Source organism: Diaphorobacter ruginosibacter, from assembly GCF_014395975.1.
Classification (GTDB): Bacteria; Pseudomonadota; Gammaproteobacteria; order Burkholderiales; family Burkholderiaceae_C; genus Diaphorobacter_A; species Diaphorobacter_A ruginosibacter.
In genome coordinates this window covers 1,815,831-1,872,425 of sequence record NZ_CP060714.1, presented here as the reverse complement: position 1 = coordinate 1,872,425, position 56,595 = coordinate 1,815,831, and the positions used below count along the sequence as shown (strand labels likewise).

47 protein-coding genes and 2 riboswitches (2 of these 49 running past the window's edge) are annotated in these 56,595 nt (G+C 67.1%); of the genes, 12 read left to right on the top strand and 35 right to left on the bottom strand.

Annotated features, from left to right (window positions below; translation table 11 throughout):
• From H9K76_RS08565 to H9K76_RS08540, 6 genes are all read right to left on the bottom strand, one after another.
• Positions 1 to 249, bottom strand: the 5' portion of a protein-coding gene (locus H9K76_RS08565; RefSeq protein WP_187599555.1) for a hypothetical protein. It extends 33 nt beyond the left edge of the window; the window shows 249 of its 282 coding nt (coding positions 1-249); it begins with the start codon at positions 247 to 249; its stop codon lies beyond the left edge, outside the window.
• Positions 250 to 258: 9 nt separating this feature from the next.
• A complete protein-coding gene (locus tag H9K76_RS08560; protein WP_187599553.1) occupies positions 259 to 2,127 on the bottom strand; it encodes a sensor domain-containing diguanylate cyclase in 1,869 nt (622 codons plus the stop codon).
• Between the two features lie 117 nt (positions 2,128 to 2,244).
• A complete protein-coding gene (locus H9K76_RS08555) occupies positions 2,245 to 2,949 on the bottom strand; it encodes an outer membrane protein (protein ID WP_187599551.1) in 705 nt (234 codons plus the stop codon).
• A gap of 20 nt (positions 2,950 to 2,969) precedes the next feature.
• The gene (locus H9K76_RS08550) at positions 2,970 to 3,467 is read right to left on the bottom strand and encodes a GlcG/HbpS family heme-binding protein (protein WP_187599549.1); all 498 of its coding nucleotides are present in this window, start codon (positions 3,465 to 3,467) and stop codon (positions 2,970 to 2,972) included.
• 92 nt (positions 3,468 to 3,559) lie between these two features.
• Positions 3,560 to 4,186 (bottom strand): response regulator transcription factor, encoded by a 627-nt coding sequence (locus tag H9K76_RS08545; RefSeq protein WP_187599547.1) that lies wholly within the window; start codon positions 4,184 to 4,186, stop codon positions 3,560 to 3,562.
• Between the two features lie 31 nt (positions 4,187 to 4,217).
• Positions 4,218 to 5,648: a sensor histidine kinase gene (locus tag H9K76_RS08540; protein WP_246475403.1), complete on the bottom strand. Its 1,431-nt coding sequence runs from the start codon at positions 5,646 to 5,648 to the stop codon at positions 4,218 to 4,220.
• A 302-nt stretch (positions 5,649 to 5,950) separates the two neighbouring features.
• Between H9K76_RS08540 and H9K76_RS08535 the strand changes: the two genes are divergently transcribed.
• Positions 5,951 to 7,060: a CaiB/BaiF CoA transferase family protein gene (locus tag H9K76_RS08535; protein ID WP_187599546.1), complete on the top strand. Its 1,110-nt coding sequence runs from the start codon at positions 5,951 to 5,953 to the stop codon at positions 7,058 to 7,060.
• Positions 7,061 to 7,091: 31 nt separating this feature from the next.
• Here H9K76_RS08535 and H9K76_RS08530 read toward each other — a convergent pair whose 3' ends face one another.
• The 6 genes from H9K76_RS08530 to H9K76_RS08505 all read right to left on the bottom strand — a co-directional run bounded on the left by H9K76_RS08530 (position 7,092) and on the right by H9K76_RS08505 (position 16,510).
• Positions 7,092 to 8,240 (bottom strand): acyl-CoA dehydrogenase family protein, encoded by a 1,149-nt coding sequence (locus tag H9K76_RS08530; protein ID WP_187599544.1) that lies wholly within the window; start codon positions 8,238 to 8,240, stop codon positions 7,092 to 7,094.
• A 165-nt stretch (positions 8,241 to 8,405) separates the two neighbouring features.
• Positions 8,406 to 11,126: a winged helix-turn-helix domain-containing protein gene (locus tag H9K76_RS08525; protein ID WP_187599542.1), complete on the bottom strand. Its 2,721-nt coding sequence runs from the start codon at positions 11,124 to 11,126 to the stop codon at positions 8,406 to 8,408.
• 173 nt (positions 11,127 to 11,299) lie between these two features.
• On the bottom strand, positions 11,300 to 11,749 hold the full coding sequence (locus H9K76_RS08520) for a hypothetical protein (RefSeq protein ID WP_187599540.1): 450 nt from the start codon (positions 11,747 to 11,749) through the stop codon (positions 11,300 to 11,302).
• 211 nt (positions 11,750 to 11,960) lie between these two features.
• The gene (locus tag H9K76_RS08515) at positions 11,961 to 12,821 is read right to left on the bottom strand and encodes an alpha/beta hydrolase family protein (RefSeq protein ID WP_187599539.1); all 861 of its coding nucleotides are present in this window, start codon (positions 12,819 to 12,821) and stop codon (positions 11,961 to 11,963) included.
• A 40-nt stretch (positions 12,822 to 12,861) separates the two neighbouring features.
• Positions 12,862 to 13,290 (bottom strand): hypothetical protein, encoded by a 429-nt coding sequence (locus H9K76_RS08510; protein ID WP_187599537.1) that lies wholly within the window; start codon positions 13,288 to 13,290, stop codon positions 12,862 to 12,864.
• Positions 13,291 to 13,330: 40 nt separating this feature from the next.
• Entirely contained in the window at positions 13,331 to 16,510 is a 3,180-nt protein-coding gene (locus tag H9K76_RS08505) for a Kelch repeat-containing protein (protein WP_187599535.1), read from the bottom strand.
• 185 nt (positions 16,511 to 16,695) lie between these two features.
• Between H9K76_RS08505 and H9K76_RS08500 the strand changes: the two genes are divergently transcribed.
• On the top strand, positions 16,696 to 17,808 hold the full coding sequence (locus tag H9K76_RS08500; protein WP_246475399.1) for a helix-turn-helix transcriptional regulator: 1,113 nt from the start codon (positions 16,696 to 16,698) through the stop codon (positions 17,806 to 17,808).
• Positions 17,809 to 17,872: 64 nt separating this feature from the next.
• On the opposite strand, the gene H9K76_RS08495 is transcribed toward H9K76_RS08500, so the two are convergent.
• Positions 17,873 to 19,789 carry a glycosyl hydrolase family 18 protein gene (locus tag H9K76_RS08495; RefSeq protein ID WP_187599533.1) on the bottom strand — a complete coding sequence of 639 codons (1,917 nt, stop codon included), beginning with the start codon at positions 19,787 to 19,789 and terminating at the stop codon, positions 17,873 to 17,875.
• Between the two features lie 191 nt (positions 19,790 to 19,980).
• Here H9K76_RS08495 and H9K76_RS08490 point away from each other — a divergent pair, with 191 nt between their 5' ends.
• Both H9K76_RS08490 and H9K76_RS08485 read left to right on the top strand, forming a co-directional pair.
• Positions 19,981 to 21,147 carry a helix-turn-helix transcriptional regulator gene (locus H9K76_RS08490; protein WP_246475397.1) on the top strand — a complete coding sequence of 389 codons (1,167 nt, stop codon included), beginning with the start codon at positions 19,981 to 19,983 and terminating at the stop codon, positions 21,145 to 21,147.
• Between the two features lie 38 nt (positions 21,148 to 21,185).
• A riboswitch (cobalamin riboswitch) is annotated at positions 21,186 to 21,376 on the top strand.
• 156 nt (positions 21,377 to 21,532) lie between these two features.
• Positions 21,533 to 22,396, top strand: coding sequence for an ABC transporter substrate-binding protein (locus H9K76_RS08485; RefSeq protein ID WP_187599531.1), 864 nt, complete (start codon positions 21,533 to 21,535; stop codon positions 22,394 to 22,396).
• Here H9K76_RS08485 and H9K76_RS08480 read toward each other — a convergent pair.
• The 5 genes from H9K76_RS08480 to H9K76_RS08460 all read right to left on the bottom strand — a co-directional run bounded on the left by H9K76_RS08480 (position 22,386) and on the right by H9K76_RS08460 (position 30,580).
• The gene (locus tag H9K76_RS08480; protein ID WP_246475394.1) at positions 22,386 to 23,018 is read right to left on the bottom strand and encodes a vWA domain-containing protein; all 633 of its coding nucleotides are present in this window, start codon (positions 23,016 to 23,018) and stop codon (positions 22,386 to 22,388) included. The two genes, H9K76_RS08485 and H9K76_RS08480, sit on opposite strands and share 11 nt — an antisense overlap.
• 35 nt (positions 23,019 to 23,053) lie before the next feature.
• Positions 23,054 to 24,205 (bottom strand): magnesium chelatase ATPase subunit I, encoded by a 1,152-nt coding sequence (locus H9K76_RS08475; RefSeq protein ID WP_187599529.1) that lies wholly within the window; start codon positions 24,203 to 24,205, stop codon positions 23,054 to 23,056.
• Between the two features lie 8 nt (positions 24,206 to 24,213).
• Complete coding sequence (gene cobN / locus H9K76_RS08470) at positions 24,214 to 28,122, bottom strand: cobaltochelatase subunit CobN (RefSeq protein WP_187599527.1); 3,909 nt, start codon at positions 28,120 to 28,122, stop codon at positions 24,214 to 24,216.
• Between the two features lie 30 nt (positions 28,123 to 28,152).
• Positions 28,153 to 29,202: a cobalamin biosynthesis protein CobW gene (gene cobW / locus H9K76_RS08465; RefSeq protein WP_187599525.1), complete on the bottom strand. Its 1,050-nt coding sequence runs from the start codon at positions 29,200 to 29,202 to the stop codon at positions 28,153 to 28,155.
• A 371-nt stretch (positions 29,203 to 29,573) separates the two neighbouring features.
• Positions 29,574 to 29,863: riboswitch (cobalamin riboswitch) on the bottom strand.
• Positions 29,864 to 29,956: 93 nt separating this feature from the next.
• Positions 29,957 to 30,580 carry a TetR/AcrR family transcriptional regulator gene (locus tag H9K76_RS08460; protein WP_187599523.1) on the bottom strand — a complete coding sequence of 208 codons (624 nt, stop codon included), beginning with the start codon at positions 30,578 to 30,580 and terminating at the stop codon, positions 29,957 to 29,959.
• A 90-nt stretch (positions 30,581 to 30,670) separates the two neighbouring features.
• Between H9K76_RS08460 and H9K76_RS08455 the strand changes: the two genes are divergently transcribed.
• Both H9K76_RS08455 and H9K76_RS08450 read left to right on the top strand, forming a co-directional pair.
• The gene (locus H9K76_RS08455) at positions 30,671 to 31,894 is read left to right on the top strand and encodes an arabinose transporter (protein ID WP_187599521.1); all 1,224 of its coding nucleotides are present in this window, start codon (positions 30,671 to 30,673) and stop codon (positions 31,892 to 31,894) included.
• Complete coding sequence (locus H9K76_RS08450; protein WP_187599519.1) at positions 31,887 to 32,624, top strand: siderophore-interacting protein; 738 nt, start codon at positions 31,887 to 31,889, stop codon at positions 32,622 to 32,624. Before H9K76_RS08455 ends, H9K76_RS08450 begins: the two co-directional genes overlap by 8 nt.
• A 26-nt stretch (positions 32,625 to 32,650) precedes the next feature.
• Here H9K76_RS08450 and H9K76_RS08445 read toward each other — a convergent pair whose 3' ends face one another.
• Positions 32,651 to 33,373 (bottom strand): 2OG-Fe(II) oxygenase, encoded by a 723-nt coding sequence (locus H9K76_RS08445; protein ID WP_246475393.1) that lies wholly within the window; start codon positions 33,371 to 33,373, stop codon positions 32,651 to 32,653.
• Positions 33,374 to 33,556: 183 nt separating this feature from the next.
• Positions 33,557 to 33,937 (bottom strand): aspartate 1-decarboxylase, encoded by a 381-nt coding sequence (gene panD / locus H9K76_RS08440; RefSeq protein ID WP_187599517.1) that lies wholly within the window; start codon positions 33,935 to 33,937, stop codon positions 33,557 to 33,559.
• A gap of 118 nt (positions 33,938 to 34,055) precedes the next feature.
• Here panD and H9K76_RS08435 point away from each other — a divergent pair, with 118 nt between their 5' ends.
• On the top strand, positions 34,056 to 34,322 hold the full coding sequence (locus tag H9K76_RS08435) for a putative hemolysin (RefSeq protein ID WP_187599515.1): 267 nt from the start codon (positions 34,056 to 34,058) through the stop codon (positions 34,320 to 34,322).
• Positions 34,323 to 34,339: 17 nt separating this feature from the next.
• Here the strand turns inward: H9K76_RS08435 and H9K76_RS08430 are convergent, their stop codons facing one another.
• The 6 genes from H9K76_RS08430 to H9K76_RS08405 form a co-directional block, all read right to left on the bottom strand.
• Entirely contained in the window at positions 34,340 to 34,480 is a 141-nt protein-coding gene (locus H9K76_RS08430) for a hypothetical protein (RefSeq protein ID WP_187599514.1), read from the bottom strand.
• 2 nt (positions 34,481 to 34,482) lie between these two features.
• Positions 34,483 to 35,595 carry a GTP 3',8-cyclase MoaA gene (moaA, locus tag H9K76_RS08425; protein WP_187599512.1) on the bottom strand — a complete coding sequence of 371 codons (1,113 nt, stop codon included), beginning with the start codon at positions 35,593 to 35,595 and terminating at the stop codon, positions 34,483 to 34,485.
• A gap of 90 nt (positions 35,596 to 35,685) precedes the next feature.
• Positions 35,686 to 36,597, bottom strand: coding sequence for a bestrophin family protein (locus tag H9K76_RS08420; RefSeq protein WP_187599510.1), 912 nt, complete (start codon positions 36,595 to 36,597; stop codon positions 35,686 to 35,688).
• A gap of 21 nt (positions 36,598 to 36,618) precedes the next feature.
• Complete coding sequence (gene cydB, locus H9K76_RS08415; RefSeq protein WP_187599509.1) at positions 36,619 to 37,626, bottom strand: cytochrome d ubiquinol oxidase subunit II; 1,008 nt, start codon at positions 37,624 to 37,626, stop codon at positions 36,619 to 36,621.
• Between the two features lie 25 nt (positions 37,627 to 37,651).
• Positions 37,652 to 39,037: a cytochrome ubiquinol oxidase subunit I gene (locus tag H9K76_RS08410; protein WP_187599507.1), complete on the bottom strand. Its 1,386-nt coding sequence runs from the start codon at positions 39,035 to 39,037 to the stop codon at positions 37,652 to 37,654.
• A 106-nt stretch (positions 39,038 to 39,143) separates the two neighbouring features.
• On the bottom strand, positions 39,144 to 41,444 hold the full coding sequence (locus H9K76_RS08405; protein ID WP_187599506.1) for an FdhF/YdeP family oxidoreductase: 2,301 nt from the start codon (positions 41,442 to 41,444) through the stop codon (positions 39,144 to 39,146).
• A 282-nt stretch (positions 41,445 to 41,726) separates the two neighbouring features.
• Between H9K76_RS08405 and H9K76_RS08400 the strand changes: the two genes are divergently transcribed.
• Entirely contained in the window at positions 41,727 to 43,154 is a 1,428-nt protein-coding gene (locus H9K76_RS08400; RefSeq protein ID WP_187599504.1) for an aminotransferase-like domain-containing protein, read from the top strand.
• 36 nt (positions 43,155 to 43,190) lie between these two features.
• On the opposite strand, the gene H9K76_RS08395 is transcribed toward H9K76_RS08400, so the two are convergent.
• From H9K76_RS08395 to H9K76_RS08375, 5 genes are all read right to left on the bottom strand, one after another.
• The gene (locus H9K76_RS08395) at positions 43,191 to 46,271 is read right to left on the bottom strand and encodes an efflux RND transporter permease subunit (RefSeq protein ID WP_187599503.1); all 3,081 of its coding nucleotides are present in this window, start codon (positions 46,269 to 46,271) and stop codon (positions 43,191 to 43,193) included.
• Positions 46,268 to 47,455 carry an efflux RND transporter periplasmic adaptor subunit gene (locus tag H9K76_RS08390; RefSeq protein WP_187599502.1) on the bottom strand — a complete coding sequence of 396 codons (1,188 nt, stop codon included), beginning with the start codon at positions 47,453 to 47,455 and terminating at the stop codon, positions 46,268 to 46,270. Before H9K76_RS08390 ends, H9K76_RS08395 begins: the two co-directional genes overlap by 4 nt.
• A gap of 173 nt (positions 47,456 to 47,628) precedes the next feature.
• Entirely contained in the window at positions 47,629 to 49,065 is a 1,437-nt protein-coding gene (locus H9K76_RS08385) for an efflux transporter outer membrane subunit (RefSeq protein WP_187599500.1), read from the bottom strand.
• Positions 49,062 to 49,703: a GbsR/MarR family transcriptional regulator gene (locus H9K76_RS08380; protein WP_187599498.1), complete on the bottom strand. Its 642-nt coding sequence runs from the start codon at positions 49,701 to 49,703 to the stop codon at positions 49,062 to 49,064. Before H9K76_RS08380 ends, H9K76_RS08385 begins: the two co-directional genes overlap by 4 nt.
• Before the next feature lie 134 nt (positions 49,704 to 49,837).
• Positions 49,838 to 50,335: a DUF2938 domain-containing protein gene (locus H9K76_RS08375; RefSeq protein WP_187599496.1), complete on the bottom strand. Its 498-nt coding sequence runs from the start codon at positions 50,333 to 50,335 to the stop codon at positions 49,838 to 49,840.
• Between the two features lie 80 nt (positions 50,336 to 50,415).
• On the opposite strand from H9K76_RS08375, the gene H9K76_RS08370 reads away from it, so the two are divergent.
• The 4 genes from H9K76_RS08370 to H9K76_RS08355 all read left to right on the top strand — a co-directional run bounded on the left by H9K76_RS08370 (position 50,416) and on the right by H9K76_RS08355 (position 54,119).
• Positions 50,416 to 50,862, top strand: a complete 447-nt coding sequence (locus H9K76_RS08370; RefSeq protein WP_187599494.1) for a helix-turn-helix domain-containing protein — start codon at positions 50,416 to 50,418, stop codon at positions 50,860 to 50,862.
• 321 nt (positions 50,863 to 51,183) lie between these two features.
• Positions 51,184 to 52,251: a porin gene (locus tag H9K76_RS08365; RefSeq protein WP_187599493.1), complete on the top strand. Its 1,068-nt coding sequence runs from the start codon at positions 51,184 to 51,186 to the stop codon at positions 52,249 to 52,251.
• 447 nt (positions 52,252 to 52,698) lie between these two features.
• Complete coding sequence (locus H9K76_RS08360; RefSeq protein ID WP_223196284.1) at positions 52,699 to 53,481, top strand: DUF899 domain-containing protein; 783 nt, start codon at positions 52,699 to 52,701, stop codon at positions 53,479 to 53,481.
• Positions 53,482 to 53,522: 41 nt separating this feature from the next.
• Positions 53,523 to 54,119 (top strand): hypothetical protein, encoded by a 597-nt coding sequence (locus H9K76_RS08355; RefSeq protein ID WP_187599491.1) that lies wholly within the window; start codon positions 53,523 to 53,525, stop codon positions 54,117 to 54,119.
• Between the two features lie 30 nt (positions 54,120 to 54,149).
• Here H9K76_RS08355 and H9K76_RS08350 read toward each other — a convergent pair whose 3' ends face one another.
• From H9K76_RS08350 to H9K76_RS08335, 4 genes are all read right to left on the bottom strand, one after another.
• Positions 54,150 to 54,443 carry a cupin domain-containing protein gene (locus H9K76_RS08350; protein ID WP_343066325.1) on the bottom strand — a complete coding sequence of 98 codons (294 nt, stop codon included), beginning with the start codon at positions 54,441 to 54,443 and terminating at the stop codon, positions 54,150 to 54,152.
• Positions 54,444 to 54,511: 68 nt separating this feature from the next.
• Positions 54,512 to 55,510, bottom strand: a complete 999-nt coding sequence (locus tag H9K76_RS08345) for a quinone oxidoreductase family protein (RefSeq protein ID WP_246475391.1) — start codon at positions 55,508 to 55,510, stop codon at positions 54,512 to 54,514.
• Between the two features lie 67 nt (positions 55,511 to 55,577).
• On the bottom strand, positions 55,578 to 56,480 hold the full coding sequence (locus H9K76_RS08340) for a beta-keto acid cleavage family enzyme (protein ID WP_187599488.1): 903 nt from the start codon (positions 56,478 to 56,480) through the stop codon (positions 55,578 to 55,580).
• Between the two features lie 46 nt (positions 56,481 to 56,526).
• Positions 56,527 to 56,595: the 3' end of an SDR family NAD(P)-dependent oxidoreductase gene (locus H9K76_RS08335; RefSeq protein WP_187599486.1), read on the bottom strand. 696 nt of this gene lie beyond the right edge of the window; 69 of the gene's 765 nt are visible here — the last part of the coding sequence; the start codon falls outside the window, past its right edge; it ends in the stop codon at positions 56,527 to 56,529.

Below are 56,595 nucleotides of genomic sequence, written 5' to 3'. Positions count from 1 at the left end.
GCGATGGGGCGTCACCTCGAACCTGGGAAACCGGGCCTTGCACCCTCCCGCATGCGCCTCTACGAACGCATCGGCCTGCTCAGGGCGGTGGAACGCCAGGCCTACGGCCATCGCAGCGACCCTGCCGATGCAGCCCTGGTGCTCAGGCTGATCACGGCCGGGCAGCGCGCGGGTTTCAGCCTGGACGAACTGCGCACTGCGACGGCAAGGCACCTGAACATCCCCGGTATGGGATGGACCGGCCGCCATGTCTGCATTTCAGCGGCGGATGACCGAAGAAGCAGATGGTGCAGAAGGCGCCGGAGCGGCCGAGAAGAATGTCTGGTTGCGGCCTCTTGACTTGGCGACATAGAGGGCCTTGTCCGCCGTCGACAGCATGGTCTCGAGAACTCCTGGCTCCACCCTGGCGGTCGTCACGCCGATGCTGGCGGTCACGGCGATCGTGACGCCGGCGTCCACGTCCACCCTGCCGCCCGCAAGGCTCTGGCAGATGCACTCCGCAAGGCGCACGGCATCTGCCTCCCCGCAACCGGGCAGGAAAATGGCGAACTCCTCGCCCCCCATGCGCCCCGTCAGGTCCTGCGGCCTCACCGATGCCTTGATCGTGTGGGCCAATGCGGTCAACGCCCGGTCGCCCGCGGAATGCCCATGCAGGTCGTTGATGTTCTTGAAATGGTCCACATCCAGCATCAGCAGGCTCGCTCCAGCCTGGGCGGGCAGCTGTGCATCGACCCAGGCCGCCGCGCGCGCCAGAAAGGCGCGACGTGTCAGCACACCGGTCAACTGGTCCTCTGCCGCGATGCGCTCGAGCTCCCTTGCAAAGCGTTCCCGCTCCTCTGCGATCTGGTAGGCCTCGTGAACGTCCGTGCTCGTGCCGAACCAGCGAACAATCCGCCCCTCCTCGTCACGGATCGGCAGGGCCATCACCCGCAGCCACCGGTACTCCCCGCAGCGATGGCGGAAGCGGTAGTCGATGTCATAGGAACTCCCCGTACGCAGCGCATTTCCCCAGGCGGCCTGCACCCTTTCCCAGTGCTCGGGATAGACGAGGGTCTTCCAGGTGTCCTCGTTGACGTCCTTCAGGTCCACGCCGGTGAATTCGCTCCAGCGCACTGAAAAGTAGTCATGCCGCCCTTCCCCATCGCAGCTCCAGACGATCTGGGGCAGCGCCTCCGTGAGGGTACGGAAGTGGAACCGGCTCTTCGCAAGCGCCGAGACGGTCTCCATCTGTTCGGTCACGTTGACGATCACGCCCAGGAACTGGAACACCTGCCCTTCCGCGTTCCTGCAGGGACTCGCCGAAGAGATCACCCAGCGAGCAGTCGTTCCCCCGCGCTCGACCACACGGTAGCGGCAGCGGTAGGGCGTTCCGGTTCGTTCGGCCTCGGAAAATGCAGCTGTCACCTGGGGGAGATCCTCGGGGTGGACTGCCTGGAGGAAATGCGCATCGGGAATGCCATGCTCGCACTGCTCGGCCGAGAGCCCGTACATCCGGGCCACACTGGCGTCCGCCACGGTCTCGCGGGTTGCCAGGTCAAGCGTCCAGGTGCCCACCAGCCCCGAGCCTTCGAGCGCATGGCGCAACCGTTGCTCCGAATCCGCCAGCCGGCGCGTGCACAGGTCCCAGTCCGTGACATCGTGCGCAATGCACAGGACGGCGACGACGGCACCGGCCTCGCTCACCACGGGCGTGGCATCGAGATCAAGCAAGAGTGTCTGCCGTCCGCTGGCACCGGGACGACTGAAGGCCCGCTCGCGAACGCGAACCGCCTGCCCCGCGGCCACCGTCTGCAGAAGCCAGGAATGAAACCGATCGCTCTCCGGCCAGACGTCCAGTACCGAGCGTCCATTGAGCATTGGCGCCGGCCCGGCCAGAAGGCCCTGGGCCGCCTCGTTGGCAAGAAGAATACCCCTCGGACCCATCATCAGCAGCATGGGCGTAGGAGCGCTGGCCATCAGCCGGATGACGGCCTTGACCGCTCCATCCCACTGATGGAGTGGAAGCAGGCCCGACGACTGCCAGTCAACCCGCTCCTGCGCCGTGATCCAGTCGCCAGCGGCCGACAGCGCCGAAGAAGAAGGCGCGGAAGGGGAAGAAGGGGCAGCCGATTGGTAAACATTGCTCATTCCGGAGCACTCCATCAACGCTGCCTCGCTCTCACCGAGGCATCCCACCAGTTGATCCGGTGAACAGTATCGCAGAGATGGAGGCCCGTGCGTGATGCGCGGAGCGCCTTGGCGACCTCAGAAGCTGTAGCGCAGTCCGAGCGTGATCTCGCTCGAAGTGAGCTTGGCGCGCATCTGCTCGTCCTGCAGGCCACGGACGTTCGTGAAGTTGTTCGCGCCGCTCCTGGTCTTGCCCATGGCGACATAGCGGTAGCCGAGGTCGATGCTGACCTTGTGCACCGGCGAGTAGCTCACGCCGAAGCCCACCGAGTACGCCAGGTTGTTCTGCGAATCGCCGAAGTACTGGCGGTTCACGTTGCCCTGCCAGCCCTTGGACTCCAGCTTGGCGACGCCCAGGCCGGCGGTGCCGTACAGCGAGAACGAGGAACTCAGCGGGAAGTCCTTGTAGGCATTGACCATCAGGCGCTGCGAGCGGATCTTGTGGTGGTTGAAGCTGGTCGGGAAGTTGGTGGAGCCGCTGGTGAACTCATTGTTCTTCGGCAGCGTGTATTCCGCTTCCACGCGCCAGTTCGATGGCAGATGGTAGCCCAGCGCCAGCGAGCCGCCCGCCGCCGTGTTGGAGTCGTCGCCTGGCACGAACTGGCCCAGGCCCGGGCGGGCGCTGGAGTCCATGTCGTGGGCCTTGTAGCTGGCCGAATTGATGCGCAGTGCGCCGTAGTAGTTGCTGCCGCTGCTGCCTGCGCTGTCGGCGGCAAAGGCGCTGCCGGCGGCTGCCAGGGCGAGGACGGGGAGAATGCCTGCGATGCTGAAAGTACGTGTCATGGTTGCTTCTTTCCTTGCGATCACTTCAGCAGGTCCGCCACCTTGGCCAGGGCCGCCTGGGCGCACTGGTCGTCCAGATGGCCGCCGGGAGCACCGGCCACGCCCACGGCGCCGATCACTTCGTTGTCCACCTTCACGGGCACGCCGCCGCCGAGCAGCAGGAAGCCGGGGATGTCCTTCAGGTTCGCTGCACCAGGGTTCTTCTGCGAGTTCTCCATGATGGCGAGCGACGGTGCCTTGGCCGATGCCGAGGTGAATGCCTTGGCGCGGCTGGCTTCCACGGTATGCGGGCCGGCGTTGTCGGCACGCTGGACGGCGCGCACGGTGCCGGCACGATCCACCACGGTGGCGGTCACGGCATAGCCGCCGGCGGTGCAGGCAGCCACGGTCTGTGCGGCGATCTGGTTGGCCAGCTCGAGCGAGATGTTCTTTTCGGTGCGCACGCCCTGGGCGCTGGCGACATGAGCGGTGACTGCGGTGGCCAGGGTCAGGACGGCGAGGGTCAGAGTGCGTTTCATGCGATTTCTCCGGTTGCTGTGAATGTGGTGCAACTGTAGGAAAACGCCCTCTGCGCGCCAATGCGGCGGGTTACGCGCGTGCCTCCGTAGAACTACGCAGTGTCTTCGTCGACCAGCGCCGCATAGCGGCGGATGAGCTGGGCCAGGGAGTCGGTCTCCAGCTTGCCGAACAGGTTGGCACGATGCGTTTCCACCGTGCGCGGCGAGAGCGTCAACGCACGCCCGATCTCCTTGTTTGTGAGCCCCTCCACGATCAGGCCCAGCACCTCACGCTCACGGCCCGAGAGCTGAGCGTAGCGCTCACGGGCATGCAGGTCGGCCTTGTGACGCTCGCGCGAGCGCACATGCTGGCGCACGGCCGCCTGCAGCGCCTCGATGAGGAGCTCGTCATCCACCGGCTTTTCAAGGAATTCCGCCGCACCAGCCTTGAACGCACGGCGGCACATCTCCACCGTACCGTGGCCCGTGAGCATGATGACCGGCTGGTCTACGCCCTGCTCCACCAGCGTATCAAGCACTGCCAGTCCGCTGGTGCCCGGCATGCGCACATCCAGCACGATGGCCCCCACATCCCCACGGTCGAACTCCGAGAGAAACACCTGAGGATCGCTCCATGGCTGAACGCGCAGGCCCACCGTGCCGATGAGCAGCGCCAGGCTGTCGCGTACGGCGGCATCATCGTCCACGAGATGGATGAGGGGCGAAAGGGAGGATGTCATGGGGGTGCTCGGGCAGTGCGTGGAATGGGCTTCAGGAACTGGAGGCCAGCGGAAGCAGCAGAAGGAATTCGGCGCCAGGCTCGTCGCCCGGAACATTTGTGGGCGGAGCCAGGGTGAGCTCGCCGCCCATTGCCTGCGCCAGGCTTTCCGAGAGCGAAAGACCCAGGCCCAGGCCGCCCTCGCGGGTGGTGTAGAACGGAGTGAACAGCCGCGCCCGCGCTTCGGGTCCAATACCCGGCCCGGTGTCGCGCACGCTCAGCAGGGCCCGTGCGCCCTCGGTGCGCAGGCTCACTCGCAGGCGGCGCCGGCCTGCATCGACCTGGTCCATCGCCTGCAGCGCATTCATCACAAGGTTGTGGATGATCTGCTGCAGCGCCACGGGCTCCGCGAGCACGGCGGGCAGATCGGCCGGAGCATCCACCTGCAGGGCGATGCCCCGGCGACGCAGCTCGGGCTCCAGCAGGTGCAGGGCGTCATGCACCGCGGCCTGCAGAGCGAGCGGCTGGGCCTGTCCCGACAGGTCGGGCCGCTCCACGATCCTGCGCAGGCGGCCCACCACCGCGCTGGCACGCCGCGCCTGGTCCACGGCCTGGCCCATCGCATGGCGAGCGGTATCCAGGTCCGGCTCGTCATCCCCCAGCAGCCGCTGTGCCGCCTGCGTATTGGCAAGGAGCGCAGTGAGCGGCTGGTTCAGCTCATGCGCCATGCCAGCCGCCAGCTCGCCCAGCTGGTTGAGCCGCGCAACCTGCCCGACGCGCAGCAGCTCCTCGGCGCGGCGTGCCGCCACGCGCTGGCGCAGCAGCGAGCGCAGCACCGCCAGCACCGCCGCACTGACCAGGGCCCAGGCCAGCATGCGCCCCCAGGGCAGCTCGCTCCATCCCACATCACGCTCCAGCACCACGTCGAAAGGCTGGCTCTGCGCGGCCAGCGTCTTGTGGAAATCGTAGTGCCAGCCGTTGGCCAGATGCCGCCCCGCCTGCACCACGAAAGCCTGTCCCTCGTACTCGAGACGCACGCGCACCGGGCTGGAGCCGGCATCCATGGGCCATTCGTCCCATGGAATCGTCGCGCGCAGGTCCAGCAACAGCGCGAAATCGACCGGCGGGTTCGCTGCCCGGCCACCGGACTGGCCGGCAACCTGACCCGCAAGCGCCAGCCACACCCGGCCCGCAGGCAGGTCGGCCTGCGCAAGCTCTGCATGGCCGCTCTGGCGCGAGCGCGCAGCCGCCTCCTCCAGCCGAGTGCGCAAGGCGTCGGTCCAACCGGCCGGCCAGGCGCTGCCCTGCAGGCGGCGCAGCACTTCGATGATCTGGGGGTATGCGGCAGGCAGGCGCGGCAGCGGCACCGCCACATCGCCCGGACGATCGACCGGGGGCTGCAGCAGCGGCAGCATCGCCATCACCGCGTCATGCTGCACGGCGCGCTGGCTGAGCAGCCGATGCACGATGCGCGCATCCGTCACGAACGCGTCCTCCAGCGCCAGCAGGCGCGCATGCGCGAGCCATGCGGCCCCGCGGCGGCCACGGCAGCCCAGGCCAGCAGCCAGATCAGGGGACTACGCCCATGGGAAAAGATCATGGCCCGGATTCTGGCACGGCATTTCCCGTGCCGGGACCATGCAGTCTCCTCCTCCCGTGATCCGGTGCCTCGCCGATTCGTCGCTTCCGACGATGCCCGCGCGCCGGCAAGCAGCCATCATGGTGTCTTCCCGGGCTTTCCCGCATACGCAGGCGAAGTGCCGGAATCATCAGCAAGGAGACGGGAATGGCAGGACCCCTGGAGGGTGTGCGTGTGATCGAGATGGCGGGGATCGGGCCGGGCCCTTTCTGCGCCATGCTGCTGGCGGACTTCGGGGCGGAGGTGCTGCGCATCGTACGGCCCGGCACGCCGATCGATGCGGCCGACGTGATGGCGCGCAGCCGCCGGCAGGTGGCCATCGACCTGAAATGCGAACCGGGCCGGGACGCGCTGCTGGAACTGCTGGAGCAGGCCGACATGCTGGTCGAGGGCTTCCGTCCGGGCGTCATGGAGCGGCTGAGCCTCGGCCCCGAGGCCTGCATGGCGCGCAACCCGAGGCTCATCTATGGCCGCATGACGGGCTGGGGCCAATCCGGCCCCATGGCGCATGCGGCCGGGCATGACATCAACTACATCGCGCTGTCGGGAGCCTTGCATGCGATCGGCCGACACGGAGAGGCGCCGGTCGTTCCGCTCAACTACGTGGGGGATTTCGGCGGCGGCGGCATGCTGCTGGCGGTAGGCCTGCTCGCGGCCCTGCACGAGGCCCGCCGCAGCGGTCGCGGCCAGGTCATCGACGCGGCCATGACGGACGGATCCGCCCTGCTCTCCGCATTCATGTATGGCTTCAAGGCCGCGGGGCAATGGAGCAACCAGCGCGGCGAGAACATGCTCGACGGCGGTGCCCACTTCTACGATGCCTACGCCTGCGCCGACGGCAGACACGTTGCCATCGGTGCCATCGAGCCACAGTTCTACGCCGAGCTGCGCGAGCGCTGCGGCATCCAGGACCCGCTGTTCGACGAGCAGATGGACACCACCCGCTGGCCCCTGCTCAAGTTGCGGCTGGCCGACCTGTTCCGCACCCGCACGCGCGACGAATGGTGCACGCTGCTGGAGGGCACGGATGCCTGCTTCGCCCCGGTGCTCGACTGGGACGAGGCGCCCGCGCATCCGCACAACCGTGCGCGCGGCACCTTCGTCGAGGCGGCAGGCGTGATCCAGCCTGCGCCGGCTCCGCGTTTTTCGCGCAGCGGTTCCGTGCAGCCCATGCCGCCCTCCTCGCTCTCGCTCGAGGATGCACTCGGCGCCTGGAGAGCGCACCGGGCAGGCAGCGGCGGCGACGCACCACGCTGAGCACAGCCCGCATCGTCATGCCATCACACCGTCACATCGCGCGCGCGATGACCTCCTTCATGATCTCGCTGGTGCCGCCGTAGATGCGCTGGATGCGCGCGTCGGCATACATGCGGGCGATCAGGTACTCGTTCATGTAGCCATAGCCGCCAAAGAGCTGCAGGCATTCGTCCACCACCTTGCCCTGCATCTCCGAGCCCCAGAGCTTGGCCATCGACGCGGTGACCGTGTCGAGCCTGCCCTCCACCATCTGCTCGATGCAGCGGTCGATGAAGGCCCGGCCCACGGTCACCTGGGTGGCGATCTCCGCCAGCTTGAACCGGGTGTTCTGCTGCTCGAACAGCGTCTTGCCAAAGGCCTTGCGCTCACGCACGTAGTCCAGGGTGGCCTGGTAGGCGGCCTCCATGGTGGCAAGGCCGGTGACGCCGATGATCAGCCGCTCATAGGGCAGGTCCGACATGAGCTGGAAGAAGCCCTGGCCCTCCGCCCCGCCCAGCAGGCGGTCATGCGGCACGCGCACGTCATCGAAGTACAGCTCCGACGTGTCCTGCGCCTTCATGCCGATCTTGTCGAGCACGCGGCCCACCCGGTAGCCCTCCGTGCCCTCGGTCTCCACGATGAGGATCGACGTGCCCTTGGCGCGTTCCTCGGGGTTGGTCTTGCAGGCCACCAGCACCACGCCTGCCAGAAAGCCGTTGGTGATGAAGGTCTTGCTGCCGTTGACCAGATAGTGGTCGTCCCGCTTCTCGGCCCGGGTACGGATGGCCTGCAGGTCGGAGCCCGCGCCGGGCTCGGTCATCGCGATCGCGCCGACGAGCTCGCCGCGCGCCATGCGTGGCAGGTAGCTGCGCTTCTGCTCCTCGGTGCCGTGGTTGAGGAAATAGTGCGCGACGATGCTGTGAACCGACACGTTCATGCCCGTGAGCGAGCGCCTGAACATCTCTTCGTAGAGCACGGCCTCGTGCCGGAAATCACCGCCCGCGCCGCCGTACTCCTCGGGAATGTCGGAACACAGCAGGCCAAGCTCGCCGGCCTTGCGCCATATCTCGTGCCCCACATGGCCGCGCTTTCGCGCCTCCTCGTCGCGTGGCAGCACCTCCTCCTCGATGAAGCGCACCACGCTTTCCCGGTACAGCTCGATGTCCGGATCGGACCACGACGGGGTGAACTGCAAGCTCATGACAAATGCCTTTCCATGTTGTTCCGAAAGCCGGGGGCGCGGAGCGCATCGATGACTGCATCGCGCGTGCACCCTTGCGACTGGTCGCAGCTTAGCCCTGTGGACAGGCATGCGCCTCGTCGGTTCCGACATATTTCCCCGAGCGCCACCGCCCCGTGACAGGGGTCAGCGCACGACACCCAGCCGACGGGCCAGCGCCACCGCCTGAGTGCGGCTGCGTGCGCCCAGCTTGACGTTGATGCTGCGCAGGTGCGTACGCACCGTGCTCTCCGAGACAAACAGCCGCTCGGCCATCGCGGCATTGGAGTAACCCGAGGCCACGAGTTCCAGCACCTTCAGCTCCTTACGGCTCAAGGGGTCCACCAGCACGGGCGGCGCGTCCACGGCTCCGGCGTCTGCCTCATCCGGCGGTTCTTCGGGCTCGATGAGTTCGCCGCTTCTGTCCAGGGCCTCCAGCAACTGGGCGACGTGATCGACGATGATGGGCCCGGCGTCCCGTGCACAACGGGCATCGCGCTGAAACCGGCGCAGCAGCGGCGCCAGCAGTGCGCCTTCATCCAGCAGCAGGCGCATGAATCCCTCCTGCGCCGTGTGGTGCAGCACGCCGGACAACGCCTCCAGCGACTCACCATGACGCCCGTTGCGCGCGAGGGCCAGTGCGCTTAGCAGGCGCAGCTTGAGCTCGCGATGGCGACGGCCGCTGGCCTGGGCCTGGGTGACATGCGCGGCCAGGTCGCGTTCGAGCTCGCCAAGCCCATGGACGAAGCGCAGCCGCCAGCGCAGGCGGCCGATGGCGATGTCCTCCACCTCGTGCGCCGCAAAGCGCAACCGCTCGATGCGCGGCCACACCGCAGGGTCGTCCGCGCGCTGCAGCGCATCGGCTGCGGCCTGGCCATTGCCCTGCAGGGTGAAGATGCGTGCCTGCTCCAGCCTGGCACTGGCGGTGACGCGCGGCAGCTGCCTGTCGTGGCCCAGGAACTCCAGTTCGGTCAGCAGGCCGAAGGCCGAGTCCACGTCGCCGCGCAGGAACGCGATGCGCGCGCGCATGCGGTAGCTGACGATCACATGGTCCGGCAGCCCTGCGTCGCGCGCCAGCGGCAGGTAGACGTTGAGCAGGTGGTCGGCCACATCCAGGTCGTTGCTTTCGTAGAGCACACCCGCATGCAGCACGCCAGCCCACGCATTGCCGTTGGTGGGGTTGTACGAGGCCGCTCGCGGCGTGGCTGCCAAGGCCACCCTGAAGCGCGCGGCCGCCTGCCGCAGCCGGCCCTCGGACTGGTCGAGCACCCCTTGCACGGACTCCGAGTACATGCGGCTGAAGATGCTGCCGTCCTGCGTGCCGTGGGCCGCGTCCAGCAATGCATAGGCCTCGCGCGCATCCCCCATCACCGAGACCACGAAGGCCATGGCATTGGCCAGCGTGCTGTCGGCAAACGGCCGGCAGCTGGGCACATGCATGAGGGCCGCGCGCCCGGCAGGAAGGGCCTCCTCCACCCGGTCCATCGTGGCCAGCAACAAGGGGCGCAAGGCATTCAGATGGGCCTGCACCGACGCATCGGCGCTGTGCTGCGCGGGCGATCGATCCAGGCGCTGCTGCGCCTGCCAGGCTCCGCGCGTGAAGCATTCGGCGTAGACCGCGGCCACCTGCAGCAGGGGCTCGTCGACCAGCAGCTCCGCAGGAATGGCGGCAAACCAGCGCGACAGCAGCCGCATGCGTCCCTGCTCGAGCAGGTGCTCGGCGTGTTCGCGCAGCAGGTGCAGCGCATGGGGGAAATCACCGCCTTCCAGCGCATGCTCGATGGCAGGCACCGGGCGAGCCTGCGACTCGTACCAGCCCGAGGCGGCCAGGTGCAGCCGGGCCACTTCCCGAGGCTGCTCCCGTGCGAGCTGTGCGCGAAGGAAGTCGGCAAACAGGCTGTGGTAGCGATAACTGCCGTTGTCACCGCTGAGCGGCGTGAGAAACAGGTTCTCCGCATCGAGCCGCCCCAGCATCGCGGCGCAATCACAGCGCGGCACCAGCGCCTCGCAGACCCGGGGGTCGAGCGTGCGCAGAATGCTGGTGCGCAGAAGAAAATCACGCACTTCCTCGCTCTGCTGGGCCAGCACGTCCTCGGCCAGGTATTCCGCCACGGCCTGGTCGGTGCCCGAGAAGCGCTCGACGAACTCGCGGTACTGCCCGCGCTTTTCCAGCGCGAGCGACGCCAGCCAGAGCGCGCTGATCCACCCCTCGGTCTTGTCGAGCAACTGCGCCATCGCCTTGGGCGGCAAGGCGCAGCCACGCAGGCGGAAGAACTCGCGGGCCTCGTCCTCGGTGAAGCGCAGCGCGGCCGCGTCGATCTCCAGCAACTGTCCCCGCGCACGCATGCGGCCCAGCCCCATTTCCGGCATGGCCCGTGAACCGATCACCAGGCGCCCGCATGCGGGAAGCTGTTCGGCAAACTGGCGCACCAGCCCCATCACCGCATCGCTCTGCAGCACCTCGAAGTCGTCGAGAAACAAGGCAAACGGCAGGTTGTCGCGCGCCAATGCATTCAGCACGCCGAAGAGATCGCTCGCCGTGCCCGCCTGGGCGTCCAGCGCCCGCACGGCGCTGCCCATGCAATGCAGCAGGCGCGACACGTCATTGTCCGCCGCATCCAGCGTCAGCCATGCCGTGGCGATGCCCGCCGACTCGTATTGCGTACGCAGTTGCTGCATGGCCGTGGTCTTGCCAAAGCCCGCGGGTGCCCGCACCAGCACCAGCCGCGCGCGCAGGGCCTCCTGCAGCCTCGCCTGCATCACCGCCCGCGGCACCTGGGCCGTGGAAGGGCGTGGCGGGCTGAGCTTGGCCTGGGGAATCGAGCCGGCGTAGAGGGTGCTGACGAGCGGAGATGACACGGGCTGCATGCGCCTCCATGGCATGGGCAGTTGAGACCGCCGGCCCTGCACATGGCATGGCGAGGCGACGAGCCCCTAGTTTAGGGTCTTGCCCCAGGGCTTCCCGCCCATCAGCCCCTCGCGAGGCACCTTCGCGACAGGTGCCTGCGGAAGGCATGCCGGGGCCGGCTTTCCGCCAGCCGCTATTTCGGGGCCTTCTTGCGCGAGCGCATCACTTCCACGTTGGCGCGCTGCGCGGCGGTGAAGCCCTGCGCCGCCTTGGCTGCGCCGGGGCCCTTCTCGACAGCCAGCGCCATGCCGGCGTGGAAGGCTGCGAGTGTCGCGGTTGCGTACTCCACACTGGTCAATCCGTGGCGCGCCAGCACCGAGCGCACACGGGGATCGGCGTCGATCTTGCGGGCCATGTCCTCGACGCTTTCATCATCATCATCGTCGTCGCTGCTGTCGTCAGCGTTCTGCCCCGGCCTGGAGCCGGTTTTCGCAGGCAGCTTGTTGACCTCGGCCGTCGCGGCCTCCATGCGGTCCAGCAGCGCCGGAGTGAGGCGGAACGTGGCCGGGTCGGCCACACCTGCGGCCCAGGCGCTTGTCAGCGCTGCACACAGAACAAGGGTGATGACGGGAAGGCGAAACATAAGGATCTCTGGCTCTTTCGCAAGAAGGCGGTTGTCGATGGAAAAGAGGCGCAGGGTAGCAGCGAACAGCGGAGCGCACCCCACCCCGCCGGGGTGGGTCCTTCCCGGCTTATCGTGGACACCTTGCGCAGCCCGTGCCATTGCTCGCTGCGACGCAGGGAGTGATTCCGCAAAAGGGCGCGCATCGCGCCCGGGCTCGTGGGTGACGTTCTCAGTTTCCTGCCGCCCACGCCGCCAGCACCTGCGCCGCGCGCAGCCAGAGGCTTCCCGCGAAGGCGGGCCGGAAGAATCCGAAATGCCCGATGTGCCGGGTGGGCACATCCTCCGGTGCGATGCGCTCCACGCAGCGCGGTGCATTGGCGTAGAAATCGATGAGCTGCTGCGTTCCATGGCATGTCATCAGCTCGTCGTCGCGGATCGAGAGCGCGTGGACGGGAAAGCGTATGGCCGCATAGCTGCGTGCCGCCGCCTCACCCTCCGCGCCCACGCTGTAGCGAGGGTGCAGGCACCAGCGACGCCATTGCAGCATCACTCCGGCCGGGATGTCGCCCACCTTGCGCAGGCGCCGCCCCGGAAAGTAGCCGCAAGCGCCCGTCGCCAGTGGCACCAGCACATGCCAGAACCAGGGAGCGGCCCATTGGACGGTGGGCGTGCAGTCACGCCAATAGCCGCTACCGGCGGCAATACAGAGCAGGCCATCCACCTTGCATGGCTCACGCAGCAGGCCGGGCAACTGCGCGCCCAGGCTATGGCCCAGCAGGAACAGCGGCGAGCCCGGACTCAACGCCTTGGCATGCGCGATGACGGCCTCGTAGTCGCGTGCCCAGTCATGCAGGTCGGCCCGCACCTCGCGCAGGGGCCCTTGCCGGGAATCTCCCTGCCCTCGGTAGTCGAACGTGGTCACCCGGTAACCCTGCTCCGCAAGCCAGTGGGCGAACTCGGCGTAGAAATGCTGGCGCACGCCCAGCGCACCGCCGATGACCACGCTCGCTCGCGTCGGCCCCGGCGTGGCATATGCGCGCAGCGCGACGCAGTGCCCGGTATCGGGGACGGGCAACAGGTAGTGAGGCATCGACGTCGCATTCGACGCTGTCCGGGCAGGCTTCACTCCGTCACCTGGTACCGCATGGGCCGGTGCATGCGGGCGCGGCGCCCTCCTCGCTGCCCTGAATGCCAGGCTCGGGCCCTGGTTCGTCGTCCTCGATGCCATATTGGCGAAGAAAGACGGCGCTGTCCTTCTCCAGTTGTTCCCGCAACGTCCGATCCGCCCGGCGCATGAGTTCATTGCGCGCTGCCTGGCCGCCGTGCATCAGCAGCAGGCTGGCCGCGCCACTTCGATCAAAGGAAGCCGCAATGCCGGCAGCGCCTTGTGCCGCGCCCAATGCCCGCGCCTCGCTCATGAGGTCAGATTCCACCTGGCGCGTGGCATCGGAGTATTCGGGGCCGTCAAAGGCCGATGGCGTCTGGCAGGCCACCAGCATGCCGGTAGCCCCTGCCAGCGCCAGCGCGCTACAGCGCCTTGCAATGGAGAGCTTGTGCATCGGACTCCCTTTTCTTTTCTTTTTCTTTCCTGGCCGGCCGTCAGGCCCTGCGCCGCAACCGCAACGCCCCCAGTGCGCCCGCGCCGAAAGCCAGAAATGCCAGTGCGGGAACACCCAGCGCGGGCACGGCCCGCAGGTTGCCCGGATGGCCGGGATCGGGGTTGGGTCCCGGGCCCGCAGCCCGGGGCGTGGCCGTCACCTGAGGCGAAGGGGCTGAGGTACCGCTCGCGGCCGTGGCGCTGACGGTGAACGCGTAGGCCGTGCCATTGTTCAGACCCGGCACCGTGCAGGTGGTGGAGGGATGCTGCGCCGTGCAGCCGCCACCGCCCGGCTGCGCCGTCACGGAGTAGCTTGTCGGGACCGGGTTGCCTGCGGGCGCTTGCCATCTCAACGTGACCTGCCGATCACCAGCCTGCGCGGCGAGGCCGGTGGGAACTCCGGGGGCACCCACCGGCGGAATGGACTCTGCGGGCGTCGCGGTGACAGGCGCCGACGGCGCTGAAGTGCTGCCGTCCAGCGCCACGGCTGTCGCCGTGAAGCTGTAGACCGTGCCATTGACGAGATTGCGGACCGTGCAGGTCGTGGCGGGATGCTGTGCCGTGCAGGCCGCACCGCCCGGCTGTGCCGTGACGGTATAGCTGACGGGCACGGGGCTGCCGGAAGGTGCCTGCCATGTGATGGCGACCTGGCCATCCCCCGGCTGCGCGCTCAGGCTCATGGGCATGCCGGGTGGGTCGCCATCGGCAGGCATCAGCAGGGTGTAGGCGACCGAGGCTACACCGCCGGTGACCACCCGCACGCTGTACGGCCCGTCCGGCAGCCAGCCGGGCAAGGGCAGCGAGACCAGGCTCGTGGCATCCGACTGCGCGGCAGCCACCCACAGCGCCGGACCACCCCCCAGCCGCTCCAGGCGCAGCACCGGCAAATTCGAGGCAGACTGCTGCGTGGCACCGCTGCCGCCCTCGCTATCGCCAAGGAATCCCGAGCCCTGCAGTTGCAGCGGTACGCCCGCGCGGCGCGCGCCCTGTATCGCCGCGATGGCAGGCCGCTGGCGTCCGGCCGCCTGCGGCGATGGCGTGATCAGCAGTGGCGGCTCGCTGTCACCGGGAGGAACACTGACCAGCGCACTGCCGACCACCAGCACCTGGCCATTCGGCAGCAGCGTGGCGGTGTGGCCTCCGGCGCGATCCTGGTTCAGCGAGCCGGCGTCTTCCCAGCGGTTGCTGACCGGATCGTAGATCTCCATATGGCGTTGCACCGCCGCATTGGCCGGACCGGCGTAGCCGCCCGCCACCAGCACCCGGCCGTCAGCCAGCAGTGTCGCCGTATGGAAGCTGCGCCGATTCACCATGGTGCCAGCGGGCTGCCAGGTGTCCGTGGCGGGGTCGTAGAGCTCGGCCCCCCTGTAGGTGCCGTCGTCGCCGCCGGAAACCAGCACGCGGCCACTGTGCAGCAGCGTGGCCGTATGTCCCCACCTGCGCGGCTGGGCCATGGGGGCGACCGCCGTCCAGGTGTTGGTGCCGGCATCGTAGCGCTCCACGGAGGCCATGCCCGCCCCCTGCGCAGACTGCCCACCGATCACAAGCACCCGGTTGCCAGGAAGGGGCACGGCCGCCTGTGCGGAGCGCGGCGCCAGCAGGGGCGCAGCGGTTTCCCACGTGCGGTCGGTTGCGCGGTAGATCTCCGCATGGCCCAGCGCTGTGGACGGATTGAAGGCCGTCATGCCCCCCGCGACCAGCACCGAGCCATCCGCCAGCAAAGTGGCGCTGTGAAGCTGGCGCAGCTGGGTCAGCGCGGCTGCAGCACTCCAGGTATTGCCGACCGGGTCATACAGCTCGGCGCTGCCCAGCGTGACGCCACCATCGCCATAGCCACCGACCGCCAGCACCTGGCCATCCCTGAGAAGGCTCTGCGTGTGGCTCGCGCGCAGGCCGGTGGCGACCGGAGTGCCCGCAGGCAACCACTGGTTGGATGATGGGAGGTAGCGCACAGGGGGTACGGCCTCCACGTTGTTTCGGATGCCACCCGCCACGAGCACGGAGCCGTCGCCCAACGGTGTGGCCCGACGCGATCCGGAAGTGGCCGTGAGTGCCGCCACGCTGACCGGGGCCTGCGTCTGCGTGAACAGCTCGACGGAAGCCATCGCATCGCCTCCGCCTGCGACCAGCAACTCACCACCCGCCAGCAAGGTGGCCGTGTGGTGGCTGCGGCCCGCGGCCATGCTGCCCTCCCCCATGTGGGTGTTGGCCTGCGGATCGAAGGCTTCGGCGCTGGCCAGGTGAATGGGGCCGTTCGGTCCGCGCCCCGTGCCACCTGTCAGAAGCACGCGGCCGTCGGGCATGAGCGTCGCGTGGTGCTCTCCGCGCGGCACATTCAGCTCAGGCCCCTGCGTCCAGGCGCGCGAGGCGGGATCAAAGATCAGGCTGTCCCGGCGCGGGCCTGCGCTGTCCAGCCCGCCCGCCAGGTACACACGCCCGTCGGGCAGCAAAGTGGCTGTGTGGCCCCTGCGCTGCTGTCCCGCCGGCATCGGCACGCTCTGCCATGCACCGCTTGCGGGGTTGAAGACAAACGCGGCCAGCGTGGGGTTCTCATGGTTGTCCGTGCCTCCCGCCACCAGCACCTGGCCGTTCGCCAGCAGTGTGGCCGTGTGCTGGCGCGCGCCGCTGCCGGGCATCTCGTCGATGCCCGTCCACGTGCGGGTGGCCGGGTCGTAGATCTCTGCACTGCGCAGGGCCGCCTGCCCCGCCATGCCCTGGCCGCCGACGACCAGCACCCGTCCGTCCTGCAACAGCGTCGCCGTGTGATGGCGACGGCGTACCGCCATGTCCGCACCCGCGGGCGTGAAGGCATCCGCCTGCGCGTCGTAGATGAATGCGCTGCCCAGCGGTCCCCCGGTGGTGCTGGTGCCGCCCGCGATCAGCACGGTTCCGTTGCGCAGCCGCGTGCTGGTATGCGCAAGGCGGGGCTGCGGCAGGTTCGCGGCGGCCACCCACCGGCCACTGCCGGGGTCTAGGCGCTGCGTCGAGGCCAGGACACCGCCCGAGCCGTCCTGGCCACCGGCCAGCCAGACGCTGCCGTCGGGCAGCAAGGTGGCGGTGTGCAGCAGGCGCGCGGAGGCAAAGTCGGCGCCTGGCGCCCAGCCGGCGTGGCTGCCGCCCAGCAGGCCCAGATACAGCGCGCTGGCCGCCAGCCAGCGGCCCAGGGATGAGTTTTGGTACATGGTATTCGGGTTGGTTCTTGCGAGAGTCGGACCTTCGGGAGGTACGCAAACACATGAGGATCAGTCGGTCACGATGGAGAACTTACCGGCAGGCAATGCGCTTGAAACCACCCCGCCGGGGTGGGATGTAGCGCGGCATCTACAGTGCGTTGACGCACAGGCAGCCGCGCTCTAAATTCGCGGCGATGAGCCCATCCCATGCCCGCCGCCAAGCCCTTGCCCGCCTGCACGGCATGGCCTGCCTGGGAACCGGCGGCACGCTGCTCATCGAGCCTCTTCTGCAGGAGCTGCATCGGGTGATCGGTTTTGATTCAGGCGGCTACTTCTACCCTGGCGCCGATGGCGAGCTCGATGCGTTCATGGAGTCCCCGGACGTGCAGGCGTCCGTGCCGGAGCACCTTGATCCTGGCATCCAGCACAGCGAGAACCTGGTCTTCCGCAATACCCTGCGCGCACCAGGCGACATCGTGCTGCATGAGCACGGCCCCCGCAGCATGGAGCAGATGCTGCGCGACACATCCCTCGAGACGCTGCTGCGCAGTGACTACTACAACGTCGTGATGCGGCCTGCACAGGTGCGCGATTGGCTGTGCCTGCCCCTGCGTACCCCGCAGGGTCAGGGCGTAGGCATGCTGTTCCTCTTCCGCTCGGCCAGGGCGCAGCCGTTCCAGCCCGAGGAGGTCGCCCTGCTCGCACGGCTGGAACACCAACTTGCGTACATCCTGCAAGGCGGTGAAATGGATGCGCAGGACAGCGAGATCCACAGCGAAGGGGTTCTGGTCGCCACGCTTGAGGGACAGCCGCTGTGGATCTCGCCCGAAGCCGAGGCGTTGATGCCCCTGGCCTTTGGCTGGCGCTGGCGGCGCGGGGCACAACTGCCGGCGGCGCTGCTGGAGCTGCTTCGGCGGCTGCGGGCGCCCTCCGGACGGATGGAGCTGCCCGCCATGCGGCTGCATACCGCCCATGGCTGGTTCTCGCTGCGCGCCATCCTCATGAATGCCGCGCACGCCCCACTGCCCGGGCAGCCGGAACACGCCGTCGCCCTGCACATCACCCACCGCGTGGCGCGCGGCGTACGGCTGCTGTCAACGCTGCAGACGCTTGCCCTGCCGCAACGCCAGCACGAACTCGCCTGGTGGCTGGCACGCGGACTCTCCGAATCACAGGTCGCCCAGCGCATGGGTATCAGCCTCAACACGGCGGTCTACCACCGGCGCCAGCTCTACAACCGGCTGGACGTGACCGGCAGAGAGGAACTGCTGTCGAAGCTGGGGCACGCAGTGCCCGCTCGCCGCTAGCCACCCTGCCGCATGCGCAAAAAAGCCCCGAGCCGGCACCGGCGCGGGGCCCTCTCCTCCCTCCTCAAGGAGCCTGCACGCTCACTGCTGCCGACAGCGGACCTTCCTTGCCGGTGGCGTCGATCATCGCCACCTGGTAGCGGTGGCTGCCGCCGGGCGCTGCGGTATCGACGTACTGCACGGCATTCGTCACCGTCGCGATCGCGGCTCCGTCGCGGTACACGCGGTAGCCCGACGCGCTGGCGTTCATGAACGATTGCTTGACGGCCTGCATCTGGGGATTGCTGCCATCGCTGGGCAGGTAGCCGTAGTTGATCGTCCACACCAGCGTGCCGCCCAGGCCCTGCTCACGCACCCACCGGCCCTTTTCAGCGATGGAGCGCTCGTCCTCGTAGCTGAGGTACGTGACGGGCGCATCGCTCGCGCGCCACCAGGGCTGGCTGTAGCTGATGTAGCTTTGCTTGGCCACGTCGTCCCAGTGGTAGGTCGCGCCAGGCTGGCCGAAGGCATTGTCGTTGACGAGGCGCTGGTAGCTGTTCACGCCGTCACCGCTATTGGATCCGTGCATGCCGCTCTGGCGGGGGCCGGTGATGGGGTTGTTGTAGAACATGCCATAGAGACCCACGCCGATACCCAGCTTGGCGCGCGGCACGCCCGCGTTCAGGTAGGCCTGGACCGTGGAGGCCACGGACGTGGGATGGCTGCCGCTTTCGCCGAACAGCGGCGAGTGGTGCCACGATTGCCAGCCACCGCCCCAGTCACCCGCCATGCTGTAGGTCATGAGGTTGAAACGATCCACCGCCTCGGCCACCTGCACATGCCAGGATGTGATCTCGCCGGGGAAGTTGACGTTCACCCAGAAGCCAGGCCAGCTGATCTCGAACGGCGCGTTCGGAGGCTGGTAGGTCGGGCGCTGCTGCGCCGCCGCGCGCAGCTCGCGCAGCAGCGCCAGCGCCTGGGCGCGGCCCTGGGCGGTATCGAGGTTTTCCTCCCAGTCCACATCCACGCCGTCGTAGCCCTTCTGCTCCGCCTTGTCGAGAATGTTCTTGATGAAGGTGGCACGAATGCCCGCATCCGCCGTGGCGGCCATGAAGCCGGGGCCGTCGAACTCTCCACCCAGCATCATGATCGCCTTGGTGCCGGCCGCGTGGGCCTTGGCGATCAGGCGGTCCTCCGCCTGCGTGTGGGCGGTGCCCGCGCCCTCCATCAGCTCACCCGCCTGCCCGCCCGGCAGCGATCCCTGTCCCGGTGCATAGCGGCCGAAGATGAAGTGCGTCATCGTGCTCATGTCCACGGCCTCGGGCGGGAAATACTCCCAGAACCAGCCGGTGTAGTAGCCATTGACCCACTTGCCGCTGCTGGTGACGGGATTCCATCCCAGACGCACGCCCTGCGGGGTGGCCGTGGCTCCCAGGCCGCCCACCACGGGCAACGGATTGGAGGGTGGCGGTTCGGGGTTGGGGTTTGGATTCGGGCCGGGGTCGCCCGGATCGGTCGGGTCGGTGGGTGTGGAGACCCGGTCCTGCTCGATCACGAACTGCGCCAGCCCGTCACCGCCGCCCTCGAAATATTCCATGCGCACCGTGTGCTGGCCCGCCGTCATGGGCAGGGTGGCCACATCCATGGTGACGCCGTGCAGCGTCCAGTTGTCGATGACGTTCTGCCCGTCCACGAACACGCGCACGCCGTCGTCCGTGAAGGTGATGAACTTGGCCGGACCCGCCTCGAACGGCAGCGTGCCCGTCCAGCGTGCAGAGAAGCCATCCACGGGCAGGCGGGCCGGATCGGGACTGCCCTCGGCGCCGCCCCAGTAGTGGTTGACGGGACCGTCCTCACAGCGCGACAGGACGGGCGCCCCCGACAGTGCGGTGTTCGGAAAATACTCTGCCAGCCATTGGCCGGGAGCGCAGCTTTGGGCGAAGGTGGCCGTGCAGGCTCCGGCCAGCAGCAGCGATGCGCAGATCGTTCTGAGCGTAGGCATGGTGAAAGACACTCCTTGGTTGTTTGCAGGCTGCGCAGACTACCGGTGAACTGCGCGCTGCGCCCCACCCTGGCGGGGGGAGACCGGGCCCTCGGAAATGCAGGCGTCCGGGCCGGCGGGCAGCGGGCGCTCCCCGCCCCACCCTGGCGGGGTGGGGTCTTGATATCTACAGTTGCGTGACAATGCGCACCATGTCGACGTCGCTCGCACCTCCCCGCCAAGCCCTTGCCCGCCTGCACCAGATGGCGGGCCTGGATTTCACCGGGCCCGAGCACATCGAGCCCGTGCTGCATGCCCTGCGCGGACTGATCGGCTTCGACTCCGGCGGCTACCTGTATCCCGACGAGCACGGTGAACTCCATGCGCACATGCAGAGCCCGGAACTCATCGCCAACCTGCCCCACTACTTCGACCCGCGCATGGAGCGCAACGAGAGCCAGTTGTTCCGCCGCAGCCCGCGCCACTTTGCGGGCATGGTGCGCCACGAGCACGGGCCGCACCTGCTCGGTGAGGTACTCACCGTATCCCGGAGCGAACTCCTGCGCAGCGACTACTGGAACGAGATGCTGCGCCCTGCCGGTGTGACCGACTGGCTCACCCTGGTGCTGCGCACGGCGCAAGGCCGCGGGGTGGGCATGGTGTTCCTGTACCGCCACGGCACCTTCTTTTCGCAGGAGGACGCCGCCACGCTCGCGCAACTGGAGGGACACCTGTCCCGCATCCTGCAGGTCAGCGAAAGCGATGCGGCGGACAGCGAGGTGCAGGGCCAGGGCATCGTGGTGGTCACGCCCCGCGGACGGCCCCTGTGGGTTTCGCCCGAGGCCGAGGCGCTGATGCGCATGGCCTTCGGCTGGCATTGGCGCCACGGCGCGGACATGCCGCCCGTGCTGCTGGAATTGCTGCGCCGGCTGCAGGCCGAGCCCGCGCGCAAGGGCTGGCCGGCCATGGCCCTGCCGGCTCTCGAGATACGCAATGTGCACGGTAGCTTCTCGCTGCGCGCCACCCGCATGGCCGACGCCACGGGCCAGCAGCCCGACCGCCAGGCCGCCGCACTGCACGTCACGCGCCGCGTGGCCCACAGCGTGCAACTGCTGTCAGCCCTGGGCGCGCTCAAGCTGCCGCTGCGCCAGCATGAGATGGCCTGGTGGCTCGCGCGCGGCCTGTCCGAAAACCAGATCGCCCAGCGCATGGGCATCAGCATCAACACGGCCGTGTACCACCGGCGACAGCTCTATAACCGCCTCGGGGTGGCCAGCAGGGACAACCTGCTGGTGAAGGTGCGGCAAGGCTATGCGCCGGGGCATGGCGAAGGGGCCGACGTGGACCGGCGCCCCTTGCTGCCCGCGGGTATCGGATAGAAGCCGTTTCATCCCGTGCCATGCTCGCGGGAGCCGGTAGAATCCGCGCCAGCATGGGATTTCCTCCACGGAGGAATGAAAAGGGAACACGTTGCAAATACGTGGCTGTCCTCGCAACTGTGAGCACCGAGCTGCCGCCGGAACCACTGCCGACACCTGTCGGCGGGAAGGGGCGGACAGCGCCAAAGACGGTGCAAGCCAGGAGACCTGCCGATGCGAGTCGTTACTGTGCCATGGAGCGAGGGCTCTTTGTGGTCGGGTTGCCGAGGCAGTAGCGTGAGCCATCACTTTTACCTGCGTCGTGCGGCCCTCGGTGCGTCTTGCTGATCTCAGAGCCCGATGCCGCGCTCGCGTGGAAATCACCAGCACGCTCCCAGTACGGACCATGAACATCCACCTCCACAGAATCGTCGCGGGCACCCTGGCTTGCGCGTCTGCCGTTTCCGCCTCCTCCGGGCAGGCTGCGCCGCTGCGCGTGGTGTCGCTGCAGCCCTCCCTCACCGAAATGGTCTGCGCGCTCGATGCCTGCGACGGACTCGTGGGCATCGACCGCTACTCCAACTGGCCGCAGACCGTGCAGACCTTGCCGCGCGTGGGCGGACTGAGCGACGCGCAGGTGGAGATGATCATGGCGCTCAAGCCTGACCTGGTCTTGCTGCGGCCCCTCAACCGGGCCGCCGACCGCCTGAAGGCGCTGGGCCTGAACGTGCTGCCCGTGGATGCGACCAGCCATGGCGAACTCCGCCTGCAGATGGAGGTCGTCGCACGGGCGCTGGGCAAACCCGGGACGGGCGAGGCGCTCTGGAAGAAGATCGACCAGCGCGTGGAAGCGATCCGCGCCAAGGTGCCGCCCCATTGGAGAGGCAAGCGCGTCTACTTCGAGGTGCATGGCGGGCATGCGGCGGCGAGCGAATCATCCTTCATCGGCGAGACGCTTTCGCGCCTCGGGCTGAAGAACGTGGTGCCCGCCAGCATGGGCCTGTTCCCCAAGCTGGGACCCGAGTTTGCGCTGCGCGCCAACCCCGACCTGCTGATTTCCACCAATGCCTATGGCACGCCGGCCATTGCCGACCGACCGGGCTGGAGCTACATGCCCGCAGTGAAACAGGGCCGTGCCTGCCGCATCTCCTCCGAGCGCTTCGACGTGATCGCGCGCCCCGGGCCTCGCATCGATGAGGCCGCGCAGGAGATCCTGAACTGCCTGCTCGAAATCGACCAGCGCGCCGCCGGCCCCGCCCTCATGCGCTGACGGGCTGGTAGTGCGCGCGCCAGTCCTGCGCAAGCTGCTGCGCGCGCCGCAGGGGCGCACGCGAGGACTCGAAGTCCAGGATCCGGATTTCATCGGCATACGCCGGACGCGCGGGCCGTTCGCGGGTTCTCGCGTCGGTCATCAGCCAGAGCCAGCCCTGCAAGGCTGCCAATCTGAGGGCCTGCATGCGCAGCAGGCCATCCGCGGCCCCGAGTGCCTGCACAAGCGGGGTACCGCCGCCGCCGCCGATGGGCGCCACCCACTCCTCGTTCCAATGCGCGGCGCGCGACGGCGGCAGGCGCAGCTCGACGCCTGCGCCACCAAAGCAGATCAACGCCACCTGTTCGCGGCGCTGGTAGGCCTCCTCCAGCAAGCCCAGCAGGACGCCCTTGGCCCGTGCGAGCGCACCGCTCGTGACCATGGAGGCCGAGCAGTCAAGCACCATGCAATGCAGGCGCACCGCACGCGGCTGCAGCGGCCTGCGCCGCAGGTGTTCGGCAGCCAGCGCCTCGCCTCCGCGCGCCATGAGCGTCCGCGGCCAGTCCAGCCCGCCCGTCTGCGCATGCCGTGCATCCGCGCCCCGTTCATCCGATCGAGCCTCCGCCGCGCCGCGTGCCCGCACCGACAGGGTGGCCAGGGCATTCCGGGGGCGAAGGCTCAGGCTTTTTTTGATGCATCGGCTCCCGTGCTGCGCAGCGGCATGAAGGCATGGTTGCTGCCCAGCCGCTCCAGCGCCACCGCCTCGGGCGGCATGTAGCCCCAGTCTCCCGAAGCATCCGTACCATGCGCACCACCCGAAGCGCCCTGCTCCCGCGAGGCCGTGGGAGATGCCGGCCCGGCCTGCTGGCGGGCTTCGCTCGGTGTCTTCTGCATCGACGATAGCGCTGGAGCAGGCATGTCGCCGAGCTGGGCCGGTGCGCCCGGCTTGCGCCTGTGTGCAAGAACCAGTTCCGCAATGCCGTCGACGTGCCCGGTCTGCAGTTCATCGGCATCCAGCCATGCGGCCCATGCACGCGCTGCGCGCAGCAGCACCAGGTCGGCACGCAGGCCGTCCACCTGTGCGCTCACGGCCCAGCGTCCCGCATGGGCGATCACCTCGTCGCCCCATGGCAGGACATCGGTGGATGCCAGGCGCCCGCGCGCCCGCGCGAGGCGTGCCGCCAGCTCCGACTGCGCCGCCGCGTGGCGCGCACGGAAAGCCTCCGGGTCGGCATCGAACGCCAGACGCGAGCGCACGATCGCAAGCCGCTCTTCGGCATCGTTCACGTTCTGGAGCCGCACGCACAGGCCCAGCCTGTCCAGCAGCTGGGGACGCAGCGCCCCCTCCTCCGGGTTCATGGTGCCGACCAGCACGAAGCGCGCAGCATGGCTGTGCGATATGCCATCGCGCTCCACCACGTTGGTACCGCTGGCCGCTGCGTCGAGGACCACATCGACCAGCGAGTCGGCCAGCAGGTTGATCTCGTCCACGTAGAGCACGCCGCCATCCGCACGCGCCAGCAGGCCTGGCGCGAATTCGAGGGCATGGCCCGCAAGCGCATGCTCGAGGCTCAGCGTTCCCGCGACATGCTCGAGCGTGGCTCCGAGCGGCAGGGTGACAAAGGGCGCACCGTCGATCAGTTCGGCCAACGCACGGGCGGCCGTGGACTTGGCGGTGCCGCGCGGCCCTTCGATGAGCACGCCGCCGATCCGCGGGTCCAGCGCGGCGATGATCAGCGCCTGGCACAGCGCGGGCTGGCCGGTGATCGCTGCAAAGGGGAACAGCACGGGCAACGCGGCCTGCGCCGATACGGTCTTGGAAGATGTCATGGCATTCGTCATCGGATCGTGCCGCCTTCGAGCTGCTGCTCCTGTGCGAGCATCAGGTCTTCGAGGCGTTGGCGATAGTCGCCGGGCTGCTCCCAGAGGCCGCGCTGCATGGCCTCGAGCAGGCGCTCGGTCATGTCGCGGCGCGCCTGCGGGTTGTAGCGGTCGAGAAACTCGCGGTTCTGTTCATCGAGCAGGTAGGCATCCGTCACCATGGCGTAGTGATGATCGCCCACCTGGTGGGTGGTGGCATCGAAGCCGAAAAGGTAGTCCACCGTGGCGGCCATCTCGAACGCACCCTTGTAGCCGTGGCGCCTCGCCCCTTCCATCCACTTGGGGTTGGTCACGCGTGATCGCACCACGCGCGCGATTTCCTCGCGCAGCGTGCGCACGCGGGCGTTCTGCGGATTGGCATGGTCCCCGTGATACAGCACGGGCTGGCTGCCGGAGAGATGCCGGACGGCCGCCGCCATGCCCCCCTGGAACTGGAAGTAGTCGCTCGAATCGAGCAGGTCGTGCTCGCGGCTGTCCTGGTTCTGCAGCGCGATGTCCATGTCGCCCAGGCGCTGCTCCAGCGCTCCCAGCGCCGGGACCCCTTCCGCGTCCTGGCCATAGGCATAGGCGCTCCACTGCACGTAGGCATTCGCAAGGTCCGCGTCACTCTGCCAGCCACCGGTCTGGAACAGCCCCTGCAGCCCCGATCCGTAGTGCCCCGGCGGCGCGCCGAACACGCGCCAGCTTGCCTGCCGCAGCGCCATGGCGTCGTCCATGCCGGCCTCCCCGAGCTGCGCTGCCTCGCGCAGGATGCGTGCCCGGATCGGATTGTCCTGTTTGTCTTCGCCATCGAGCGCGGCCACGGCCTGCACGGCCGCGTCGAACATCTGCACCACGCCGGGAAAGGCATCGCGGAAGAAGCCCGAGATGCGCAGCGTCACGTCCACGCGCGGACGGTGCAGGCCCACGCAGGGAATCACCTCGAAGTCCACCACCCGGTGGCTTCCAGGCGCCCAGCGGGGCCGCACGCCGATGAGTGCGAAGGCCTGGGCCACATCGTCGCCCCCCGTTCGCATGGTGGCCGTTCCCCAGACCGACAGGCCCAGCGTGCGCGGATAGTCGCCATGCTCCTGCAGATAGCGCTCGATCACGCGCCGGGCTGCCTGTTCGCCAAGCTCCCAGGCGGCCTGGGTCGGAATGGCCCGTGTGTCGAGCGTATAGAAGTTGCGGCCCGTCGGCAGCACATCGGGGCGCCCGCGAGAAGGTGATCCGCTCGGCCCCGGCGGCACGAACCGGCCCTCCAGTCCGCGCAGCAGCTGCCGGATTTCCTCATCGCCGCAGCGATCGAGCGCGGGCGCGAGCTGTGTCCGGACATGCTCCAGTGCAGCCCGCGTTCGCGGCCATTGACCGAACGGGTGCTCCCCCGCCTTGCCGGCCTCCTCGATCACACGCGCGGCAAGCAGTTCCAGCCGCTCGCGCGTGTCGCCCTCGTGCCGCCAGGCATCGCCGCTGACGTCCTGCAGCACCTGAGGCCTGGGGCCCTGCCATGCACGCGCGGGCTCCATGCGCAAGGGGTCGAAAGCACTGGCACCAGTGGCGTCTCCATCGGCCGGCGCATCCGCCAGCAGGTCATCGGCCAGCGCCTGCAGCAGGCTCCGGCCCTGCGCGGAGGGATAACGCGCGAGTGCCAGCAGGGTATCGCGCCGCTGCACGCCCCGGGGCGACATGCCGAACACATGCAGGCCGTCGCGGATCTGGGTTTCCTTGAGTTCACAGAGGTAGGCATCGATGCGCTCGAGCAGCGCGTCGTCCGCGTCCCCGGCATCGCCGGCCCCTGCGGAGCTGCCCTCGGCCATGTCCTCCAGCAGGTGCTGCTGGCGCACCAGAGCGAGGATCTGCCTGCGCAGCAGCTCCGCCCGGCGCAGATCGACCAGCAGCGCGTCGTAGTATTCATCGACGAGCCGCTCCAGATCCTGCAGCGGCCCGTGGTTTTCCGCGCGCGTGAGCGGCGGCATGAGATGGTCGATGATCACGGCCTGGCTGCGGCGCTTGGCCTGCGCGCCTTCGCCGGGATCGTTGACGATGAAGGGATAGAGGTGCGGCAGCGGCCCGAGGATCGCATCGGGCCAGCATTGCGCGGACAGCGCGAGGCTCTTGCCCGGCAGCCACTCCAGGTTGCCGTGCTTGCCCACATGCACCAGTGCATCGACACCCCACACATCGCGCAGCCAGAAATAGAACGCGAGATAGCTGTGGGGCGGCACCAGCTCTGCGTCGTGGTAGCTCGCGTAGTCCTGCGCGCCCATGCCCCTTCCGGCGTCCGCCAGCGCTCGCGCTGGCTGGATGCCCACGAACACCGTGCCCAGCCGCAGCCCGGCAATCATGAAGCGCTGCTGACGCAATGCGGGATCAGATTCGGGCGGTCCCCAGCGCGCGTTGATGGCATCGGCCATGCCCGGCGCCAGCTCCGCGAGCCGCGCGAGGTAGTCGGCGAGCGGGTAGCTTTGCCATGCCGCGCGCAGCGGCCACTGCGCGGGATCGTTGGCGATGCCTTGGGTCAGGGTTTTCATGAGCGCATCGCCGCTGGCGGGCGCATCGTCGCTCACCCCATAGCCCTCGGATTTCAGCGCACGGAGAATGTGAATGACGGACTCTGGCGTGTCCAGCCCCACGCCGCTGCCGATCCGTCCCTCGCTGCCCGGGTAGTTGGCAAGCACCAATGCCAGCCGCTTCTCGGAGGCAGGCTTGGTGCGCAGCGCACACCAGCGCGCTGCGAGCTCGGCCACGAAGTCCACGCGGTCGGGCTCCGGCTGGTAGGCCACCACGTCGGTCTGCGTGTAGGGGCAGCGGTGCGACAGGCCCTTGAAGCTCACCGCCCGCGTGATGATGCGGCCGTCGATCTCTGGCAGCACGATCTGCATGGCGATGTCGCGCGGGCGCAGGCCCTGGCTGTCCTCCAGCCAGTCTTCACGATTGCCGCCGCTGGCGATCACCTGCAGCACGGGAGCATCGCCCGCGAGCGACTGCCCCTCGCCAAGTGCCGAGAACGCGGTGGTGTTGAGCACCAACTGCACGCCATGCGTCTCGCACAGGCCCTGGAATGTGGAGAGGCACAGCGCGTCCTTGAGCGAATCCAGCGCCACGGGCAACGGATTCATTCCGCGCTCGCTCAGCGCCAGCGCCATGGCGTCGAACGCCGCCGTGTTGCCGGACAGCAGGTGGGCGCGATAGAACACCAGTGCCACCACGGGGGCCCCGGGTTGCCATACAGCTTCGAGGTCATCGATGCCGACAACCGAATGGCCCGTGGTGTTGCCTGGCGTGTTGCCTGGCTCGTTGCCGGGTGCCTGGCGAGAGACAAGTCCTTGCGGAACATGCACGGCCACCTGCGGCAGGCCGCGCGGCGGTGCGGGCTCCGCGCCGAACTGCAGGCCATGGAAGGCCGCGGCCTGGACGAAGGCCCGGGCATTCGCGGCACCGCCCGAACGCAGATACTGCCACAGCAGGCGGCAGATGGGCAGCGGCAGGGTGCTGTGCTCCAGCAGCCGCAGGTCTTCCTGCAGGTCGCCCGAGAACATCGCCAGATGCTGGCCGCGCTCGCGCGCAAGCGCCGCGATCTGCTGCACGCCATAGGGCCACGCGGATTCCGAACCGAGGTGATCCACCACCACCACGCGCGCATGGCGCAGCACCTCGTCCACATAGAGATCGAGGGATGCGCTCTGCCGCAGGTGCAGCAGGTTGGCCAGGCGCACCTGGGGAAACTCCGGTGACTCCTGCGCCATGCGGGCACAGGCCTGTGCGAGCAAGGCCAGCGTGGTGTCCGCGGAGCTGAGGATCACGATGTCCGCCGGCGTCTGGTCCAATCGCGTGACAACGCTTTCGTCCTCTACGAATCCTCCCGGGCGGGTACTGAGCAAATGCATGGACTGTTCCTGCTTGTCTGGAAGGCCGACTCAGGCCTCGACGCCGGCAAGGCCCGCGCGCAGCGCCTTCTCGTCCAGGTCCTGGCCGATGAACACGAGGCTGGTGCGGCGCTCTTCACCGGTGCGCCACGCGCGGTCGAAGTGCGAGTCGAGCCGGCGGCCCACGCCCTGCAGCAACCACCGCATCGGCTTGCCCGGAATGTCGGCAAAGCCCTTCACGCGCAGGATGTTGTGCTCGCCCACCAGGCGGTTGACGGCCGCCAGCAGGCGATCGCGGTCCACGGGAGGCAGGTCGACCACGAAGGAGTCGAACTCGTCATGGTCGTGGTCTTCCTCGTGGTCGTGGTGGCTGGTGCGCTGGTCGATCGTGGCCTCGGCCGCCTTGCCCAGGCCCAGCAGCACATCGAGCGGCAGTCGGCCATGGTCCGCATGCACGATCTTCACCTGTGGCGACAGTTCCTCGCGCACCAGCGCCTGCACCCGGGCCAGGGCCTGCTCGTCCACGCCATCCACCTTGTTGAGCACCACCAGGTCGGCCGCGCTCAACTGGTCCTCGAAGAGCTCGTGCAGCGGCGATTCATGATCCAGGTTCGGATCCGCGCGGCGCTGCTCGTCCACGGCCTCGGGGTGGGCCGCAAACTGACCGGCAGCGGCGGCGGGCGTATCGACCACGGTCACGACGGCATCCACCGTGAAGACGCTCGCAATCTCGGGCCACTGGAATGCCTGCACCAGGGGCTTGGGCAGGGCCAGGCCCGAGGTTTCGATGAGGATGGCGTCGAGCTGGCCGCGCCGTTCGGCGAGCTGCTTCATCACGGGGAAGAATTCCTCCTGCACGGTGCAGCACATGCAGCCGTTGGCCAGTTCGTAGAGCGCGCCCTCCACCGGCGCCCCGCTCTCGTCGCAACCGATGCCGCAGCCCTGCAGGATTTCCCCGTCGATGCCCAGCTCGCCAAACTCGTTGACGATGACGGCGATGCGCCGGCCGTCGGCGTTATCCAGGATGTGGCGCAGCAGCGTGGTCTTGCCGCTGCCGAGAAAGCCGGTGACGATGGTTGCGGGGATCTTGGCGGTGTTCATGCGATGCGCTCCAGGATGGAGAAGGTTCCGAGAGGACCGATCGCCCAGCACCCCGGCGACCGGCGCGTATGCATGGCAGAAAGCGGGAGGCATGCGGCGCGCAGCGAATCCTGCGCGCCTCGACGAACATGCGCGGGCGCCGTGCCTGCGTTCATGTGCGCCTCCCGGATCCCGCCTCGCCCACCCGCGAAGCCGTCGGAGTCATCGAACGATGAGTCATCAATACACACCGCAGGCGCGCCGTTCCGGGAAAAGGCCTTGAAGACAAGCATCACGGTGGCACAGGCGTCATGCCGAGCAGGGATGACGGTGGCCAACCGGACCGCATGCGCAGGCCCGCCCGGACACGCACTCTCCCGCGGCGTCCGAAGCGAAGCAAAGGCCGGTATCCGGGCTCGCAAGACGCCGGGCATGTCTGCTACCGGCCCGGTTCCGCGCCTTCCCACGTCTTGTCAGAGGTTGACGACGCAGTGACCACGAGCCCGCGCGGCATGGTTTCCATGCTTCGCGCGGCCCATTCGGGAACCTTGGCTTGCTTACCGTTGCGGGGGCAGCGCAGGCCTTGCGAGGCGCCATGCGGCGTCGCTCACCTGCTTCCCGTTGAACCCGATTGAATGCGCATGCAGGGCATGCTGGCAGTCGTTCAGGCACCTTTGCATCGGCGCGGGTCAGGCGCGGAACATGCCGCGATCCAACCCGCCCGGGCATTATCGTGCAATTCTCCCGTGGCGCGAGAAAGCCGGACGCCCCTCGCCTACCTTGGCGGTCCGCCGCACAGGTAGCGGACCAGCATCTCCACGATCGCCTCCTCCACCTTCTCGATCGGGTGCGGTGCGCCCGGAGGAATCACCGCGGCATGGATCAGCGACTCCATGGTCTGCAGCGCAACCCAGGCCGCCAGCCCCAGGTCCTGCTGCGTCACTTCGTGCCGATGCTCCTCCAGCAGCCGTTGGATGCGGTGGTGAATGCTCTGGTCCGCCTGGCTCTGGTCCGATGGTGCATCGAAGAACGGAAACTCCTTCTCCAGCACCTGGTGCAACTGGGGCGCGACCCGGTGCGCGGCCAGCCACGCGTGGACGATGGCGGCCAGCTGGCCCCGCAGGTCCAGCGACGACGCGCTCGCGAGGACAGTCTCCATCGCGGCATGCATCTCGACCGCATGCCGCTCGTGCAGCGCCGTGATCAGCGAGTCCTTGTTGGGGAAGTACTGGTACACGGAGCCGACGCTGACGCCCGCGCGCTCGGCCACTAGGTTGGTGTTGGTGGCGGCGTAGCCGCGCTCGCTCAAAACGCGAGCCGTGGCTTCCAGAATGGCATCGACCAGGGCCCTGGATCGGCTCTGGCGAGGGATGCGTCGTGGCTGGGGCAGTGCTGTCATGGGTCCGTCCTAACGCGAGTTTTCAACGTGAGCAATGACTCATATTATTCCAAATATCGAGCAAATGCTCATGTTTGGAGTGATGGATTCATGTCTTCCCGTTCTCGTACGACCACCACGGCCGCAGCGCCTCCGCCGCCCGCCGTCAACGTCTTTCTCAAGCTGCTGCCCATCACGCTGGCAGTGTTCATCGGTTTCCTCACCATCGGCCTGCCACTGCCGGTTCTTCCGCTGCATGTGCATGACGGACTGGGCATGAGCACGCTGGTGGTCGGCATCGTCATCGGTACACAGTTCGCCGCTGCCCTGCTGTCCCGTGCATGGGCCGGCAATCTGGCCGACACCCGCGGCTCCAAGCGCGCCGTGGTCACCGGTTTCCTGGTGGCATCCGGTTCGGGCGTGGCCTATCTGGCTTCGCTGGCTTTTCCCGGGTCACCGGAAACCTCCATCTGGGTCCTGCTGCTCGGGCGCGTGCTGCTGGGCTGCGGTGAAAGCCTGGTCGTGACCGGCGCCCTGAGCTGGGGCATCGGGCTCGTGGGCCCGCAGAACGCGGGCAAGGTCATGGCCTGGGTGGGCACCGCGATGTATGGCGCCTACGCGGTCGGCGCCCCGGCCGGGGTGGCTGTCAACAGCGCCTACGGGTTTGCCGGCATCTCCATCGCCGCTGCCGCCCTTCCCCTGCTCGCATGGGCGCTTGTCGCGAACGTGCGGGCCATCGCACCCACCGCCGTCCGCCGCACGCCGTTCTACAAGGTGCTGGGTGTCGTGGGCGGCGCGGGCCTCGGCCTGGCCCTCTGCAGCGTGGGCTTCGGCGTCATCACGGCCTTCATCGCCCTGCTGTTCGCCGCCCGTGACTGGGGCAATGCCTCCCTGGCGTTCACTGCTTTCGGGCTGGCCTTCATCGGCGCCCGCATCTTCTTCGGCCACCTGCCCGACAAGCTCGGCGGCGCACGCGTCGCCGCCGTCTGCGTGCTGATCGAAGCCGTGGGGCAGTTGCTCATCTGGGGTTCACACACGCCCGCCATGGCCTATGCCGGCGCGGCGCTGACCGGCTTCGGCTACTCGCTGGCATTCCCCGGCTTCGGGGTGGAGGCCGTGCGCCGCGCACCGCCGCAAAGCCGGGGCGTGGCCATGGGCGCCTATGTCGCGTTCCTGGACATCTCGCTGGGCATCACGGGCCCGGCCCTGGGTGCGGTGGCCGGCGCATGGAGCGTCGATGTGGTCTACCTGGTGGGGACCGTCGCCGTGGCCTCTTCGCTGCTGGTCGCCGTGCGCCTGCTGACAACCCGCCCTCAGGGAGCACACCATGCATGAAACAGACACCAAGCCGCGCAGGACACGCGCAACGGGCATCGTGCAGGCCGTCCGCAGCGTCACGCCTCACATGCGGCGCATCACCGTGGGCGGCGGCGAGATCGCCGAGTTTCTCAACACGGATGGCATCGACGAGCCGGCCGCATGGGTGAAGGTCTTCCTGCCGTCCGGCGAAGGCCGCGCCTACACCATTCGGCAGATCGACTTCAGGGCCGGCACACTGGACCTGGACTTCGTCCTGCACGGCACCACGGCCGACTCCGGCCCTGCCGCCCACTGGGCGTCCCAGGCGCGCGTCGGCGAACACATTGGTATCGCGGGCCCTCGCAGCGGCGGGTTCGTGCTTCCCGGCAACGCGCGCTGGGTGATGCTCGCGGGAGATGCCACGGCCCTGCCCGGCATCCAGAGCATTGCCAGCCGCCTGCCCGCCGACGTCAACGTCAAGGTCTACGCGGAGGCGCCGACTCCCGACGACCGGCAACCCATCGAGAGCCCGGCCAGGCTGCGCATCGAGTGGATCCATGCCCAGCCCGAACCCGGCCTGGGCCTGTGCCAGTCGCTGCTGCACCGCCCCCTGCCTCCCGGCCCGGGCTACATCTGGATGGCGGGCGAGTCGGCGGCCATCCGGGTGCTGAAGCTGCACTATCTGCAGGAGCGGGAGCTGCCGCGCCAGGGCGTGAGCGCCAAGGGATACTGGAAATCGGGAGAGGCCGACCATCGGGACGCGTGACGGGGCACCTCTCAGTCGTCGCGGGCTCACCTCGCGTCATGAAAGATGAGCCCCACGGTATGGCGCCGGCCGCTGCGCACGCGGCTGACGCCATGGCGCATGGCAAGCCGGCGAAAGCCACGCTGCCCCCTGGCGGGTCGCTGGTTGACGGTGAAGATCACCGCGTCTCCCTGCCGCAGCGCAATCACCTCCGCGCGCTGCCCATGGGCCCCGCTCTCGGTCATGACGAATTCGCCGCCGGTGAAATCCCTTCCGGGCTCCGACAGCAGGACGGCCACCTGGAGCGGAAACACATGCTCGCCATAGAGATCCTGGTGAAGACAGTTGTAGTCGCCCTCCGCGTATTGCAGGATCAGCGGCGTCGGCCGCGTCTGCCCGGCCCGGTGGCAGCGCTTCAGGAAGGTGTCCAGGTCGTCCGGATACAGCTCCGCCACTCCCAGCCGCTGGTTCCAGCGATTGGCAATCGGCGCGAGGCGTGGATACAGCGTGTGCCGCCACTGGTCCAGGAGCGGCGGCAGCGGATAGGCAAAGTACTTGTACTCGCCGCGACCAAAGCCATGACGGCCCATGACGATCCGTGATCGGTAGATGTCTTCGCGCGGATAGAGCGCCGCAAGGCCGTCGCACTGCCCTGCCGCCAGGAAACCGCGTAGCACGGCGTGTCCACGGGCGTCCAGATCCTGCTCCACGCGTGCCCAGTCATAGGTCTGACATTGCCGTTCGCAGTCGTGGTCCATGGAGGTCGTCATTGCGTCATTCGCTGCCGTTTAAGGAATGAGGCCAGTCTAGAACCGCCGCCGCATCCCGGCACTCCGCTCCTTGCGGTTGAACTCGGCCGGAATCCGGCATGCCCGTGCTCCAGAAACAGGTTCGCGATCCCTACGCGAACATACAAGGTGCGGGATGCGGGCAGGTCATCGCCGCGCTGACCCTTACACCATCTGGGTCGCCACCTTGTGTCGCAGCTCGACCTGGCGATTGCCTTCATCGACGAAGACCAGTTGGGGCTGATGCTCCGCCACGTCCTTGTCATGCACCTGCGCGAACGAAGCAATGATGAGCAGGTCGCCCACGGCCGCGCGGCGCGCCGCCGAGCCGTTCACCGAAATCATGCCGCTGCCGCGCTGTCCCTTGATGGCATAGGTCACGAAGCGCTCGCCGTTGTCGATGTTCCAGATATGCACCTGTTCGTTCTCGGCAATGTTGGCGGCATCGAGAAGATCCTCGTCGATGGCGCAGGAGCCTTCATAGTGCAACTCGCACTGCGTCGTCCTGACACGGTGGATCTTGGATTTGAGCATGGTACGAAACATGATGTCTCTTCGGTCTTCTGTAATGGATGGATATCGGCTGCCCGGAAGTTTATGCGATCCGGCGGATTCGGAGCCAGCCTGCAGGCCCTGCCCGCGTTTACGCTGTACAGTGAGCCGCATGACCAAAGCACTGAAAACCACTGGAATGTTGCTGGCGGCATGGGCCGTCAGTGCCTGCGCACAGACCCCGGACGTGAGCACGGGCGGCAGGCAACCCCAGGTCGGCATGGCGAACCCGGCCTCCGTGTACTGCGTGAAGACCGGCGGCACGCTGAGAATGGAGAACACGCCCCAGGGACAACGCGGCATCTGCGTCCTGCCGGACGGGTCGGAAATGGAAGAGTGGGCCCTATTCCGTCGCGACAATCCGCCTGCGGGGAAGTGATTCCAGTCCGGCCAGGCTCAGGATTTCGCCGCCATCACCAGCAGGTGAAAGGGCAAGGCCAGCAGCGCCATGCCCGCTACGCCCACCAGCCAGAGCAACAGGAATCGAGCGGAATGGCTTCGAGCCACTTTCTGCATCCAGATCGGAAGACGGGCCATTTTCAACCTCCCACCAGGGACATGCGCACCACGGGATAGGCCTTGCTGCCCGCCGGGCGTGCGGAACGCGCGGAGCGCAATTCGGAATAGCGGTCGCCACGCCTGCTCCAGTGCCCGCGGATGACGGATTGCAGGCCCTCGGCATCGCCGCCACTATCGCCTCCACCATCGCCACCGCTCTCCAGCCAGGGCCGCAGATCCAGGCCCTGCGTCGCGAACAGGCAGGTGAAGAGTTGCCCGTCCGACGAAACCCGTGCGCGCGAGCAGTCCCCGCAGAAGGGCTGGGACACACTGGCGATGAAACCGACCTCGCCTCCGCCGTCCGCGTGGCGCACCAGGATGGCCGTGGCGCCATCGCGATCACCGTCCATGGGGGTCAGCGCAAATTCCGATGCGACCCGGTCATGCACCTCCCGCGCCGTCACGACCTTGCTGGAGGACCAGGCATCCGCACCGCCCACATCCATGTATTCGATGAAACGCAGCGTCACGCCTGTGCCCTTGAAGAAGCGCACCAGGGGCACGATCTGGCCCTCGTTCGCGCCTCGCTCGACCACCGTGTTGACCTTCACCGGCGCGAGCCCCGCCGCGCTCGCTGCCGCGATGCCTTCGAGAACGCGGGCAACAGGCACCTGGGTGCCCGCCATGCGCCGGAACAGCGCATCGTCCAGCGCGTCCAGGCTGACCGTCACGCGCGTCAGCCCGGCGTCGCGCAGGGCGCGCGCCTTCTCGGCCAGCAACGTGCCGTTGGTCGTGAGCGCAATCTCCATGGGCCTGCCGTCCAGGGTCCTGAGGCCCGCCAGCCGCTCGACCAGCGATTCGATCCCGCGCCGCAGCAACGGCTCGCCCCCGGTCAGGCGGATCTTGCCGACACCCAGCTCTGCAAACGCCTTCGCGAGCGTGAACATCTGGTCCAGCGACATGCGCTGGTCCGCCGGCAGGAACGGATAGTCCGGGCCGAAGGTTTCGCGCGGCATGCAATAGGTGCAGCGGAAATTGCACTGGTCGATCACCGACAGGCGCAGGTCGCGCAGCGGTCGGCCCCGGGCATCGAGGATCGGGGTGACGCTCAGGCCCTGTGCAACAGGTTCGGCATGATCAAGAACGGTATGCATGATGTCTCCGTGAATCTCTTGTCCCAAGGATCGCTCAATGGACGCCGGCTGTGAAAGCACAGTTGGCACGCCCTGCACCAGCACAGTTCATCACGTCAGCTGGTACGGCAGCCGCGGCGTGACCGGCTCGGGAAGCGGCAGCCCGCACAGCTCGCTGATCGAGCGCTCGATGTTGCATGCCATCGCGTCCAGCGCAAGCGCATTGGGCGCGAGGCCAAAGGGCTCCGCCACCTCCCCTGCGATCGCCTCCAGCGCGATCAGCGTGTAGGCCAGGAACAGGCACAGCAGCGGAGTGAACAGTTCCGTGGCATCGACCAGCCCGAACGGCAGCAACATGCAATAGGTGTAGACCGTGCGATGCAGCAGCACGCTGTAGGCGAACGGGATCGGCGTGTAGGCGATGCGTTCGCAGCCGCCCACTGCCTTGCCCATCTCGACGAGCTGGGCGTCCAGCGTCCAGTACTGCGCATCCGAGACCTGCCCTCCGCGGTTCAGCCGCGTGAGCCGCGCACGCAACTCGTGGAGCAGCTCGCTGGGCCTGTAGACCCTGTCCATCAATCGCCCTGCGGTCTCATCGCCCAGAAAGCGCCGCAGATCCTCACCGGGGTCCGTGTGCCGCAGCTCGTGCTTGAGTGCATAGACCACGGCGAAGATCAGGCGCGCCATCTCCTGCACATCCTCCTGCCGGGGGATGTAGCACAGCATCTGCGAGGTGAGCTGGCGCGAGGCGATCAGCAGGTTGCCCCACAGGTAGCGCGCCTCCTTGAAGCGGTCGTAGCTGGCCGTGTTGCGAAAGCCCAGGAAGATCGCGAGAGTCAGCCCGAACAGCGTCAGCAGCGTGGTGTTGAGCGGAATCTTCTCGCCGAAGATGCGCCCGTGGGTCAGCACTGCCACGCAGCTGACCGTGCCGATGAAGAGCAGTTGCGGCAGGATGGACTGGAGCACAGAGCCGTTCCAGACGAACAGCAGCCGGAACCAGCTTTGCTGATTGCGCACGATCATGATGCACCCGTATGGTGAGTCTCAGTGATAGCCCGCATCGCCATGGCGCACCTTGCCGCGGAACACCCGGTACTGCATGACGTTGTAGGCCAGGATGACGGGCAGCACGATCAGCGTTCCCACCAGCGCGAACTTCTGGCTCTCGGGACTCGAGGATGCCTCCCAGAGGCTCAGCGAGGGCGGCACGATGTAAGGCCAGATGCTGATGATGAGGCCCGTGTAGCCCAGGAAGCACAGCGCAAGCGTGAGCAGGAAGGGCCGCACCTCGTGGCGCTGGCGCACCGAGCGGAAGATGCCTGCCACGCAGGCCGCCACCAGCACCGGCACCGGAAGGAACCAGCCCAGCAGGCCGCTGCCGAACCAGCGCTGCGCCACGGCGGGCAGGCCGAGCACGGTCCAGACGCTGACCACCGACACCATGACGAGCAGCAGGATGGCAAGCGGGCGCATCAGCACGCGCATGCGCCGCTGCAGCTCGCCGTCCGTCTTGTAGATCAGCCAGCCGCAGCCGAGCGTGGCATAGGTCACGAGCACGCCCAGGCCGCAGAAGATGCTGAAGGACGACAGCCAGTCGAACGGCCCTCCGGCGAACCGGCCGTCGACCACGCGCGTTCCCTGCAGCAGCGAGCCCAGCACCACGCCCTGGCAGAAGGCGGCAAGCGCGGAGCCGCCCGTGAAGGCGAGGTCCCAGGCATGCTGCGTGCGGCGGGCCTTGGAGCGCAGCTCGAAGGCCGCGCCCCGGAACAGCAGCCCCACCACCATCAGGATCAGCGGCAGGTAGTTCGCGGGCAGCAGCACCGAATAGGCGATGGGAAATGCGCCATAGAGGCCCGCTCCGCCCAGCACGAGAAAGGTTTCGTTGCCGTCCCACACCGGCGCGACGGTGTTGAGCATGACCTGCCTCTCCTCCTTGTTCTCGAAGAAGGGAAACAGCAACCCGATGCCCAGGTCGAACCCGTCGAGCACCACGTAGAGAAAGACACCCAGGCCGATGATGGCGGCCCAGACGATGGGAAGATCGATGTGCATGATGTTTCGCTCCCGTTCGGCGGATTCAATGGAAGGACTGGAATGGGTCGCGGTTGCTGAGACTCGGGCGCGCGGCAGGGTCGTGATGCTCGACATGCGGCTGGGGCCCCTGCGCCATCAGCTTGAGCATGTAATACACACCCACGCCGAAGACCAGCACATAGGCCACCACCAGGATCAGCAGCGACACGCCGGCCTGCTGGCTGCCGATGGGCGACGCGGAATCCGCCGTGCGCAGCAGGCCATAGACCGTCCAGGGCTGGCGCCCGACCTCGGTGGTCACCCAGCCCGCGAGCAGCGCGACCAGCCCCGAGGGCCCCATGAGGAGCACGAAGCGCTGGAAGGCCCGCGACTCGTACAGCCTTCCGCCCCGGCGCAGCAGCACGCCCAGCACGGCCACCAGCAGCATCAGCATCCCGAGGCCCGCCATGATCCGGAACGACCAGAACACGATGAGCGAGTTGGGCCGGTCCTCCTTGGGGAACTCCTTGAGCCCGCGGATCTCGCCGTCCCATGAGTGGGTGAGGATGAGGCTGCCCAGGTGCGGTACCTGGATGGCGTACTTCGTCTCCTCGGCCTGCATGTCGGGAATGCCGAAGAGGTTGAGCGCGGTGCCGCCCTTCTCGGTCTCCCACAGCCCCTCGATCGCGGCGATCTTGGCGGGCTGGTGCTCGCGGGTGTTCAGGCCATGGGCATCGCCCACGAGGATCTGGATCGGCGTGAGCAGCAGCAGGATCCACAGCCCCATCGAGAAGCTGCGCTTGACGGGCTCGTCACGGCGGCCCTTCAGCAGGTGCCATGCGCCGCAGGCGGCCACGATGAACGCCGCGACGATGAATGCCGCAATCGTCATGTGCATCAGGCGATAGGGGAACGAGGGATTGAAGATGACCTGCCACCAGTCCGCCGCAATCAACCGGCCGTCACGGATTTCGTAGCCCTGCGGTGTCTGCATGAAGCTGTTGGATGACAGGATCCAGAAGGTGGAGATCAGCGTGCCCACGGCCACCATCACGGTGGCGAAGAAGTGCGCACGCGGGCTCACCCGCTTCCAGCCGAACAGCATCACGCCGAGAAATCCCGCCTCCAGGAAGAATGCGGTGAGCACTTCGTAGGTCAGCAGCGGTCCGGTGATGTTGCCCGCGTACCGCGAGAAGCCGCTCCAGTTCGTGCCGAACTCGTAGGCCATCACGACGCCGGACACCACACCCATGCCGAAGCCGATGGCGAAGATCCTGGACCAGAAGAAGAACATGTCCTGGTAGACCTTGTTGCCGTTGGCCAGCCAGCGCCACTCGAGCACGGCCAGGAAACTGGCCAGGCCGATGCTGATGGCCGGGAAGATGATGTGCACGGCCACGGTGAATGCGAACTGCAGCCGGGCCAGGTGAAGGGCGTCGAACATTTCCATGATGGGTTCTCCTGTCGGTTGGTCATGAACGCCGGGCCGGGGCGAGCGCCCTCCCGGGCCCTTCCTCGCGGAAGGGCCTGCGTTCCGTCACCGGTCTTTCAGTGGTTCAGGCGGCCTGGGCGACCGGTTGCGGCTCCTGCCGCAGCACGCGCACCGGAATCGACTTGTAGGATGGCGTACCGCACTCCTCGTCGATGTAGTCCAGCGGCACCAGCACATTGGCCTCGGGGTAGTAGGCAGCCACGGAGCCCGGGGCGATGTCGTACTCGATGACCGTGATGCCCGGGAGTCGCAGGTTGCGCCCCTTGCCCAGCTTTGAAATGGTCTCGATCTCGACGAGATCGCCATGCTCGAGACCGCGTGCGGCCAGATCCGATGGGTGCATGAACAGCACGTCGCGCCGGCCGAACACCCCACGGTAGCGATCATCGAGACCGTAGATCGTGGTGTTGTACTGGTCGTGGCTGCGGATGGTGATGAGGCGCAGCACATCGTCCTCCCACGGCAGGTAGTTCTCGCTCACGCCCGGGAACACCGAGAACACGGCCTTGCCCGAAGGCGTGGGCCATTGGCGTTCGGTCGGCGGCAGCGGCATGCGGAAGCCCCCGGGCACCCGGATCCGCTCGTTGTAGTCGTCGAAGCCGGGGATGGTGCGTTCGATCAGCTCGCGGATGCGGTCGTAGTCGTCCACCAGGCGCATCCAGTCGGTCTTGCTGCCCTTGAGCGTGGCGGCGGCCATGCCCGCCACGATGGCCGGCTCCGAGCGCAGGAACTGCGAGGCCGGGCGCAGGCGGCCCGCCGAGGCGTGCACCATGGACATCGAATCCTCCACCGTGATCGACTGCGCGCCACTGGCCTGCATGTCGAGCTCGGTGCGGCCGATCACCGGCAGGATGAAGGTTTCCTTGCCCACCAGCAGATGGCAGCGGTTGAGCTTGGTACCCAGGTGCACGCTCAGGTCGAGCTGCTTCATCGCGGGAAACGCGAGCTCCGGGTCGGGCATGGCGACAGCGAAGTTGCCACCCAGGCAGATCAGCGCCTTCGAGCGGCCTTCCACCATGGCCTGCATGGTCTGGACGGCGTCGTGTCCATGCTCCTTGGGCGGCTTGAAGCCGAAGATCTCCTCGAGCTTGCCGAGGAACTCTTCCGACGGCTTCTCGGTGATGCCCACGGTGCGGTTGCCCTGCACGTTGGAGTGTCCGCGCAGCGGGCAGATACCCGCACCGGGCTTGCCGATGTTGCCGCGCATCAGCAGCAGGTCGGCAATCAGGCGCACGTTCCAGGTGCCCGTGTTGTGCTGCGTCAGTCCCATACCGTAGGTGATGATGGTGGCATTGGACCTGGCATAGGCCTGCGCCACCTGCTCCAGTTGGGACTGCGTGAGGCCGCATTCCTTTTCGATCAGCGCCCAGGGTGTCTTCGCAAGGTCGGCCACCAGCGCATCGAACCCCTCGGTGTGCACCGCGATGAAGTCGCGGTCGAGCACATTCCCCTGGCCGACCTCCAGTTCCAGCAGCGCCTTCATGATGCCCTTGAGCGCCGCGGCATCGCCTCCGGCGCGCACCTGAAAATAGGTCGAGGCAATCGCCGTGGAGCTGAATGTCGCCATCTCGATCACGTTCTGCGGATCGGCAAAGCGCTCCAGCGCGCGCTCCTTGAGCGGGTTGAACACGATGATCGGCACGCCCCTGCGCGCTGCCTCGTGCAGCGTGCCCATCATGCGCGGATGGTTGGTGCCGGGGTTGTGGCCCATCGAGATGATGAGTTCGGTCTTCTCGAAGTCATCCAGCGATACGGTCCCCTTGCCGATGCCGATGGACTGGGGAAGGCCCACGCTGGTCGCCTCGTGGCACATGTTGGAGCAGTCGGGGAAGTTGTTGGTGCCGAACTCCCGCGCGAACAGCTGGAACAGATAGGCCGCCTCGTTGGAGGCACGCCCCGAGGTGTAGAACTCCGCCTGGTCCGGCGTCTCAAGGCCCCGCAGCACCTGACCGATGCGTTCGAAGGCCGCATCCCAGCTCACCTCGCGGAACTTGTCGGTCGTGGGGTCATAGGCCATCGGGTGCGTGAGGCGGCCGAAATTCTCCAGCTCGTAGTCGCTGAGCCGCAGCAGGTCCGTGACGGTGTGCTGCGCGAAGAACTCGGGCGTGACCCGCTTGCTTGTCGCCTCCCATGTCACGGCCTTGGCGCCGTTCTCGCAGAACTGGAAGGTGGAGCGGTGCTCCTTGTCCGGCCAGGCACAGCCCGGGCAGTCGAACCCCGTGGGCTGGTTGGTGCGCATGAGCACGATGGGCGCCTCCACCACCTGCATCTGCTCGTGCACCGCCTGTGCCGTGGCCTTGAGTGCGCCCCAGCCGCCGGCCGGTGCATCGTATTTGCGAATGCCAGGAACTTCTCGCTTGCCCATTTGGAGCCTCCTTAGCGCATTTCGCGCTCATTTACTTTGATGAAAGTTAATGTAGGCAACGTCTGGCAGCGCGAAGGAGCGCAGTTCAGGGGCAGAAAAAAGAGCACAGTTGCGGCGCGTCAGCAGGCCATCCGGAACACTTCCCGAGCGATGGTGCCGTGCGGGTGTACAAATTTGACCAAAATCAAGAAACACAGTTACCAAGGAGTACAGTAGCGCCACGGGTCCGCCCAACTGTGCTCTACAACGACAACAAGCTGCCCCACCGCGACAAGGCCCTCCATGAAACTCTACGAGAAGCTCGCCAACGACATCGAGCAGCAGATCCAGAAGGGTGTCTACCGCGACGGGGAGCGCCTCCAGTCGGTGCGCGAGACCAGCAGGCAGCGCCAGATCAGCATCACCACCGTGCTGCGCGCCTATCTGCAGCTGGAAAGCCGGGGGCTCATCGCCAGCCGGCCGCAGTCGGGCTTCTTCGTCAACCTGCGCAAGGGTGCCGCCCATGCCGGTGCAGCGGATGTGATCGAGCGCCCTCGTCCCATTCCCTTGTCGGCGTCGGTCGATGTCAGCCGCCTCGTGCTCTCCACGCTGCGCACCATCTCGTCGGGTGACGCGACTCCCCTGGGATCGCCCTATCCCGACCCCGTGGGGTTCCCGTTCGACAAGCTCAACCGCTATGTGTTCGCCGCGGGCAAGGATGCCTCGCTGCATGACCTCAAGAACGCGCTGCCTCCCGGTCATCCCAAGCTCCTGCGGCAGATCATCCGGCGGCATCTGGACCAGGGACTGGCCGTCGATCCGGCCGAGGCCATCATCACCGTGGGCGCCACCGAGGCGATCAACCTCTGCCTGCAGGCCGTGGCCAAGCCGGGCGACGTGATCGCCGTGGAGTCGCCGACCTTCTATGCGATGCTGCATGCCATCGAGCGCATGGGCATGAAGGTGATCGAAGTTCCCACCGATCCCGTCCTCGGCATCGACGTGGACATGCTGGCCCGACTCGCACGCGAGATGCCCATCGCGGCCTGCATGGTGATGCCCAACTTCCAGAATCCGCTCGGCTACCGCATGCCGGACGAGCGCAAGCAGGCGCTGGTGCAGCTCGCAAACGAGCTCGACATACCCATCATCGAGAACGGCGTCTACAACGAGCTCTACTACGGCGACGCACCTCCCAGCACGCTCAAGTCATTCGACACCAGGGGGCTGGTGCTGCATTGCTCCTCCTTCTCCAAGACGCTCACCTCGGTCTACCGCATCGGCTGGGCGTTGACCGGGCGCTATCGCGATCAGGTCGAAAAGCTGAAATTCCTGAACACGCTGACCACGCCGTCCATTCCGCAGCTGGCCATTGCCGAATACCTGGAGCGCGATGGCTTCGACCACCAGCTCAGGCGCCTTCGCAAGACCTATGGACAGAATGCCAGGCTCATGCGCCACGCGGTGAGCCGGTTCTTTCCCGAAGGCACGCGCGTGTCGAGCCCGGAAGGCGGATATGTGCTCTGGGTGGAGCTGCCGGGCAAGATCGATGGCATGCAGCTCTACCAGCAGGCGCTGGAGCACGGCATCACCGTCGGGCCGGGCTACATGTTCTCGGTGTCGAACAGCTATCCCAACTTCATCCGGCTCAACTACAGCAGCCCCTGGTCGAACGAGATCGAACAGGCGGTGATCACCATCGGCAAGATCGCAGCCAATGCGCTGCGCTGAGCGCACCGGCGGCCATCTTTTCTCCTCTCGCTGCCTTCATCGCTGCTGCAGCAGCTCGCGCGTGTCCTCGGGCGGCGGCATCGTCACCCACCGCGCGAGCCTGGGCCGCAGCCAGTTCTCGAAGTCGTCCATCACCGCGTACACCACGGGTACAAGCACCAGGGACAGCGCGGTGGATGACACCAGCCCCCCGATCACCGCGATGGCCAGCGGCTGGCGGAACTCCGATCCGTTGCCCAGGCCAAGCGCCGTGGGCAGCATGCCCATCGCCATGGCGATCGTGGTCATGATGATGGGCCTTGCACGCTCGTGCGCCGCGTCCAGCAGCGCCTGCGTCTGCGTGCTTCCGTTGCGTTCGGACTCCACCGCATGCTCCACGAGCAGGATGGAGTTCTTGGCTGCCAGGCCCATCAGCATCAGCAGGCCGATCAACACCGGCAGGTTGATCTCGCCGCCCACGGCCAGCAGGGCCAGGAATGCCCCCGCCAGCGACAACGGCAGCGCGGCCAGGATGATCACCGGCTTGACGAAGCTCCTGAACAGCAGCACGAGCACGCCCAGGATGAGCCCCACGCCCACCAGAATCGCCACGCCGAAGCTGGAGAACAGCTCGTTCATGCTCTCCGCATCGCCATACAGGGGGCGCGCCACGCCTTCCGGCAGGTTCTGAAGGATGGGCAGTTCCTTGATGGCTGCATCGGCCTGGCCGAACGAGCCACCGGCGATCTCGGCCTCCAGAGTGATGCGGCGCTCGCGGTCGAAACGATCGATGTGCGAATCCCCCACCTGGAAACTCAGGTCCGCCACGGCGGAGAGCGGCACGTTGCCGCCATCGGCCGTGGGAACGCGCAGCGCCCCGATGCTGCCCACGTCCTGCAACGCCGTCTGCGGCAGCCGCACGCGCACGGCAAGGCGCTGGCGGCCGGTGTTGAACTTGGAAGCGGTGGCATCGAGATCGCCCACGCTGGCCATGCGCGCCACCTCCGCCACCACCTCGGGTGTCACGCCCAGGCGAGCGGCCTCATCCGGCTTGAGGCGAATCACCAGTTCGGGCCCGGGCAGCGGCGCAACCTGGTGCACATTCTTCAGCATGGGCAAGGTGCGCAGTTGCCGCTCGACCTCACCGGCCGTCCTGGCGAGCAAGGCTCCATCGTGCCCGCCCAGGATGACCTGGGCGTTCTGCGTCCCGCCACCTTCGCTCTCCGTGTAGCTCAGGCGCACGTCGGGCACCGACATCAGCACGGGCCTCACGCGATCCTGGAACGCACGGGTGGTCATCGAGCGCGCATCATGAAGCTGCACGATGGCCGTTCCCTTGCGCGGGTCCCCGTCACGCTGGCTGCTGCCCACGCTGACGAACACGTCCTTCACGTCGGCCTCTGCCTGCAGCCGGCGCGTCAGGTCGGCCACCGCACCGCGCATGTCCTGCGTGGTGGCTCCCGGTGCGCCCTGCACGCTGATCTGCACCGTGCCGCTGTCGCCCGTCGGCGAGAATCCCGTGGGCAGCCAGCTTGCCAGCACCAGCGAGCCCACGAAAATGGCCACGCCCGCGCCCATGGACCACCAGCGATGCGCCAGAGACCATTCCAGCAGGCGCCGATACCGGCCGGTGAAGGGCTTGTGCACCTCCGGCCGTGCCGATGGCTTGAGAAGATAGGCACACATCAGCGGCGACAGCATGCGTGCCACCAGCAGCGAGAACAGCACCGACACCGCCACCGTCACGCCGAACTCGCGGAAATACGGTCCGGCATAGCCGCCCATGAACGCCACGGGCAGGAACACCACGGCAATGGACAGCGTCGTCGCCACCACGGCCAGACCGATGGCGTCAGCCCCTTCCATGGCCGCGCGCCAGGGCGACGCACCGGCCTGCACGCGCTTCTGGATGTTCTCCACCTCGACGATGGCGTCGTCGACCAGCACGCCGATCACCAGCGTCAGCGCCAGCAGCGACAGCATGTTCAGCGAATAGTCCAGCGCATGGATGACCGCGAAGGTCGGGATCAGCGAGATGGGCATCGCGACCGCGGCGATCAGCGTCGCGCGCCAGTCGCGCAGGAACATGAAGACGACGACGGCGGCGAGCAGCATGCCTTCCAGCAAGGTGTGCACCGTGGCGTCGAAGCTCTCGCGGGTGTTCTTGGCACCCGACGCGACCAGTTGGAACGAGACCTGCGGATGCTCGCGGGACAGCCTGGCGATTGCGGCACCAACGGTCTCTTCCACGCTGACGTCCGATGCCGCCTTGGTCTTCATGACCTGGAAGCCCACGACGGGCTCGCCGTTCAGGATGGCAAAGCCGCGCCGGTCGCTCGCGCCGCTGGCCACCGTGGCCACGTCGCTCAGACGCAGATGCCGACCGTCGCGGGTGGCGATCACCAGATTGCCGAGCGACTGCACCGTCGCCGGCGCCGCGAGCACGCGTACCTGCTGCTCCTGCGATCCGATCTCGGCACGTCCGCCTGAGGCATCCAGGTTGTGCGCACGCAGTGCATCATTGACGGCCACGGCCGTCAGGCCCAGCGCCTGCAGCCGGGCGGGATCGAGCGTGACCGTGATGTCGCGGCCCACGCCGCCGACGCGGGTGACCTGCCCCACGCCCTTGAGCGATACCAGCTGGCGGGTGACGGTGTCCTCGATGAACCAGTTGAGCGCCACGTCGTCCATGTGTTCGGCGGAGACCGCATAGGTCAGCAGAGGCATGGCGTCGAAGTCGAGCCGCTCCACGATCGGCGGCTCCACGCTGGCGGGCAGGTTGGCGCGCACACGGTCAACCGCGGAGCGCACTTCGTCGATCGCCCGCTGCGGGTTCTGACCGATCTCGAACTCCACCACCGTGGAGGACATGCCCTGGGTGACGGTGGAGATCACATGCTTGACGCCCGCGACCGTCGAGACGCCATCCTCCACCACCCGCGTGACCTGGGTCTCGACCTCGGTGGCTGCTGCGCTGGGCAGGGCCACGGACACCGAGACGATCGGAAACGACACGTCGGGATACAGCTTGATGGGCATGGTCCGGTACGCCAGCAGGCCCGCCACCAGGATCGCGAGGAACAGCACCGCAACGGGAATCGGGTTCTGGATGGACCAGGCCGAGATTCGCATCTTCATGAGCGCAGCCCCGTTTCCTGGCGGCCCGCGGCAGGGCTGCCCTGCATGTTTCCATCCTGCAGCGTCAGGGACTGGCCTCGTTGCGCCGCAGGCCTGTGCCCCTGCATTGGCGACACGCCATGCACCAGCACCTTGTCACCCTCCAGGGCAAAGGCTCCGCCCCCCAGGGCCAGGAGCGTCCCTACGGGAGGACCGCTACGCAGTTCGACCCAGCCATCGGTGCGCACGCCCAGCGTCACGGGAGTCTTGCGTATGTGGCCCTCCGCGTCGATGGTGGCCAACTGCGGTCCGCCAGCCTCGAAGTGCACCGCCTTCTCGGGAACGGCCGCCACCGGCCGGGCCTCCGGTTGAAAGCTGGCACGAGCGAAGCCACCGGGGCGCAGGTCCTGGCGAACGGGCAAGGTCACCCGCACCTGCACCAGCTTGGTTTTCTCGTCGACGCGGCGCGACAGGAGCCGCACCTGTCCCTGCACCTGGGTGCCCGAGGCCAGCACGACCGCGGCGCCCTCGCCCTGACGGATACCGCCCAGCAGATGTTCCGGTACTTCCGCGGACAGCTCCACCAGCCCTTCCCGGGCCAGGCGGAACATCGGCTCGGCCCCGGGCGAGGCTACATCGCCACGCCGCACGCTCCGTTGCAGCACCACCCCGGCCACGGGAGCACGCAGGGTCATGCGCCCGGCCTCCACGCGCAAACCGGCAAGCTGGGCCGCGGCAACGTCCGCACTCGCCTGCTCGCTGGCAGCGGCGGTGCGACGTTGCTGGATCTGCTCGTCCGAGAGCACGCCCTGCCCTTCCAGGCCGACCACGCGCGCGGATTCCGCCTGCGCCTGTCTCGCCCGGGCCCGGGCCTGTGCCAGCGCAGCCTCCGCCTGCCTGATCCGTGCCTGCAGCAAACCATCATCCAGTCGGGCCAGCGGCTGGCCCGCGCGCACGGCGTCTCCTTCATCGGCCAGCAGCGCTGCCACCCTGTAGCCCGAGAGTTCCGGCCCGACCACCACTTCCTCCCGCGGCACCAGCAGGCCGGAGACCTCCTGGCTCGCCCCCATGGGACGCAGCACCACTTCCGCCGCACTCACGGTACGAACGGATTCAGCAGGCGGCTTCTGCGCCGCGCCATCCTCGCCCTGCGAGCAGCCCATCAGCGCCATGGCTGCGGCCAGAACGCCCAATTCATATCTCATGTTGATTTTCTTTCCTGCTTTTCTCGAGGCCAGGGCGTGAATCGCCGCCCAGCGCATGAACGATTCGGGAGGCACCCGGATGCTCCCGCCGAATCCGCCGTACGAACAGGTCGCCAACGCGACGGCCACGGCGGCAACCATCACGACGACCCATGGACGAAGAAGCACGCGGCTCAGCCCTGCGGAATCCAGTCCGCGTCGGCTTGCCAGCCCCCGCCCAGGGCCTGGAACACCTGCACTGCATGGTTCAGCGCCATCCCCCGCGCATCCGTCAACGCAACGCGCGCCTGCCGATAGGTGCGCTCGGCATCCAGCACCGTCATCAGGTCGAAGACGCCTGCGCGATACCCCTTCTCCGACGCGTGGAACGCTGCTTCCGCGCGATCCTGCGCACGCTGCAACATTCCCAGCCGCGGCAGGTCGGAGGCCATCTGCAGCAGCGCCTGGTCGGTCTCCGAAAACGCCCGCTGGACCGTCTGCTCGTAGGTGATCACCGCCTGCTCCGCGCGGGCGCCCTGTGCCCGCGCCTGCGCCAGCAGACGGGGGCGATCCAGCACGGGAAGGAGCACGTTGCCGGCCAGGGACCAGTAGCCGGTACGCAGCGATCCGGCATGGTTCTGCCAGTTCAAGCCGATGCCGGGCGTCAGCGTGATGCTCGGCCACAGCGCCAGGCGTGACAGTTGCAGACCGCCTGCCGCTGCATTCATCTGGGCTCGCGCCATCAGCACATCGGGACGCCGCGCCAGCAGCTCCGACGGCAGCGCCTGCGGCAATGCGGGTGGCTGCGTAGGCTGCGCGGCCAGCGGCAACTCGTCAAGCGATGCATCGCCAAGTCCCACCAGCACCAGCAAGGCACGCCTGCCGGCATCCCACCGGGCCTGCAATGCCACCTCGTCTGCCTGGGCAGCCCAGAGGCCCGCCTCCACACGAGCCAGCTCCGACAGCGGTGCAAGCCCCCTGTCCAGCTTCCGCTCGAGCAGGTGCTGCAGGTTCTGCTGAATGGCCACGGTAGCCCGGGCGTCCTCCAGCGCAGCGGCCAACCGCTGAACCTCGAACCAGGTTCGCGCAACCTCGGCCACCAGCGCGGCCCGTTCGGCGTGGGCAGAGTACAGCGCCGCCGCATATTCCCCTTCCGCCTGACGCGCATGTGCCGTCCCGCGTCCGAACACATCCAGTTCCCAGGACACCTGCAGCCCGAGCGCCGAGTTGCCTTGCGTGCCCAGATCCGCTGCGCCGCCTTCGCCCTTCGCCCCGTCGAGCCGGCGGGATCCCCGGCGCTCGGTCCTCGCCTCCACGCCCCCCTGGGGCCGATACTGCGTCAGCGCGGCCTCGCGCAGCGCACGCGCCTCGCGCATGCGCGCCACCGCCATGCGTGCCTCCGTGCTCTCCGCAAGCGCCTGCTTCACCAGGCCGTTCAGCTCAGGCGCATCGAACAGCAGCCACCACGAGCCCAGCAGCGCTGCACTGTCTTCCGCCTGTGCCTGCAGGGCCTGGGGCGATGAGTACTGCGAAGCCATGACAGGGAACGGTGGCGGTGCGTCGGCCACCGATGCGCATCCCGCCAGCATCATTGCCGACACAGGCATCACCCAGCGAAACCCTGCCCTCATCGGGATGCCTTCCCGGCCTTCACCTTGTCCTGGGTACCCTTCGCTGCCTGCTTCTTCGCGGGCGCGCGCCCGGGTGTCGCGGAGCGCCGGGACCCGGCTGCCCCGGCGGCGGTTTTCGAAGCGGGAGGTACGGCTTTTCCCGCCCTCTGTGGCGCCGCCCCGGCCTTCCACCCTTCGTGGTCCAGCTTGTCCAGCATTTCCTGCATGGCCTGCGCCGTCACGCGATGAAAGTACTGGGCCTCCAGCAACCGGTCGATCGCGTCTTCGTCCAGTTCACAGCTCGACAGCAAATCATCCACGTAGCCCGAAAAGCGCTGGCACTCCTGGATGCTCTGCTGGATCGCCATGGCAAAGGGATTGGCCTGAAGCTGGAAGAAATCCTGCCGCTCGCCCCGCACGGCCACGCGCTCGATGACCCCCACTCGCTCGAGCAGGCGGGTGTTGGTACTCACGCTCGCCCGGCTGGCCTGCATGCGCTCGGCCAGATCCGCGAAGCTGATAGGGCCGCCATCGAGCAACATGACCGCAATCAGGCGCCCCGCGATGCGGGACAGGCCACTGGCCTCCGCCTGAATGGCGTTGCGCTCAATGAACAATTCCCGGGCCTGCTGCCCGGTGGCTTTTTTTTCCGAACTCATGCTGGATGATCCGATTTTCATTCGATTTGTTCAGTCTACACTAAACAATAAAAACAGAAAGGAGCGTAGACCACTCCACCAGAAAGGAATCACCGGCTTCCTGCGCTACCTCCCACCCACAACGCCCAAGGCGCTCAGTGGCTCGCCATCCATTGCAGCATCGCGGCGGACAGATAAAGCCCACCGCCAAAGACTGCATGCGTCAGAACGCTGCGCAGGCGGCTCACCCATGGCACCGGCGTGCGGGATGCTGCAACCCCCATGCCCATCGCCGGCTGCGTCACGAAGAAGGGGATCGCCACGGTACACACCCCCACGGCCAACGCCGGCCACCATGTGGGCGTCTCCAGCCACGACATGCCAAAGACACCGATCAGCAGCACGGCGAAGGCGATACCCGTCGCGTAGTGCACCATCCAGCCCAGCAGCCGCTCCCCGGCCACCGGCGATGCCTTGCCGATATGGGCATGGCTGAACCTGCCCTTGAAAAGGTGGCCCACCCAGCGGCCGACCATCGCATAGTCCAGCGTCGGAATCCCCAGGCGCCTCTGGATGAACCCCCACACATCCATCACCATCGTCGCCCCCACACCGATCAAAAGCACCTCGGCCCATCCTTGCACCGAACCCATTGCATATCCTTTCCATTGAAGAGATCATCTCTTTAGGGCATGATAGAAGTTGAAGTTAACTTCAAGTCAAGAGACCCCCAATGGATATTTCGGAAGTCGCCCGGCGCACGGGCCTGCCATCCTCCACGGTGCGCTTCTACGAAAAGCAGGGCCTGATCACGGCACTCAGTGCCGCGGGCGAAAGGCGACGCTTCGCACCCGATGTACTGGACCAGCTTGCATTGATCGCCCTGGGACAGGCCGGAGGTCTCTCGCTGGACGAGATCCGACCCATGCTTCCCGCCGATGGCAGCTCCAGGGTGGACCGGCAGCTGCTGCTGGCCAAGGCGGACAGGATCGACATGACGATCAAGCGCCTGCGATCGATGAGCCAGGGCCTGCGCCACGCCGCTGAATGCCCTGCCCCCAGCCACACAGAATGCCCGACCTTTCAACGGCTGCTCAAGGTGGCGGCGAACCGTGCGAAGACGAGCAAGACCACGCCCCAGGACAAGATCGCGTCACGCATCGCCGGCAGCCTCCTGTAGTGCTCCCTCAGGTCCTCGCCTTCGATTGGCGTAGTCCTGCCGGGGGCATTTTCCAAATTTAGTCCATCGTCGGCCGCATCCTGTGTCCTTTGGCTTGTCTGCCGAATTGCGGGGCTACTTGGACTTTTCCCTTTGATTTCAATGCCTTCATGGCATTAGCACCTTGCGCGCCAGGTCCCAATGCAGCCTGCATGTACGCGCAAAGCGAACACGCGCGGTATCGGTGTTACTACCCAATGCACTGACAGCCGTTTGACAGCCGGCCTCCATAGACTGCGCCCCCGCAGACATCCTGCAGCAAACTCATGGAGACATACAAGCATGAAGAAAACCACCCGTGTGGCGATATGCGCCGCGCTGGCAGCAGGCGCAACGGCAGCGTGCGCCCAATCGACCGTCACCGTGTTCGGCATCATCGACGCCAATGTGTCGCACCTGCGCAGCAGCGGCAATGGCTCGGTGAACATTCTCGGCACCGATGGCAATCAGTCGAGCCGCATCGGATTTCGCGGAACAGAAGACCTCGGAGGTGGACTGAAGGCCGGGTTCTGGCTGGAAGGCGCGCTCAACCCCGACAATGGCACGGGCGGCAGCACCAACGCCAACAACCAGCCCGGCGGTGCATCCAACTCGGGCGGCCTGACATTCGGGCGCCGCGCCACACTGAGCCTGGCGAGCAGCCACTGGGGTGAAGTGCGCCTCGGCCGCGATTTCGTGCCGGGATTCCGGAATCTGGCGAGCTTCAGCCCCTTCGGCACGAACGGTGTCGGCAGCTCGTCCTTTCTGTTCTATCCGGTGCAGGGTGCAGCGCGTGTGACCCATGTGCGGGCATCGAACTCGGTGGCCTACTTCCTGCCCAAGATGGGTGGCGTGTACGGCCAGGCCATGTACGCGTTCGGTGAAAACTCCGCGAGCGGCCCGACCAGGAACGATGGCCGCGTGATGGGCGTGCGCATCGGCTACCGCAGCGGCCCTGTGGATGTGGTCGTGGCCACCACGCACACCGATATCTCGTCGCTGAACGACCTGCGCCAGACCAACATCGGCGGCTCCTACGACTTCGGCGTGGCCGAGCTCATGGTGCTCTGGAACCAGAACAAGGTGGGAAGCACGTCCACCAAGACCGCGCTGGTCGGCGCGCGCGTGCCGCTTGGACAGGGTCATGTCCGGGCCGCGTATTCACGCGTCAATGCCAGCGGCGTGGCCAATGATGCGCAGCACCTGGCCATCGGCTACGTCTACGACCTGTCCAAGCGCACAGCGATCTACGGGCACGTCGCACGCATCGACAACAAGGGCAACGGCACGAACTACAACCTCGGCCATGCCGTGAAGTCGGCCGGAGGCAACAGCGATGGCTTCGAGTTCGGAGTCCGCCATACCTTCTGATTCTGGTAGTTTTCTTGCATTTCCAAGGTGATTGACGACCGGGCATGCGCTTGCATGCTCCGGTCTCTTTTTATCGATTCATCATTGATCGCGATGCTTTCCAAACAACAGCCTGAGCAGCGCGCGCCCGCCATGAACTGTTCACCCCAATGCTGAGATGGCCCAAGAGACGCGACGCAAAGGCGAAGACAGTACTTTGGCACGGCAAGCCTTTGCAACAAAGTATGAGGGGCCATATCAGCACCTCCACACGAAGACTCTCACCGCGAACACAACGCGCCCATTCGTCACGCGACCTCATAAAACCCGGTATTCCGCAAAGAACCTTCTTTCCCTGAAACGGAATCACGACAATCTTGTTACTCCCTGCTGCTCCCCTCGATTGCATACAGTGACTTCACTGCACTTTCTGAAACCCGAACGGCTCATCGAGCCAAGGAGCACACCGTGAATATCACCCTATCCCAAGCAGGCACATCGGCCGCTGGCGTCGTTTCGCACGAGCAATGGATTTCCCGGCGCAAGGCCCTGCTGGCGCGCGAAAAGGAGCTGACGCATCTGCGCGACCAGGTCGCCCGCGAACGCCGCGCGTTGCCATGGGAGCGCGTCGAGAAAAATTACGTCTTCGACACCCCGCGCGGAAAGCGCTCGCTCGCCGAACTGTTCGAGGGCCGCAGCCAGCTGTTGGTGCAGCATTTCATGTTCGCGCCGGGATGGGAGCAAGGCTGCCCGCGCTGCTCCTACATGGCCGATCACACCGACGGCATGATCCCCCACCTTGCGCAGCGCGACGTCACCTTCGTGGCCGTCTCGCGCACGACGCTGGCGGACATCGAGCACTTTCGCCAGCGCATGGGCTGGCGGTTCGATTGGGTGTCCTCCCATGGGTCGGACTTCAACCATGACTTCGGCGTCACCTTCACCTCACAGGAAATCGCAAGCGGGCACATCGACTACAACTACGGAGAGTGGCCTCTCGTTGGCGAGGAGTGGCCTGGAATCAGCGTGTTCTGCAAGGACGAGGCAGGCCACGTCTTCCACACCTACTCGACCTATGGGCGCGGCGTGGAGGTGATGATGGGAACCTACGCCCTGCTCGACCTCATGCCTCATGGTCGCAGCGAATCCAATGGACACCACAAGAAGGAGTTGGCGCGCCACCACGACCGCCATGAGCCCGTACCCGCGGCTGCCGCGGCCACGGCCACGGCCGGATCGTGCTGCCATTGAAACGCCGCACCTGACAAATCCCTACGTGTCGAGACAACACCATGACAAGCCTCTGGCCATGGCTCGCGATCGCAGCTGCCGGCGCGCTCCATGGTTTGAATCCGCTCTCCGGCTGGATGTGGGCCCTGGGCAGGGGCTCGCGTTCACGAGTGCTGGCACGGCCTCGGTGGACACTGGCGCTGATTGCCCTGGGCCATGCCGCCGCGATGGCCGTGACGGCCGCCGCCGTGGTCTTCGGGCTTGCCATGGACCGCTCGATGCTGCTGATGCTTGTGGGCGGGCTGCTCTGCCTCATCGTGATCGCCCACGTTGCGTGCCATGTATCCGGACGGAGCCATGCCTCCTCAGGCCATGCGGGGCTCGCGCTGTGGACGTTCATGATGTCCACCCTGCATGGCGCCGGGTTGATGCTGGTACCCGCGCTCATGCCGCTTTGCGCCGGGAACGGTCCCTCCCGCGAGGCAGGCCTGCAGGACTCGCTGGGCCTGGCACTCGCCGCCATGGTGGTGCACACCGCAGCGATGCTCACTGTCACGGCCGTGATGGCGGCCGGCCTTCACCGCGGACTGACGGCCGCCAAACACTTGTGGCCGTACCTGACGGCTCGACTTCGGGCCAGGCGTTTCCACGCCCGGTAACCCAGCCGGAAGCCGGACCGGCCCAGCGCCTCACAGCTTGCGTGACATGACCAGCAGCAGACGTGCGGGCTTCGCGCTGGCGTTGAGCAGTTGCCGCATTTCACCGGGCGCAATGCGACAACTGTCCAACGGACGCAGTGTCGTCACCTGCGCCGGGCCGTCGGCCTGTGCGGTAACCTGCACTTCGCCTTCGAGGCAGACATAGAACTTCTCGACGTCGGAAGCACCGGGGGTGGTGCCTCCCCCGGGCTCGATCAGCGAACAGCCGATCCAGATGGCATCCGATGGTCCGGCCTCCACTCCCTGGAGCCTATGCATCCGCATGCCGGAATGACCGGGGGCATCGTAGGCAGGCGCCCGCATGAAAGGCACGACATGCATGACGCATCCTTTCAGGGAGCCAGGACCACACGGTCCATCGAGCCGCTCAGTACCTTCCGATAGGCGTTGGCAGCCTCCGTGAACGGCAGAAGGGTTGCCTCGTCCACGTCAAAGGCCTGCAGCGATCCATCGTTGAACCCGGGCAGCAGCGTGTTGAGCACTTGCGCGCAGTGAGTGACGCTGAGCTTGAGACTGTCCACCCCCAGCATCTGCAGGTTGCGACGGTAGAACGCCAGGATGTCGAAGGGCACGGAGCGCTCGATCGTGGAGATCAGCACCTGCGTGCCGCCTATGGCGAGGCTGTTCAGCGCCAGATCGAAATAAGGAGAGCCCACGGTGTTGTAGGCAATGTCTGCGCCGCGACCTTCGGTGCACTCCAGGACACGCTGAGCGAGATCGGGAGTGGCACTGTCGAACAGGGTGATCGGCGCAGAGGCGTGTCCACGGTAGGTATCCGCGTTGCGGTCGACGCCGATCACGCGCGCGCCCGCCCGGGTCGCCAGTTGAACCGCCGCCTGGCCTACCTTCCCATTCGCCCCCAGCACCAGAACGGTCTGGCCCGCGCCTCGCAAGCCGGCGCGGCGCAAGCCTTCGTGAGCGGTGATGAAAGGCACGCCGACGGTTGCGGCGGCCGCCACGGAGACACTCGCTGGCTTTCTGCTCAAGGCGTCCGCAGGAATGAGGAGATAACGTGCGTGCGTGCCATCCCGCGTCACACCGAGATCCCCTCCCGTGCCCCAGACATCCTCTCCCAACCACTCGGCCGGGCCGGCGACGACACGGCCCGCGAAATCGCGGCCGGGTGTGCGGGGCCAGACAGCCTGGGGCATGGCGCCCAGGGCAGCCTTGACGTCGCTGGGGTTGACTGCCGCGGCAAAGACCTCCACGACGGCTTCGCCCGGCCCAGGCTCGGGTTGGGACTGAGGGGCAATGGAGGGGGCGATGTCCTCGGCGCTGGCCGCCTTTGCGGACAGTCTCAGCATATGGGGGCGATTGGCGATGGTATTCATGATGGGGTTGTTTCCGAATGGGAGATGAGGAAGGAAAAATGCAGGTTGGCGCGCAACGCGCATTTCTTCAATGCGACGACGGTGCCGCGTTGTCTGCGCGCAGGCCCCAGCGCTTGCGGGCCTGCTCGCTGGTGGCTAGCTCACCGCCCAGGTCCTCGACGATGCGTCGGGCCTTGCGAACCAGATCGGCGTTGCTTCTGGCGAGTTCGCCGCGGCTCATGTAGATCGTGTCCTCCAGCCCTATGCGGACATTTCCACCCAGAAGACAGGCTTGGGCAACGGCCGGAAAAGCGTGGCGCCCCACGGCAAACGCCGTCCACTGCGCCCGCGCAGGTATCAGCGCGCAGGCGAGCTGCATGGCCTGCGCGGTGAATGGCAGCGAGTAGCGAACCCCCATCACAAAGCTGAAGATGCCGGGCCCCTGCAGGCATCCCTCCTCGATCAGTTGCTGAGCAAGCACCAGATCGCCGGTATCAAAGCATTCGAGCTCGGGCACCACGCCCGCCTCGCGGATGACCTTCGCCATGCGGCGCACGTTGGCAGGTGTGTTCATCACCACCTGGTTGCCCGAGTTCATGGTGTTGAGATCCAGCGAACAGATATCGGGCTGCAGCGCCGCGACGTGGCGCACACGCTCCTCGGGCGGCAGCAGCGAGGTTCCCGGGGCATGGATCTTGGGGTCGCTTTCGCTGGGCACGTAGCGCCCTCCCGGCCCGGTGGTGAGATTGATGATGAGCGAAGGGCACTCGCGGCGCAGGGTCTGCACCACCTGGGCGTACAGATCCACGTCCATGGACGGCTTGCCGGTCTGCGGATCGCGTACATGGATGTGCACGGCTGCAGCACCGGCGTCATGGGCCTCGATGCATGCAGTGGACAGTTGCTCGGGGGTGATGGGCAGGTAGGGGGTCTGCTCGGGCGTGGTCAGGTTGCCCGTGACCGCGCAGGTCAGGATGATGGGTTGGTTCATATCTGTTGCGAATGCATGGGGTGCGGATCGGAGCGTGGTCACGATCTCAGAGGTGGCGGCCGCCATCTGCGACGAAGATGCTGCCCGTGGCGTAGCGCAGGCTCGTGCAGCACGC

What these genes read in the sequence shown, in the direction of transcription:
- cobW (WP_187599525.1), bottom strand. Translation starts at nt 29,202, where the DNA reads ATGAACACCGCCAAGATCCCCGCAACCATCGTCACCGGCTTTCTCGGC.
- H9K76_RS08545 (WP_187599547.1), bottom strand. Translation starts at nt 4,186, where the DNA reads ATGACATCCTCCCTTTCGCCCCTCATCCATCTCGTGGACGATGATGCC.
- H9K76_RS08380 (WP_187599498.1), bottom strand. Translation starts at nt 49,703, where the DNA reads ATGAGTTCGGAAAAAAAAGCCACCGGGCAGCAGGCCCGGGAATTGTTC.
- H9K76_RS08550 (WP_187599549.1), bottom strand. Translation starts at nt 3,467, where the DNA reads ATGAAACGCACTCTGACCCTCGCCGTCCTGACCCTGGCCACCGCAGTC.
- H9K76_RS08490 (WP_246475397.1), top strand. Translation starts at nt 19,981, where the DNA reads ATGTCGACGTCGCTCGCACCTCCCCGCCAAGCCCTTGCCCGCCTGCAC.
- H9K76_RS08350 (WP_343066325.1), bottom strand. Translation starts at nt 54,443, where the DNA reads ATGCGGATGCATAGGCTCCAGGGAGTGGAGGCCGGACCATCGGATGCC.
- H9K76_RS08410 (WP_187599507.1), bottom strand. Translation starts at nt 39,037, where the DNA reads ATGGAAATGTTCGACGCCCTTCACCTGGCCCGGCTGCAGTTCGCATTC.
- panD (WP_187599517.1), bottom strand. Translation starts at nt 33,937, where the DNA reads ATGTTTCGTACCATGCTCAAATCCAAGATCCACCGTGTCAGGACGACG.
- H9K76_RS08345 (WP_246475391.1), bottom strand. Translation starts at nt 55,510, where the DNA reads ATGAATACCATCGCCAATCGCCCCCATATGCTGAGACTGTCCGCAAAG.
- H9K76_RS08475 (WP_187599529.1), bottom strand. Translation starts at nt 24,205, where the DNA reads ATGACATCTTCCAAGACCGTATCGGCGCAGGCCGCGTTGCCCGTGCTG.
- H9K76_RS08355 (WP_187599491.1), top strand. Translation starts at nt 53,523, where the DNA reads ATGACAAGCCTCTGGCCATGGCTCGCGATCGCAGCTGCCGGCGCGCTC.
- H9K76_RS08400 (WP_187599504.1), top strand. Translation starts at nt 41,727, where the DNA reads ATGAAACTCTACGAGAAGCTCGCCAACGACATCGAGCAGCAGATCCAG.
- H9K76_RS08445 (WP_246475393.1), bottom strand. Translation starts at nt 33,373, where the DNA reads ATGACGACCTCCATGGACCACGACTGCGAACGGCAATGTCAGACCTAT.
- H9K76_RS08455 (WP_187599521.1), top strand. Translation starts at nt 30,671, where the DNA reads ATGTCTTCCCGTTCTCGTACGACCACCACGGCCGCAGCGCCTCCGCCG.
- H9K76_RS08385 (WP_187599500.1), bottom strand. Translation starts at nt 49,065, where the DNA reads ATGAGGGCAGGGTTTCGCTGGGTGATGCCTGTGTCGGCAATGATGCTG.
- H9K76_RS08495 (WP_187599533.1), bottom strand. Translation starts at nt 19,789, where the DNA reads ATGCCTACGCTCAGAACGATCTGCGCATCGCTGCTGCTGGCCGGAGCC.
- H9K76_RS08535 (WP_187599546.1), top strand. Translation starts at nt 5,951, where the DNA reads ATGGCAGGACCCCTGGAGGGTGTGCGTGTGATCGAGATGGCGGGGATC.
- H9K76_RS08435 (WP_187599515.1), top strand. Translation starts at nt 34,056, where the DNA reads ATGACCAAAGCACTGAAAACCACTGGAATGTTGCTGGCGGCATGGGCC.
- H9K76_RS08515 (WP_187599539.1), bottom strand. Translation starts at nt 12,821, where the DNA reads ATGCCTCACTACCTGTTGCCCGTCCCCGATACCGGGCACTGCGTCGCG.
- H9K76_RS08370 (WP_187599494.1), top strand. Translation starts at nt 50,416, where the DNA reads ATGGATATTTCGGAAGTCGCCCGGCGCACGGGCCTGCCATCCTCCACG.
- moaA (WP_187599512.1), bottom strand. Translation starts at nt 35,595, where the DNA reads ATGCATACCGTTCTTGATCATGCCGAACCTGTTGCACAGGGCCTGAGC.
- H9K76_RS08420 (WP_187599510.1), bottom strand. Translation starts at nt 36,597, where the DNA reads ATGATCGTGCGCAATCAGCAAAGCTGGTTCCGGCTGCTGTTCGTCTGG.
- cydB (WP_187599509.1), bottom strand. Translation starts at nt 37,626, where the DNA reads ATGCACATCGATCTTCCCATCGTCTGGGCCGCCATCATCGGCCTGGGT.
- H9K76_RS08560 (WP_187599553.1), bottom strand. Translation starts at nt 2,127, where the DNA reads ATGAGCAATGTTTACCAATCGGCTGCCCCTTCTTCCCCTTCCGCGCCT.
- H9K76_RS08500 (WP_246475399.1), top strand. Translation starts at nt 16,696, where the DNA reads ATGAGCCCATCCCATGCCCGCCGCCAAGCCCTTGCCCGCCTGCACGGC.
- H9K76_RS08340 (WP_187599488.1), bottom strand. Translation starts at nt 56,480, where the DNA reads ATGAACCAACCCATCATCCTGACCTGCGCGGTCACGGGCAACCTGACC.
- H9K76_RS08430 (WP_187599514.1), bottom strand. Translation starts at nt 34,480, where the DNA reads ATGGCCCGTCTTCCGATCTGGATGCAGAAAGTGGCTCGAAGCCATTCC.
- H9K76_RS08485 (WP_187599531.1), top strand. Translation starts at nt 21,533, where the DNA reads ATGAACATCCACCTCCACAGAATCGTCGCGGGCACCCTGGCTTGCGCG.
- H9K76_RS08460 (WP_187599523.1), bottom strand. Translation starts at nt 30,580, where the DNA reads ATGACAGCACTGCCCCAGCCACGACGCATCCCTCGCCAGAGCCGATCC.
- H9K76_RS08450 (WP_187599519.1), top strand. Translation starts at nt 31,887, where the DNA reads ATGCATGAAACAGACACCAAGCCGCGCAGGACACGCGCAACGGGCATC.
- H9K76_RS08405 (WP_187599506.1), bottom strand. Translation starts at nt 41,444, where the DNA reads ATGGGCAAGCGAGAAGTTCCTGGCATTCGCAAATACGATGCACCGGCC.
- H9K76_RS08520 (WP_187599540.1), bottom strand. Translation starts at nt 11,749, where the DNA reads ATGTTTCGCCTTCCCGTCATCACCCTTGTTCTGTGTGCAGCGCTGACA.
- H9K76_RS08505 (WP_187599535.1), bottom strand. Translation starts at nt 16,510, where the DNA reads ATGTACCAAAACTCATCCCTGGGCCGCTGGCTGGCGGCCAGCGCGCTG.
- cobN (WP_187599527.1), bottom strand. Translation starts at nt 28,122, where the DNA reads ATGCATTTGCTCAGTACCCGCCCGGGAGGATTCGTAGAGGACGAAAGC.
- H9K76_RS08510 (WP_187599537.1), bottom strand. Translation starts at nt 13,290, where the DNA reads ATGCACAAGCTCTCCATTGCAAGGCGCTGTAGCGCGCTGGCGCTGGCA.
- H9K76_RS08395 (WP_187599503.1), bottom strand. Translation starts at nt 46,271, where the DNA reads ATGAAGATGCGAATCTCGGCCTGGTCCATCCAGAACCCGATTCCCGTT.
- H9K76_RS08365 (WP_187599493.1), top strand. Translation starts at nt 51,184, where the DNA reads ATGAAGAAAACCACCCGTGTGGCGATATGCGCCGCGCTGGCAGCAGGC.
- H9K76_RS08530 (WP_187599544.1), bottom strand. Translation starts at nt 8,240, where the DNA reads ATGAGCTTGCAGTTCACCCCGTCGTGGTCCGATCCGGACATCGAGCTG.
- H9K76_RS08555 (WP_187599551.1), bottom strand. Translation starts at nt 2,949, where the DNA reads ATGACACGTACTTTCAGCATCGCAGGCATTCTCCCCGTCCTCGCCCTG.
- H9K76_RS08390 (WP_187599502.1), bottom strand. Translation starts at nt 47,455, where the DNA reads ATGAGATATGAATTGGGCGTTCTGGCCGCAGCCATGGCGCTGATGGGC.
- H9K76_RS08525 (WP_187599542.1), bottom strand. Translation starts at nt 11,126, where the DNA reads ATGCAGCCCGTGTCATCTCCGCTCGTCAGCACCCTCTACGCCGGCTCG.
- H9K76_RS08375 (WP_187599496.1), bottom strand. Translation starts at nt 50,335, where the DNA reads ATGGGTTCGGTGCAAGGATGGGCCGAGGTGCTTTTGATCGGTGTGGGG.